Origin of the sequence: Streptomyces sp. NRRL B-24085, assembly GCF_001282115.1 — a bacterium.
Taxonomy (GTDB): domain Bacteria; phylum Actinomycetota; class Actinomycetes; order Streptomycetales; family Streptomycetaceae; genus Streptomyces.
Genome location: NZ_LJBR01000057.1, coordinates 1 through 54436 on the forward strand (window position 1 = coordinate 1; position 54436 = coordinate 54436).

Consider the following 54436-nt stretch of genomic DNA (forward strand, 5'->3'; position numbering starts at 1 on the left):
GGCCTCCCGGCAGCACCCAGCTCGGGATCGGGGCAGCGGCCCCTCCCGGGCGACGAAGACCTCGACCGCGGCCGCCACCGCGGCCGGGGTCTCTCCCCGGCGACAACGGGTCCTTCGCCCGGCGTGCGGCCGCCCCCCCACCTCCGGGCCCGCCCGTCGCCCGCGGCGGCATCGGCCTTCCCGCGCGCTCGACGTCTCAGAAGTGCTGCACGTCGACTCCGACGTCCGACCCCTACCGCGCCCGTTGCCGGGGACGGGGGCAGACGGACGGCCGTACGCCGGGCGCCTCCTCCCCGACCCCGTCCGGTGCCCGATGGTGCCGGAGCCGCGGACAGAACAGGAGGGACGCGAGCGCCGCCAGGACGGTCAGGGCGCCGCCGCCCGTCACGGTCCACGTGACCCCGAGGGCGGCGCCGGCCGTGCCGTGCAGGAGGTCACCCAGCCGTGGTCCTCCGACGGCCACCACCGTGTCGATCCCCTGGAGCCGGCCGCGCATCCCGTCGGGCACGGCCGTCTGCAGCACCGTCTTGCGGAAGACGCCCAGCGCGAGGAGCGCACCCCCGGCCGCCAGCAGCCACGCCACCGCGGCGAGCAGTGAGCGGGCCGAGCCGAACCCCGCCACCGCCAGGCCCCACACCCCGGCCGACACCGCCACCGCCGCACCGAGACGCCGGACGCGGGTGAAGGCCCCGGAGAACAGCCCCGCCAGCACACCACCGGCTGAGACGGCCGCGTACAGCACCCCGATGTCCGACGGGTGGAAGGTCCTGGCAGCCAGTTGCGGGAAGAGCGCCGTGGGCAGCCCGAGGGACAGGGCGGCGAAGTCGACGAGATAGACCGCCAGCAGCACCTGACGCCGCGTCACGAACCGTACGCCGTCCGCGATCTGCCGCAGCACCGAGTCCTGCCGCCGCTCACCGCCGCCGACCGCGGGAAGTGCGGGCAGCCGCCACACCGCCCACACCGTCGCGCAGACGGCGACGGCGTCCGCCAGGTACAGCGTCGCGCTCCCGACGACCGGCAGCAGGGCACCGGCCAGCAGCGGTCCGGCGATCCCGGCCGACAGGAGCACCACCGACTGCAACGCGTTGGCGGCGGGCAGCAGTTCGGGCCGTACCAGACGCGGGGTCACCGCCCTGCTCACCGTGGAGTTGGCGCCGAACAGGGCCTGCTGGACACCCACCAGCACGAGCAGCACCCCCACCGACCGCAGATCCGCCCACGCCTGCGCCCACAGCAGCAGGGACGTCACCCCGATGCCGGCCGTGGTCGTCAACAGCACCCGCCGCCGGTCCCGTACGTCGGCGAGCGCCCCGCCCCACAGAGCCGCCGCGGCCATCGGGGCCAGACCGACCAGCCCTGCCAGACCCACGGCGGCCGACGATCCGGAGACCTGGTAGATCTGCAACGGCACGACGACCGCCGTGAGTTGGGCCCCCAGCGCGGACACGATCCCCGCCGTCCACAACCGCCGGAACCCGCCCACCCGCAGCGGCCCGGCATCCACCAACAGCCGTTTCCCTCGCACCATGGCCCGATGCTGCGGCCTCCCCTTGGGACAAGGTCAACCGACGTGGGCGAGCACCTGGCCGGCCAGTTCCCGAGGGGTGGCCCCGCCGTCGAGGAACACGGTGTCCGAGGGCAGGGTGTCGATCCGCCTCACCAGGACCTCGGGCGACCTTGAGGAAGAAGTGGTGCACGGTGATGTCCGCGGCCTTCAGGGCGCCGAAGATCTCGTCCAGGTAGCCCGGGTCGACCAGCGCCATGAGGACCAGGAGCGGGCGCCTAGGGCCACCGCGGCCGCAGTTCCTCCACGAGCGTGGTCTTCCCGCTGCCGAAGGCCCCGTTGACCCACACGATCACTGGCGTTCTCTCCTGTCGTTCGGCCGTTCTCCGAGCATGCCCACGCCCGTCGGACGCGCGGCCGCCTCACCCCCGCGGCCCCGCTGTGCTTCCCCGCACCACCAGCCGCGTCGGGACGAGGTCGGTGCCGGGGCGTCCGCCCTCGCCCGCGCGGATCTGCTGGAGCACCTTCTGGACGCAGCGGTGGCCCACCTCCGCGAAGTCCTGGTGGACGGTGGTGAGCGGCGGTACGAAGTACGCGGCGTCGGGGATGTCGTCGAAACCGACCACGCTGACGTCGTGCGGCACGGACAGCCCCCGCTCGTGGAACGCGCGCAGCAGCCCGAGCGCCATCTGGTCGTTGGCGGCGAACACGGCCGTGCAGTCCGGCGGTTCGGCGAGCGCGAGTCCGGCCGCGTAACCGGACTCGGCGGACCAGTCCCCGTACAGCGCGGGCGGCACCGGCCGCCCGGCCTCCTCGAGCACCGCACGCCACGCCTGGGCCCGCCGCTGCCCCGCGAAGGAGGCCTGCGGTCCGGTGACGTGCCACACGGTCCGGTGGCCCAGGTCGAGCAGATGCCGTACGGCCTGCCGGGCGCCGTCCGCCTGGTCGGTGTCGACCACGCTGTAGCGGTCGCCGGCGTCGGAGTCCACCACGACGACATGCACCCCGGGCGGCAGCTGCACGGTACCGGTGTCGAGGAGGTGGACCTCCATGATGACGATGACCGCGTCGACGGCCAGCTCGCCCATGCGGGTGAAGGCGCCCAGGACGTTGTCCTGCGTCGGGACGTCGATGGGGATCAGGGTGATCGCGTACCCCTCCGCCGCCGCGTGCGTGGCGATCGCCTCCACCGTGCGGCTGTTGCCCGTGGAGGAGAGGCTGAACAGGATCACGCCGATGGTGTTGAACTGGCCGTACCGCAGGGCCCGGGCGGCACTGTTGGGCCGGTAACCGAGCTCCCGCATCGCCGCCAGGACCTGCTCGCGCGTCGAACTGACCACCCCGGGGTGGCCGTTGGAGACGCGCGAGACGGTCTGCGAGGAGACGCCCGCGCGCTTGGCGACGTCCGCCATGGACACGCGCTGCTTGCGCCGGCCTCCGGGGACACCGGAACCTCCCCGCTCCACCACTGCTGCCTCCTCCGTGCGCACACGAACGTGTTGCGTGTCGCACCGGATGGTACGTGTGCGGAACCTTGACGGTCGCCGAGGCGGATGCCACGATTCCGGCGCCGCCATGTTTACGTAAACATGCTGTCGTTCCGAAAGGGTTTGGTCGATGCGCAAGACCCCCGTCAGCCCCCGTCGCGCCCCGATGCTGCGTGCCTCCCTCATCGCCGTCGCGCTCGCCGCGATCAGCGGTGCCACTCTCACCGGCAGCCCCGCCTCCGCCGCGCCGACCACCGACACGACCCAGTTCAGGGGGGTCAACTGGGCCGACCCGCGCGACAACTTCGCCGACGACGAGCTCCAGCTGTCGGGCCTGTCGACCTCCGACACCTACGCGCAGACGTACACCAAGGCGAGCCGCATCATCTCGGCGTTCCGCGCCAACCTCGGTGCCAACACGGTCCGGCTGCCGATCAACCCGTACACCGTCAACGGCTCCTACTGGAAGTCGTACCGGGGCGTCATCGACGCCGCGACCGCCCACGGATTCAAGGTCATCGTGTCCTACTGGGAGGGCACCGGCGACCGCAAGGACGGCTTCATCGACGACGAGGCCACCTACTGGCCGATGTGGAACACCGTCGTCAAGGCGTACAAGGGCAACTCGCGGGTCTACTTCGAGCCGATGAACGAGCCGCACGGCTACACCGACACCGAGTGGGCCGACATCGCCGCGAAGTGGCTGGACACCTACAGGTCGGTGCCGCGCAACCGGGTCTTCGTCAGCGGCGCCGGCTACAACGACCACGTCACCACGGTGTGCGCCGACCCGCGCCTGAAGGGCACCTACCTGTCCCTGCACCACTACGGCTTCTGGAAGTCGTACGCCACCTACGACCAGTGGGTGGCCGACCTGAAGGTCCGCATCGGCGACTGCGCGAACCGGACCGTGGCGGACGAGTTCGGCGCGCCGATGACGACCGGCCTGAACTACAACGTGAAGACCCCGGACGACAACTACGTCAACTTCATCCAGGCCGTCACCGACACCTTCCGCGAGCTGAAGATGGGCTCCGTGTACTGGCCGGGCCTGCGCACCGACGACACCTACTCGGTGCAGAAACTCGTCGGTCCCGCCGACCGCCCGTGGCTGGAGACCACCAACCAGTCCGGCGCGGACCGCCTCGCCTGGGCCTGGGGCCGCGGCCGGCCCGTCCAGGGCTGATCCCGCCCACAGCCCCGGCCGGCCGCGGTGCCCTTCGGTACCGCGGCCGGCCGGTGTCCACGGCAACCCTTCGGACATGGCCGACTCGCGCCCTACCAGCGCCTCCCTGAACTGCCCAGACTTCTGGACAGGGACACCGGGGGGAGGCCGACGTGGCCAGGCGTCGACGGGGTACGGCCGCTCGCAGGAGGCGGGCGCGGAGGATCGGGTGGGGCGCGGGAGCCGGCGCGGTGGCGCTGGTCCTCCTGGTGGCGTTCTGGACGCGTGTGTGGCCGTACCTGACGGGCTTCCTGCTGGTCGGTGCCGCGGCGACGATCGGATGGCGGCTGTGGCGCACGGACAGGCTGCTGCGCGGCCGGGACCGCCGTTGGCGCCAGCAGGACGCGGTGGCGGCGGGCAGGCGGACCCTCGCCGAGGTGGATGTCATGACGGGCACCGAGTTCGAGGAACTCGTCGCGGGACTGTGCCGGCGGGACGGGTGCACCGAGGTCCGGCGGGTGGGCGGCGCGGGCGACAACGGCGCCGACGTCCTCGGACGGCTGCCGGACGGCCGGACCATGGTCGTCCAGTGCAAGCGGTACGCGCCCAACAGGGCCGTCCCGAACCGCGAACTGCGTGATCTGCTGGGCGCCCGCGTGCACTTCCGCGCCGACGTGGCCGTGTTCGTGACGACCTCCCGCTTCACCGGCCCCTCCGAGAGGTTCGCGGTGGAGCACGGCATCCTCGCCGTGCACCGCGACCTCCTCGGCCTGTGGAACAGCGGGGCCTCCCTGCTGTCACTGGCCGGCGTCAACGGCCGCGGTCAGGGCGACGCCCGGCACCGGACCCGCTGGAAGCAGGCGTACGGCGGCTGAAGTGCGGGGAGACGCAGGTCACATCGGAACGTGTCAGAAACGGCCGTGCTGTTCGGTCATAGGTGTGTAGCCATCGACAACGGCCGAAGGAGCACACCATGGAAGCCCGACTCAACGTCTTCACCAGCCCGCTGGCCGGCAAGCTGCTGAAGCACTTCGCCGCCGCGGGCAAGGTGGTCACGGACTCGGGACTGCCGATGACGACCCAGGAACTGGTGAAGATCCGCGCCAGCCAGATCAACGGCTGCGGGTTCTGCCTCGACATGCACACCAAGGAGGCGGCCGCCGCGGGCGAGACCGCTCAGCGCCTCCACATGGTCGCCGCGTGGCGTGAGGCCAAGGTCTTCACCGAGGCCGAGCGGGCCGCGCTGGAGCTGGCGGAGCAGGGCACCCGCCTCGCCGACGGGACCGGCGTGCCGGACGAGGTCTGGGAGAACGCGGCCAAGCACTACGACGAGGAGCAGCTCCTCGCCCTGGTCTCCCTGATCGCCGTCATCAACGCCTTCAACCGGCTCAACGTCATGACCCGGCAGCCGGCCGGCGACTACGTGGTCGGCCAGTTCGGCTGAGCCTGACGGCCCGGCGGCCGGCCCGGGGGCTGCAGACCCCGGAACCGGCCCGTTCCGCGAAGAACCCGGATCACACCTCCCGGTGCTCGATCCCCAGCAGACTCGCCGCGGCCCCGAAGTCGGCGCCGTGGTGACCCACCGCCAGCGACCAGTGGTGCCCGACCCCCGTCGCGCTCCACGCGTCGACCCATTCACCGGGATCCCGGCCGAAGTCGACCCTGCTGGTGGTGTTGCCGATCTCCAGCAGCGGACCCGGCACGACGGTGCCCTGCGACGTGATGAACGACAGGCTGCCGTCGGCGTCCTGACCGAGGCCCAGCAGGGTCACGGGACCGTGCCGGACGTCGAACTCCACGCTGACGCCCCAGCCGCGCTTGCCGTGATAGACGCCGAGGCCGCGCAGCAGCGGATCGCGGGCACTCAGCGCGAGGTGGGCCGGACCGTCGTGGCCCATCTCCACCACCCCGTCCTCGAAGTTCAGCGCCTGAATCTCCGTGAAGGAGCCCCCCGCGCCGACGCTCTGCGAGGCCAACTGGGCCAGGCTGGTGCGCAGTTCGAACTCGCCGGCCGCGGGGACGCCCCGCGCGGTCAGCAGTGAGGCACCCAGGATCATGCCGGCGCCGAGCCGCTCGTGCTGCTCGCCGTCGAGCCCCCGGTGGTAGTACGCGAGGGTGTCGAGGCCGAAGTCCTCCACCAGCCGGTCGAGCGCCACCGACACCGTCGCGCCCCACGCGAAGTCCTCGTCGACCACGCTCTCGTCGACGGTGAAGATCCGCCGGGCGAGTTCCACCCGCTCCCGGGTCTCCGCCTCCGTCACCTTCTCCACCCGGTGCCGCAGATCGTCGAACTCCAGCACCTCGACGTGGGAGCCGAACGTCGCCGACAGCAGGGTGGGATCGGTCTGCACGTCCAGCATCCCGGGATACACGTGCCCCATGAGCCCGTGCCGGGCGTGCCGGAGCGCGGCCCGGACGTGCGCGGCCCGCACCCACCGCTCGATGCGCCGCCACGCCGACTCCTGCCGCAGCCACCCGGACACCGACCGGAAGGGGATCCCGGCCCGGCGGAAGACGTTGCCGACCTCCGGGACCGAGCACTGCGAGCAGTACGCCAGCCAGTCGCCGGTGTCGAAGGAGGCGTGGTCCATCCGTTCGGACGGCTGGAGGTCGACCACCAGCACGGGGGTGTTGGTGCGCTGCGCGACCGGCAGCACCATCGACGAGGTCAGATAGGTCGTCAGGAACAGCACGATCAGATCGCAGTCCGCCTGCCGCAGTCGCTCGGCGGCGGCCGCGCCCTCCTGCGCGTCGGAGACGAACCCGGCGTCCGTCACCTCCGCGTCCAACTGCCCGAGCCGGTCCGCGACATAGGCCGCCGACTCCTTCAACTGGGGCAGCAGCCCCGGGAACTGCGGCCAGTACGTGCCGAGTCCGCCGGAGACCAGCCCGATCCGCGGCCGGCGCCGGGTCACGGGCGGCAGCAACTCGGCCAGTCCGGCCTCCCGTTCACCGGCGTACGTCGTGGTGGCTTCGGTCGTCGCCATGGTCGGCGCTCCTTCGGGATTCGGTTCAGGTCTGCGCGACCTTGAGGTCCGCCGGAGCGGTGGCGGCCGGGGACGCGCGGGGGACGAGGACGCGGACGATGTACAGGCCCGCCAGCGCCGACAGCGCCATGCAGCCGGTGATCACCCAGAGCAGCAGGCTGGGGCTCCGGTCGAGCAGGGCGGGCGTGACGAACGCGACGCCCGCGAAGACCCCGCGTGAGACGGCGTAGGTGATCCCCTGCGTGGTGCCCCGGGTGTCGGCGGGCAGCGTGAGCTGCGACCACACCTTGTAGTTGGCCTCGCCCGCGAAGGGATAGGAGAGCTGGTAGAGGACGTAGAAGACGAGGAAGCCGACGATGGCGCCCAGGGTGAGCGTGCCGATCGCGAAGGCGGCGATCTGGACGACCGTGGCGACGTAGAACATCCGGTCGCGCCGTGGCCCGTCGGCGATCCGCACGAAGGCGAGCGTCAGCAGCAGGCCGATCGGCAGACAGGCCAGGTTGATGCCGGTGGCCACGCTCTGCGAGGCACCGCTGACGGTGACCAGCAGATACGTCGTGAACTGGCCCATCGTGTTGGCGCCCAGGCCCCAGGTGACGTAGAAGGCGAAGGTGGCGAGCATGGGGACCAGCGCGGCGCGGGTCCAGACGTTCTTCAGTGCCACGCCCTGCTGCTCGGCCGGCTTCTCCACCGGGACCCGGTCCTGCTCCGGGTCCGGCCCGGCGGCCAGTTCCAGCCGGGAGCGCAGATGCCAGGTGAGCAACGCGGCCACCGCCAGATGGGCGGTGATGAGACGGGCCCCGAGCATGCCGGTGTCCGACAGGGCGAAACCGGCGAAGACCACGACGATGATGCCCAGCATCCACATGACCTGCGTGAACGCGATCAGCCGTCCTCGGGCGTGGTCGGGGGCGGCGTCCGACACCACTGCCAGGGACGTCGGCAGGTCGGCGCCGGCCGCGAGACCGGCGAGCAGGACGCCCACCAGAAGGGTGATGTCGTCGGGCGCCAACGTGATGATGATCGCCCCGACGGCGTAACAGAGGATGTCGAGGTTGTAGAGACGGCGTCGGCCGAAGACGTCGGCGAGACGCCCGCCGACCAGGGAGCCGACGGCGATGCAGATGGTGACGATCGCGCTGATCGCACCGGCCATCCAGACGCCCATGTCGTAGGCGTCCCGGTAGATGGCGAGGTTGACGCCGATGCTCACGATGAGGGCGGCATCGAGGTAGGACGCCATGCCGGAGAGGGTCGCGACCTTCCACAGGCGCTTCTCGATGGGCGGTTCCGGCTGGTTCGGGGCAGGCGAGGTTCGGGCCATGATGCGGCTCCGTCTGGGGAGAGAGGGTCCGAGCGGAGGGGGACGTCGCTGTTCTCGGCCGATGTCCAGCGACTATAGGAGGGTAAAAACGTTCCAACAAGACGTCATGCGGCCATCCGTGGAAACGACCTGACGGCCCCCCAGCTCTGGTGAGGGCCGTGGGGGTGTCCTACGGTGAGGCTGACGTAAAACGTTTTTGATCCGTGAGAGTGTCCCGGCCGTAGTCGGAAGGACCCATCCGTGATCTCTCCAGCCCTGCAACGGCTCTTCGACGACCCGCCCCGGGACTTCGGCCCCACCCCGCTGTGGTGGTGGTCCGGCGCGAAGGTCACCCGTGACCGCCTGGCCTGGCAGCTCCGCCGGTTCGCGGACGGCGGCGTGCACAACCTCGTGGTGATCAACCTGGCCCCGGCCGGCCCGACCTTCGGCGCCCGGACCGACGACCCGGTGTGGTTCGGCGAGGAGTGGTGGGCCCGCTTCGAGGACGCCTGCGAGATCGCCGGGGACCTGGGCACGCGCCTGTGGTTCTACGACCAGATCGGCTTCTCCGGCGCCAACGTCCAGGGGAGCATCACCCGCCGCCGGCCCGAGGCGGCGGGCCGCGCCCTGCGCTCGCGCCGCGCGGCGGTCTCGGGCGGCACGGTCGCCCTGCACGGCGGCGAGACACTGCTGGGAGCGTACGACGGCTCGGGCGCCCGCTTGCCGGTCACCGGCCCGGCGCACGTCGACGCCCCGGACGGCACCGAGGTCCGCCTGGTCCTCGCCGTCCCCACGGCGTTCGACTACCTGAACCCCGCAGCCGTCGGACTCCTGTTCGACGCCATTCACCGCGAGTACGACCGCCGCGTACCCGAACACCTGGGCAACGTCATCGCGGGCAGCTTCCAGGACGAACTGCCCGCCACCAACTCCTGGACCGCCCGCTTCCCCGAGGAGTTCCGGACCCGGCGCGGCTACGACCTCCTCGACCACCTGCCCGCCCTCTTCACGGGGAACGACTCCGACCGGGCCCGGAAGATCCGCGCCGACTACTACGCCGTCCGCGCCGAACTCACCGAGGAGGCCCTGTTCCGCCCCCTGGCCGCCTGGCACGAGGAGCGCGGCCTGCTGCTGGGCTGCGACCAGAGCCACCCCGCCCGCTCCGGCTACCCGGCCCAGTCCACGCAGCTCTACACCGACTACTTCCGCACCCACCGCTGGTACAGCGCCGCCGGCAGCGACCACCACGGCGACGCCAAGGTGCACTCCTCCATGGCCCACCTCTACGGGCACGAGAGGGTCTGGATCGAGTCGTTCCACTCCTCCGGCTGGGGCGGCACCCTGGAGGAGACCTACGACTGGCTGCTGCCGTTCCTGCGCAGCGGCGCCAACCTCTACAACCCGCACGCCAGTTACTTCGGCACCGCGGGCGGCTGGTTCGAGTGGGCGCCGCCGTCCACCGACTGGCGCCAGCCCTACTGGCGGCAGTACCCCGCCTTCTCCCGGGCCGTCGCCCGGATCTGCTCGATCCTGTCCTGGGGCACGTACAGCGCCGACGTGGCGGTCCTGCACCCCACCGCCACCATGCAGGCGCTCCTTCCCCTGGACGCCCCCGTCCAGCACTTCGGCGACGGCCGCCTCGGCGCGGCCCACGCCGACGTCGACGAGACCCAGCGCCACTACCTGGAGCTGTGCGGCACCAACAACTGGCTTCAGCCCGCCGTCGGTTCCCTCGACCGCCACCGCGTCTCCTTCGACGTCATCGACGACGCCTCCGTCCAGGGCGCCAAGGCCGGCGACGGGGCCCTGCGCGTCAGGGACCTGGCGTACACCGCGGTCCTGCTGCCCTCCGCGAGCGTCCTGGAGCACGAGACGGCCCGCAGGCTGACGGAACTCCTCGACGCCGGAGGACGCGTCGTGGTCGTCGGCCGCCCGCCGGAACGGGCGGCCGGGCTCGCCGGTGACGACTCCGTGGTGGCGGCGCTCGCGGAGCATCCGCGCCTGGAGCGGGTGGCCGACGCCGAGGCCGGTGCGGCAGCGGTGGCCGGCGCCGCCGGATACGCGACGGGGGAGGTGCCGCTGCTGGTCCGGAGGAAGGGCGACTCCGCGGTCGCGCTGGTCACGGGGGCGTTCCCGGACGCCCGTAGGCATCCGCCGGAGGGCCGCCACGAGATCGACCCCGCGCGCTACGCCCGTACCTCCACCGTCACCGTGCGGGCCCCGGTCGCCGAGGCCGAGATCTGGAACCCGGCGACCGGCACCCGCCGCCCGGGGCGGGTCACCGTCACCGACGGCGTCTCGACCGTCGAGGTGCCCCTGGAGGGTGCCCCCGCCGTCCTCGTAGTATGGCGCGAGGGGCCGCCCGCGGCCGCCGTGCCCCCGCCGCCCACGGCGCCGACGGAGACCGTCGACCTGTCGGGTGGATGGGAGGGCCGTCTCGTTCCCACCATGGACAACACCTGGGGCGACCTGGCCCTGCCCGCCGGGGCCACCCTGGAGGAACCGCAGACCTGGACCATGCGGTGGACCGAGACCGGGGACTCCTGGGAGCCGGCCCGGGCGACCTACGGCAACCGCGTCCGCGTCCTGCCACCCGTTCCCGCCCACCAGGCGCCGCCGCCCCTGGACAGCGTCGCCGTCGCACAAGTCCTCTCGGGCGCACGAGAGTTGGCCCCCTCGGACTGGGGTGTCTCCCTCTACTCGTCCAGTCGCGGCATCCCCGACCCGGACGGTCTGCTCGGCAACAAGGGCCTGGTCCCCGAGGAGTTCGTGCGCGTCCCCGTGCCCATGTCCGGGACGGTCGCCCGGGTCAGGACCGTCGTGGAGACCGGCCACCGCGGACCCGCCGACCTGCACGTCGGCGCGGCGGCGGTCAAGCGCGTGTGGTGGAACGGCAGTCCGCTGGAGACCGGCGGCGGCTACCTGGCGTCGGCCCGGGTGCGGGTCGAACGGGCCCGCAACGTCCTGGAGTACGAGCTGTCCGACGCCCAGGACCGGCCGCAGACCATCTCGGGCGCCGCCGACACCCCGCTGGGCAGCTACTTCTGCCTGTCCCACCCGGACGGGTTCGCGCCCCGCCCGCTGTTCATGCGGCTGCCCGACGGCGTACGACCGGACGGCGGCGTGACCTACCGCGGCCGGATCGGCGTCCCCGGCGCGGGGGTGGCGGCCGTCCTCGTCGTGGGCGCGGCGGTGGGCGTGACCGTCCTGCTGGACGGAGCCGTCGTGGCCCGGCAGGAGAAGACCGAGTACTACGAGTCCGACTGGGGCGCGGTACCGATGTTCTTCCGGCATGCACTGACACTGGACGGCGGCGACCACGTCCTCGACCTGGTGGCCGACAGCACCGACGCACGGGACGGGATCTACGTCGACCTCGTGGCGGACACGACGGCCCTGGTCAGCGGCCCCGGTTGGGAGGCCCGGACGGGGGAGTGGCAGGGCGTCGCCGTCGAACACGAGGGCCGCTGGGGGGAGTTGCAGCACTGCGGCGCCGCGGTACGCCCGCATCCGCTGCCCGGGGCGGCCTGGCTGGCCGGAGACCCGGTGCTCGGCTCCGCCGTGCTGCCCCTGCGGTCCACCGACGACGTCCGGGAGGCGCGACAGCGCTTCCGGTTCACCGTGCCGGCGGGAACCGTCTCCCTCGACCTGCCCCTGGAGCTCCCGGCCCGGGTGAGTGTCGACGACGGCCCCGAACTGGAGCTGGACGGAGACGAGTTGAGGCTGGACCGGCCCCTCGGCAAGGCCGTCGAGTGCGAAGTCGTCACCGCTCCCACAGCCGTGCTGCGCGGCGGCTCCGCCTGGCGCGGACCGGTACGGGTGTGCACGGTACCGGCGCCCCTGCCGCTCGGGGAGTGGGGCGCGCTGGGGCTGGGCGGCTGGAGCGGGGGCGTGACCTACGCGCGGACGCTCACGGTGCCGGCCGGGTCCGACCCGGTGCTGGACCTGGGGCGGGTGCGCGGCAGCGTCGAGGTGCGCGTCGACGGTGCACCCGTCGGCGAGGGGTTCTGCGCGCCGTACCGCTTCGAGCTGCGCGGGAGCGCCGGGCGTACCGTCCGCCTGGAGGTGACCGTCCGCAACACCCTGGCCCCCTACCTCGCCGAGGCCACGCCGACTGCCTGGGCCTTCCCCTCCCAGCTGCCCTCCGGACTGCTGGGACCGGTGACGCTAGAACGGCGCGTCTGAGGGCGTCCGCGTGGAGTCCCGCAGGACCAGCCCCGGTGCGAACACCCGCGCCTCGTGGGTGTGTTCGGCGCGGGCCTCCACCTCGTCCAGGAGCATCTCGACGGCCGCCCGGCCGAGCTCCTCGACCGGCTGGCGGACCGTCGTGAGGGTGGTGCCGACGAAGCTCGCGATGTCCAGGTCGCCGTACCCGACCACCTGGACGTCCTCCGGGATCTTCACCCCGCGCTCGCCCAGTGCCCGGCACAGGCCCGCCGCGAGGAAGTCGTTGGTGCAGAACACGCCGTCGGGCAGCTCGTCGAGGCCGTGCGCGATTGCGCTGCCGTACGCCACCGTCATCTCCTCGGCGACGACCTGGCCGAGACGGGCCTCGCGCCGGGTGCGCACGGCCTGGCGGGCGCCCTGGTAGCGGTCGGCGCACTGGCGGATGGTGCGCTCGCCGTTCACGACGAGGATGTCCCGGGCCCCGCGGTCCATGAGGTGCTGCACGGCCATGCGGCCGCCGGCGATGTCGTCCACGGAGACCGAGCAGCCCTCCTGGGCGGGCATCGCGCGGTCCGCCAGCACCAGCGGGATGCCGCGCTCGCGCAGCCTCGACAGCCGGGTGGGGTCGGCGCTGAGCGGGACCACCACGGCGCCGACCGCCCGCTGTTCGATCAGCATGGTGAAGTAGCCCTCCTCCCGTTCCGGCGCGTCCCCGCTGTCGCACAGGACGAGGGAGTAGCCGTGCTCGTAGGCCGCGTCCGCGGCGCCGCGCGCGATGCGCGAGTAGAAGGAGTTGGCCACGTCCGGCAGCACCAGGCCGATCGACGAGGAGTGCCCGGTGCGCAGACCGGCGGCTCCCGGATGGGGGACGTAGTCGAGGGCGGCGACCGCGTCGCGGACCCGGGCCGCGGTGCGTGCGTTGACCCGCTCGGGTCGGTTCAGGACGTTCGACACCGTGGAGACCGAGACGCCGGCGGCGGCCGCGACGTCCTGGATACGGGCGGGGCGAACCGACATGACGTCCACCCCCTCGCTGTTGCGGCCGTACGACCAGGCAGGACCAGGAAGGACGCAGTCCTCGGACGCTCCTCCAGACGGGCGACGCAAGTCTACCCCGGTCGTGGATAAAACGTTTTCCGCACCGTGGTGCGGCAGAACCCCCATGCGAGGGCGCGGCCCGCGGCGGACCGAGGGCGGCCGCTACGACTCTCCTGGGACCCCGCATCGAAAATCCGGCGAACCTGCACACCGTTCACCGGCCGGCCACGCGGAAACTGAACGGTGGTCATGAATGCCTGGGCGCAGGGCTCTTTGGTGGCGGAGTGTCCGTCTTGGGCACCTCACGGAGATGAAGGCGCGGAAACCGCTCCAGCAAATCCTGTGAAGAAACAGGTGGATCGGGTGACCGTGTTGCGACGGCCGTGAAGCCGGCAGCGGCAACTTGCCGCCGGGCACACCCGGCTGACTGGCCGTGTCCATGCCCGGCGTGCTTCCATCCGGTGTCCCCCCTCCTTGAGGATTGCTCATGCGAAAGGAACCGCGCGCCATGAACGTCACCCCCCACATCGAGGCAGCCGAGCTCACCGACGCCGACCTGGACACCGTCGCCGGTGGCGTCGCCGCCGCGACCGCTGCCGGTGTCCACCTCCAGGTGGCGCACCTCGAGGTCTGCGCCGACGCCGGTGCCTTCGTCTCCGCCGAGGGTGTCGCGCTCGGTGTCAACGCCCACGTCGGCGTGAACTGACCGCACGCCTGCCACGGGCCCCGGATCACCGATCCGGGGCCCGTCGTCGTCCCGTGTCCCACCGCGCGCCACCGCGGGCTCCTTCGGGGAAGACGGTGACGCCGACGGCCCGCGCGATGCCATGCTGGCAGCCTCGGAGCGTTCCAGGAGGCCCTCATGCACGAGCAGCCGTCCCTTCTCGCCGCGCTGGTGTCCGCCCTGCGGGCCGGTTCGATCGAAGTCGTCGATCTCACCTCGCCGTTGTCGTCGTCCACGCCCGTGATCCAACTGCCGCCGGAGTTCGGCCAGACGGCGGTCTTCGAACTGGAGGAGATCAGCCGGTACGACGACCGCGGACCGGCCTGGTACTGGAACAACTTCCGCAGCGGAGAGCACACCGGCACCCACTTCGACGCCCCGAACCACTGGGTGACCGGAAAGGACCTCGCCGACGTGGCGTCCGTACCGCCGGGACGGCTGATCGCCCCCGCCGCCGTACTGGACTTCACCGAGGAGGCGGCCAAGGACCCGGACTTCCTCGTGGAGGTGGACCACGTGAAGACCTGGGAGGAGCGCAACGGGCGCCTGCCGGACGGGGGTTGGCTGCTCCTGCGCACGGGCTGGGACGCCCGCTCGCACTCCCAGGAAGCCTTCCTGAACGCCGACGAGAACGGCCCGCACACCCCCGGTCTGTCCCCGGAGTGCGCGCGCTGGGTGGCCGAGGAGTCGCCCGTGATCGGCCTCGGGGTGGAGACGGTCGGCACGGACGCCGGGCGCGGGCATTCCTTCGAGCCCGCCTTCCCCTGCCACTCCTACCTGATGGGCAGCGACAAGTACGGCCTGACCCAGCTCCGCAACCTCGACGCGCTGCCCGCCACGGGCAGTGTCGTCGTCGCGGGGCCGCTGCCCATCGTCGCGGGCTCCGGCTCCCCGGCGCGCGTGCTGGCACTGGTGGAGCGGTCATGAGGGTCGCGGAGGCCGTCGGACGGGCCCTGCACACGGCCGGCGTCGAGCAGGTCTTCGGCGTCGTCGGATCCGGGAACTTCCACCTGACCAACGCGCTCGTCGCGGCCGGCGCGCGCTTCGTCGCCGCACGCCACGAGGGCGGTGCGGCCACGATGGCCGACGCCTACGCGCGCGTGAGCGGCACGGTGGCCGCCGTCAGCGTCCACCAGGGGCCCGGGCTGACGAACGCGATGACGGGCGTCGCCGAGGCGGCCAAGAGCCGCACACCGCTCGTGGTGCTCGCGGCCGAGGTCACCCGGCCGACCTCCAACTTCCACGTCGACCAGGACGCGCTGGGCGCCGCGGTGGGCGCGGTGCCGCTGCGGATCACCTCGGCCGAGGACGCCGTGGAACAGGCGGTCGCGGCGGTGCGGCGGGCGCTGCACGAGCGGCGCACGGTGCTCCTCAACCTCCCCCTGGAGGTACAGGCGGCGGAGGTTCCCGACGGGATCCTCGCCCAGGTGGCCCCTGTGCCGCGTCGCCCCGCGGTCGCACCGGACGCCTCCGGCGCGGCGGCTCTTGCGCGGGTGTTGGAGCAGGCGCGGCGACCGGTCTTCGTGGCCGGCCGCGGTTCCCGCTCACCCGGAGCCCGGGATGCCCTGGAAGCCCTCGCCGAGCGCTGCGGCGCGCTGCTGGCCACCTCGGCCGTCGCGCGCGGCCTGTTCCACGGCAACCCCTGGTCGCTCGACGTCTCCGGGGGCTTCGCATCGCCCCTGGCGGCCGAACTCATCGGCGGCGCCGACGTGATCGTCGGCTGGGGCTGCGCACTGAACATGTGGACCATGCGGCACGGCGCCCTCATCGGAGCCGGCACGACCGTGGTCCAGGTCGACGACGACCCCGCGGCCCTCGGCGCGCACCGGGAGCTGCATCTCGGGGTCACCGGCGACGTCGAACTCACCGCGCGACACGTCCTGGCGGCCTCCGGCGACAGACGGCAGGGCCTGCGCACCCCCGACATCGCCGAGGCCGTCGCCGCACGGGTGCGCTGGCGTGACGTGCCCTACGAGGACACGGGCACCCGCGACCGGATCGATCCCCGCACCCTCAGCATCGCGCTGGACGACATCCTCCCGGCGGAGCGGGTGATCGGCGTCGACTCCGGCAACTTCATGGGCCACCCCAGCATGTTCCTGTCGGTGCCGGACCAGGACGGCTTCTGCTTCACGCAGGCCTACCAGTCGATCGGCCTCGGTCTCGCCACCGCGATCGGTGCGGCCCTGGCCCGCCCGGACCGGCTGCCGGTGGCCGCGCTCGGCGACGGGGGCGCGCTGATGGGCGCCGCCGAACTGGACACCGTACGGCGGCTCGGGCTGCCCATGGTCGTCGTCGTGTACAACGACGACGGCTACGGGGCGGAGGTGCACCACTTCGGGCCCGGCGGACACCCGCTCGACACGGTGGTGTTCCCGCCGACCGACATCGCGGCCGTGGCTCGTGGCTACGGCTTCGACGCGGTGACCGTACGCACGCGGACGGATCTGAAGCCCGTGGCGGACTGGGTCGCGGGACCGCGCTCCGCCCCGCTGCTGATCGACGCCAAGGTGGTGCGGGACCGCGGGGCGTGGTGGCTGGAGGAGGCCTTCCGGGGGCACTAGGGCGGTCACGGGAGTCCCGCACTCCGCCCGCAGGCGGGAAAAAGCAGAAGCGGGGCGCCCCTGGGGTGTGCCAGCCTGACCCGCCGGACTACCCAGGGGAGCATCGATGACCGCAGGACCTCGCCTCGCCCCACTGCTCGACCAGTTCGACTGGTCCTGCGAGCGACTGGCCGGCCGGCTCGCCGGGCCGGTCATGGACAGCGGCGACGGCTCACGGACCCCGGTCGGAGCGCTGACCGACGAGGAGTACCTCTGGGAGCCGGTGCCGAACTGCTGGTCGGTCCGGCGGCGTACGGACGGACCCGGGACGCGGGCGGCCTTCCTGACGGGGACCGGCGACTGGGGCCGGGACGCCGCACCCCACCCGCACCCGCTACCGCCGCCGTTCACGACTCTCGCGTGGCGCCTGAGCCATCTCAGCGAGATGCTCCTCCTGCGCACCGACCACACGACCGGCAGCCACACTCTCACCCGCGACGACTACCGCGTCAGCGGCACCGCCGCCGACGCGGTCGCCGCCTTCGACGCGGCCGCCGACGCCTGGCGCACGACGCTGCGCGCCACCGACGACAGCGATCTCGACACCGTGGGCCGCTGCACCTACCCGCACGGGAGCGATGCCGAGGAGCCCTTCCTGGACATCGTGTGGTGGGTCAACCAGGAAGTCCTGCACCACGGCGCCGAGATCGCCCTGCTGCGCGACCTGTACCGGGAACGCCGGCACTGACCCGCGGACGGGATCAGGCCGCGGGCGCCGGATAGGTCGGGTACTCCACCCCGGTCACGTGCTGCACGACCCGGACCACCTGGCAGGAGTAGCCGAACTCGTTGTCGTACCAGAGGTAGAGGATCGCGTTGTCCCCGTCGACCTTGGTGGCGCCGGCGTCGACGATCGAGGAGTGGCGCGAGCCGATGAAGTCGCTGGAGACCGCGTCGGGGGCCGTGGTGAAGTCGATCTGACGCTTGAGCGGGGAGGTCAGCGAGACGTCCCGCAGGTGCTCGAGGACCTCCTCGCGGGTGGTCTCACGGCCCAGGCGCAGGCTCAGGATCGCGATGGAGACGTCCGGCACCGGCACCCGGATCGAGCTGCCGGTGATCGGCGCCTTGAGCTCGGGCAGCGCCTTGGCGACGGCGGAGGCGGCACCCGTCTCCGTGATCACCATGTTGAGCGGCGCGGAACGGCCCCGGCGGTCGGCCTTGTGGTAGTTGTCCAGCAGGTTCTGGTCGTTGGTGAACGAGTGGACCGTCTCCACGTGGCCGCGCAGCACGCCGTACTCGTCGGCCATCGCCTTCAGCGGCGGCACGATCGCGTTGGTGGTGCAGGACGCGCAGGACAGGATCTGCTCGTCCGGCTTGATGGTGTCGTGGTTGACGCCGTGCACGATGTTGGGGACGTCGCCCTTGCCCGGCGCGGTCAGCACGACCTTGTCGATGCCGGGGCGCAGGTGCTGGGAGAGGCCCTCGCGGTCACGCCACTTGCCGGTGTTGTCGATGAGGATGGCGTTCTTGATGCCGTACGCCGTGTAGTCGACCTCGGAGGGGTCGTTCGCGTAGATCACCTTGATGGTGTTGCCGTTGGCGATGATCGCGCTCTCGGCCTCGTCGACGGTGATCGTGCCCTGGAACTGGCCGTGGATGGAGTCCCGGCGCAGCAGCGAGGCCCGCTTGATGATGTCCTGGTCGCCGCCGCCCCGCACGACGATCGCGCGCAGCCGCAGTCCGTTGCCGGAGCCGGCCTTCTCGATCAGCAGCCGGGCCACCAGGCGCCCGATGCGGCCGAAGCCGTAGAGGACGACGTCCCGCGGCTCACGGCGGTCGATCTTGTTGCCGCCCGTGGCGCCGGCCACGGCCTCGGCGGTGAACTCGGCCACCGACAGGCCGCGGTCGTCGGCCTGGTAGATCTCGGCCAGCCGGCCGATGTCGATCTGCGAGGGGCCGAGGTCCAGCTCGGTGAGGGCCTGGACGAAGGGCAGGGTGTCGGTGACGGAGAGCTCCTCGCCGGCGATCTGCCGGGCGAACCGATGGGTCTTGAGGATGCTGACCACCGACTTGTTCACCAGGGAACGGCTGTGCAGAAGAATCGTTACATCACGCTCCCGGTGCAGCCTCCCGATCATCGGGATCATCGATTCCGCGATCTCTTCGCGGTTCTTCCAGTCGGTGAACGAGTCGTCCTTGACAGTCACAGAATTCTCTTTCGAGCTAGGCGGCGCTCATATGCTAACCCCCTGATGTTTTGATCGATCGTCGGGGTGGCGGAGCTCACTGCCCCAGCAGCTTGGGCGGTGTGGCGTCCGGGACCGGCCGCAGCAGGGTGGGGTGCGCGTCGGCCACCCGTTCCTTCGTGAACGCGGCCACGATCCGTCGGGCCAGCAGGGGATCGGCCGGGAGCGTGTGCGCGGCGAACCAGCGGGCGGGCGCCGGGTCGGGGGAGGGCTCGACGAACTCCGCGCCCGCGTAGTCGTCCAGCGGCGGGTCGTAGACGTATCCGCAGACCAGGTCGTGCCGCACCAGCCGCCGCACCAGGGCGTCGCGGTCGTGGACCAGGAGCGGGACCCGGAACAGGGGGAGGGCGCCGTCGTGCGCCGTCCGGTCGCGCAGTGCCGGCGAAGCCCACTGCGTGCCCGCCAGCAGCGCGACGCCGGCCCTGCGCCGGGCCAGGTCCTCGTCGAGCCGGGCCATCCGCAGGCCCAACTGGCCGCGGACCAGCGCCCCGTGCCGGGAACGGTAGCCGTGCAGGTCGACGCGGACCCAGCGCTCGTAGGCGGGCAGGCTCGGGGCCTCCCGGGCGGAGGCGGCGAGCCGGGGCGCGTGCAGGGCCATCCGGAACGTGTCCCGCTCCATGAGCCCGAGGCGCTCCATGGTGCGCCACACCGGGCGCACCAGGTGCAGCGACCGGACGGCGGACCGGGCCAGCGGACGCAGGGTCGTGGCGAGGTCCTCGCGCAGCCTGCCGGGGGTCAGGAGATCGTCCCGCAGCAGCTCCAGCTCCCGGCGCGTGCGCGCGTCCTCGACCGCGAGGAAGCCGCCCGCCATCCCCGCCACGTGCTTGGACAGGCTGAACGCCGCCGCCCTGCCGAAGGTGCCGACCGGCTGCCCGTCCACATGGCTGCCGATCGCGTGCGCCGCGTCCTCGAACAACGGGATCCCCAACTGGGCGCAGCGGCGCCGCAGTTCGAGGACCCGGTCGGGCACGCCGTACAGATTGGTGGTCAGGACCGCGTCCACCTCGCGCCAGGTCGACTCGGGCACGGCGGCCGGGTCGATGTTGCCGTCCCACACGGACACCGGCGCCTGCACGGGGCGCAGCCCGGCCGCGAGGACCACGAAGAGGATCACGTCGTCGTTCACCGGAGACATCAGCACCCGCGCGCCCGGCCGGCACCAGCGCCGCAGCGCCAGGTACAGGGCCAGCCGGGCGGAGGGCGTGTAGACGCACTCGCGTCCCAGTCGGCGGGTCATCGTCGCGGCCAGCCGCGAGCCGTACGGCATCGGCACCCCTTGTGTCGACGGGCCAGAAAAGGACCAGGGAGAGACCAGAGACGGGCCGGGAAGGGCCGGGAAGGGCCGGGGCAGGGCCGTGGGAGAGGACACGCGCGCGTGTGCCCGTTGCGAACCGGGTGCGCGGGCTCGCGTCAGCTCGCCAGCGGTCCCGCGCTCCCGGAGTCCGAGCGGTGCCCGGACGTGCGCAGGGTGCCGACGGTCTTCAGGAGGCGGTCGGCGGGCTCGCGCAGGGCCGGGTGGGCGTTGACCGTGTTGCGCAGGCCGCGCACCGGCCGGCGCCACAGGCGGTGTGCGGTCGCCACCGGGTGCGGACGGGTGGCGAATCCTTCCGCCACGCGCAGCTCACGGGTCTTGAGCCAGTCCTTCCACTCCTTGTCGCCGCGCCCCATGTCCATCAGCCGCATCCCGCGCCGACCCGCGGCCTCGGCCATCCGCAGGTGCATGATCAGGCCGGGGGAGTAGTAGCGCAGTTCCGGGTCGTACGCGGTGAACCAGGGAGCGAACACCGTGCGCGAGGTCGGTCCGAAGTGGGCGGCCACCGGCCGGTCGCCGGCGTACACCACGGAGAGGACCCCGGTGAAGTGCTCCTCGCGGACCTGGAAGAGGTCCTCGACGAGGCGCACGATCCACGGTCGCGCGAACCGGTCCATGCGGCCCGTCCTGCGGTACTGGGCCGACTTCCACCGCATCAGCGTGCGCAGGGCGCGCGGATCGCGCTCGTCGAACACGAACCGCATCTCGCCGAGGTCGCGGGTGAGCCGGCGTTCCTTCTTGAGGGTCGTCTTCGCCAGCCCCGGGTACGCGCCGCGCAGCCACTCCGGGTAACTGTCGCTGCCGACCTTCAGATCGATCACCGGGGAGGCGAAGGTCCCCGTGACATAGGGGGCGAAGGGCTTCTGCTCCTCGACGAGATGGTCGAACTCGAACACCGAGAGCCGGCACGCCTTCAGCAGCGCCCGGGTGTCCCAGGTGACCCCGGGGCGGTGCACGAGGCCCTGGCAGTCGGACAGTCCGAGGCCGATGGCCCGGCCGACGCCGAAGGAGCCGCGTTCGTACGGGAGGAAGCCCACCGCCTCGCCGCGCTGGTGCAGAACCGCCACCCGGGCCCCACCGCGGTGCCGGTCGATCCCGGCCGCGAACTCCGGTGCCAGGAACGGGTTGGCGTAGTCGGGCGACTCGTCCATCGCCCGGTGCCAGGCCGTGCGGAGCGCGGTGCCGAGTTCTCCGGGTCTGTGGATCGTTATGTCCGTGTCACTGCTCATGGACCGCATGGGCGATCGTTCCCCCCAATTCCCCCCACGACGCGGCGTCCGCGTCCCGCCGGTCGAAGTGCCGGCAAGGATCAAACGTCGCCAAACAGTACGCATGCTGTCAAGGGTGCCTGCCGTAACGGAAGAGTGCGGATCGGACGCCGCCGGTTCCCGCCTCCGGTCACGGCGGGAGTCGCAGTTCGGGGTTCTGACGGTCTGCTCGGTGTGGACCGGCCCGAGCCGCCATTTCCCGCCCCCGGTCATGGCGAGAGTCGTCGCTCCTTGCCACGGCGGCGACCATGACTGCCCCCTCTTGACGCTGCACTTGCCGGAGATCTCTCTCCCCCCCCCGAGCCGCCGGTGCCCGCCTCCGGTCACGGCAGCAGTCGTCGTTCCTTCGCCACGGCCACCGCGCCCGCCCGGGTCTCGACGCCCAACTTGCCGTAGATCCGCCCCAGATGGGTCTTGACCGTGGCCTCGCTGATGAACAGGGCGCGGGCGATCTCCCGGTTGCCGAGGCCGAGGGCGAGCTGCCCGAGGATCTCGTGCTCGCGGGCGGACAGGGCGGGGCGCGGGCTGCGCAGCCGGGTCAGCAGCCGGTCGGCCACCGGGGCGGACAGCGCGCTGCGGCCCGACGCCGCGTCCCGGATGGCCGAGAACAGCTCCTCGGGCTGTTCCGCCTTGAGGAGATAGCCGGTGGCGCCCGCCTCGATGGCGCGGGTGACGTCGGCGTCGGTGTCGAACATCGTGAGCACCAGCACCCGAGGGCCCCGCTCGCCCTGGGCGGTGAGCCGCCGGGTGGCGGTCACCCCGTCCATTCCGCCGTCGAGCTGAAGATCCATCAGTACGACGTCGGGGCGCAGGTGGGTCGCCATGGCGAGCGCCTCCTCGCCGGTCGCGGCCTCCCCGACCACGTCGATGCCGTCCGCACTGGAGAGCAGGGCCCGCAGCCCGGCGCGCACCACGGCATGGTCGTCGCAGAGCAGCAGCCGGACGGGGGAGGAGGGTGGCGGCGTACTCACAGGGCGCGGCGGCGTACTCACAGGGCGGCCTCCTCGACGACGAGCGGGACGGCGGCCGACACCACGGTGCCTTCCCCCGGCGTGGACTCCACGGTGAGGGTGCCGCCGGCCTGGCGGGCCCGGATCCGCATCGCGGGAAGCCCGTGCCCGCGCGTCGCCGACCGCAAGGCACTGTGCTCGGTCCGCTCGGTCTGCTCGAACCCGCGCCCGTTGTCTGCCACGTCCAGCGACACCTGGTCGTCCAGCCATGTCAGCGTGAGCGCGGCCCGGGTCGCCGCCGCGTGCTCCCGCACGTTGGCCAGCGCGCCCTGGGCGATCCGCAGCAGCGCCGCGGCCACCCGCTCCGGCAGCGGCCCCTGTTCCCCGTCGAGCCGGAACTCCACGGTCAGCCCCCGACCGCTCTCGCGCCGGGCGAGTTCGTCGAGGGCCTGTGCGAGGGAGCGCTCGGCGAGGTCGGCCGGGGCCAGGTCGTGCACGAAGCGGCGGGCCTCGGCAAGGCTGCGCGAGGTGATCCCGGCCGCCGCCCGCACGTGTTCCCGGGCCGCGCCCCGATCGGCCTCCCACACCCGCTCGGCGGCCTGGAGCAGCATCCGCTGACTGGACAGCTCCTGCGCGAGGGTGTCGTGGATCTCCGCGGACAGCCGCTGCCGTTCCGCCAGGATCCCGGCCCGCCGCTCGGTGGCGGCGAGTTCGTGCCGGGTGCGCACCAGGTCCCCGATCAGCACACGCTGCCGGGCGCCCTGCCGTTGCAGATGCACGAGTACGGCGGTGGCGACCGCGGCGACGGCCGGCGGGGCCACGACCATGTTGGGGTTGAGCGGCCCGTCGGCCACCCGTATCTCCGAGAGCACGACCAGCGCGGTGAGGACGGCCGCCACGGGCACCGCGATCCTCGGCGGCAGCGCGTGCAGTCCGGCGAACAGCAGGGGCATCACGCACCAGGTGGCGCTCGGCGCGAGCGCGAGCAGCACGACCCACACGGCGGTGACCGAACCGAGCCACACCAGGTGGCGGCCTGTCGGCGGCAGACCCGGGCGGGGCGGCGGGGCCAACAGGTGGCCGAGAACGTACAGCAGACAGAAAATGGCGAACAGTGCCACCACCCAGCCGGTGCGCGCCCCGCCCTGGTCGCGGCTCAGGAAGCGGGCGAACGACGAGCCCAGCAGCACGAAGAACGCGCCGTGCACGATCGCGCCCAGCCAGCGCGCGTCCGGATCGGTGTGGTCCATGCTCCGTGTCTAACGTGCCGGACGCGGGACCGCATCAACCGATCGGCTGACACGGCCGTCGCCCGGACCTCCCCGCGGCACGAGCCTGTCGGCCGAGCCGGACCCCCGGCCGCCGCACCGAGGCTTGGGGCAGAGCGAACCCCTCCGAAAGGCCTCCCGATGCCCGCCAGGAACCTCACCGCGAACCGCGCCGCCCTCGGCCACCGTGTCGGCTACGCCCTGCGCCACCCCGACCGCGTGCCCCGCCACGTGGCCCGCGCCGCCCGCGACCTGTGGCTGCGCCGCCGGCACCCGGACCACATCTCCTACTACCGGGCCGTGATGCGCTCGGACACCCGCGCCGACCCGGACGCGGCCGTCGGCAGCCGCAACCGGGAGCGCTGGCTGGCGCTCGGCGCGATGCAGTTCGACTACCTGGTCGGCCACGGTCTGCGTCCCGGGCACCGCATGCTGGAGATCGGCTGCGGCAACCTGCGCGGCGGCTGGCGCTTCATCCGCCATCTGGAGCCCGGCCACTACCACGGGATCGACATCTCGCCGGACATCCTCTTCGCCGCGCAGGACACGATCGTCGAGATGTCCCTCCAGAAGCGGCTGCCGAACCTGACGCCGGTGCGCGACCTGACCCTGCACTTCCTGCCGGACGCCCACTTCGACGTCGTGCACGCGCACAGCGTCTTCTCGCACTCGCCGCTGCCCGTCATCGAGGAGTGCCTGGCGCACGTCGGCCGGGTCCTCGCCCCGGGCGGCTGGTTCGACTTCACCTTCGACCGCACGGAGGGCGAGGAGCACCATGTGCTCCGGGAGGACTTCTACTACCGCGTCGAGACGCTGGTGGCCCTGGCGGAGAAGCACGGTCTGTGCGCCCGCTTCATGGAGGACTGGGAGGAGCTGCCGCACGGCCAGTCCAAGATCCGTGTGACGCACGGGGCGGCTTGAGGCCCAGGGCCCCTGCAATCGCCTGTCGCCGTGGCCGGTCAGCGCACAGAGGGGCCGGCGAATGCCGTCACCGGGTGGCCGGGTGGCCGGGAAGCGCGGGCTGGGGGCCCGTTCCGGTCCGGACGCTGGCCGGGGCAGCGGGCCGGTGAGGTGGCGGCGGTGAAAATTGCCTGTCGCCGGGGCCGGTGAGGGCACAGACTCGTCCCATGGCTGACATGGGGGAGTTCCGGGACGCGGTCACGGCATGGGCGGCGGGTGGCCCCGGCGAGCCGGCACGCGAACTGGCCGCACGACTGTCCGTCCGGACCGTCGTCCTGCTCGAAGGACCGAGCGACGTGGCGGCGGTCGAGGCCCTGGCCGCGAGCCGGGGCCGGGACCTGGCCGCCGAGGGGCTCTGCGTCCTGGCGATGGGCGGGGCGATGAGCGTCGGCCGTTTCGCCGGACTGCTGGGCCCGTCGGGCCTGGGCCTGCGCCTGACGGGACTGTGCGACGAGCGGGAACGGCCCTTCTACGCCCGGGGCTGGGAACGGGCCGGTGCGGGGCAGGACGGGTACTTCGTCTGCGCGGCGGACCTGGAGGACGAGCTCATCCGCGCGCTGGGTGTGCCACGGGTGCGCGAACTCGTGCGCGAGGAGGGCGAGCTGCGGCAACTCCAGACGTTCCTGTCCCAGCCCGCCCAGCGGGACCGCACGGCCCAGCAGCAGTTGCGGCGCTTCATCGGCACGAAGTCGGGCCGCAAGATCCACTACGGCCGCGTCCTCGTGGAGGCCCTCGACCCGGACCGCGTACCGGCCCCGCTGGACGACCTCTTCGCCGCCCTCTGAGAGGGCATCTCCCGCCCGGGAGCACCGGAGGCACTGGCCTCGAAGAGCGCCGGGAGCAGCGGAAGCACCGGCCTCGAAGAGCACCGAGAACACCCCGAGCACCCCGAGCACCGCGAGCACCGGCAGGCGTGCGCGGGGACGTGGGCGCCCCGGATCACCCGAGTCGGGCGGGGGAGGAACGGTGTGCGTGGCGTGTTCACCGATATCACCGCCGGGGGTCTTGTTAGGACAATCGCCGGGATCTAGGGTCGACCCGGGGAGCAAGCGCTTTCCCCGCATGCCAGCGTCCCCTCGCCGGACGTCCCAGGAGGACCGTATGCCCCGTCCAGCCCGCCGCCGCGCAGCCGTGGTCGGCACCGGCGCCATCGTCAGCGGCAGCCACCTGTCCGCGCTCAGGGCCCACGCCGAGCGCACGGAACTGGTCGCCACCGTCGACGTGGACCAGGGCAGACTCGACGCCTTCCGCGAACTCGCGGGCGGCCAGGTCGCCGGGTACACCTCGGTCGACGAGATGCTGGACGCCGTACGCCCCGACCTGGTCCTGATCGGCACCCCGCCGTCGCTGCACCGGGAGCAGACGGTGGCCGCCCTCAAGGCAGGCGCCTGGGTGCTGTGCGAGAAGCCGCTGACACTGTCGCTCGCCGAGTACGACGAGATCGCCGCCGCCGAGGAGGCGTCCGGCGCCTACGCCTCCGTGGTCTTCCAGCACCGCTACGGCTCCGGCGCCGTCCACGCCCGCGAGCTGATCACGAGCGGCGAGCTGGGCGCCCCCAGGGTCGCGCACTGCCAGACCACCTGGCACCGGGACGCCGCCTACTACGCCGTACCGTGGCGCGGCACCTGGGCGAGCGAGGGCGGCGGCCCGACCATGGGCCACGGCATCCACCAGTACGACCTCCTCCTGCATCTGCTCGGCCCCTGGGCGGAGATCCGCGCCATGGCCGCCCGGCTGGTCCACGACACCGAGAGCGAGGACGTCTCCACCGCCCTCGTCCGCTTCGAGAACGGCGCCCTCGCCACCGTCGTCAACAGCGTGCTGTCGCCCGACGAGGTGAGCCGCATCCGCATCGACTGCGCCGACGCCACCGTCGAACTCACCCATCTGTACGGACACCGCAACGAGGACTGGACCTACACGCCCGCCCCCCACGTGGCCGCCGACCGCGTCGACGCCTGGCGTACGCCGACCGCCGACGTGCCCAGTTCCCACACGGCCCAGCTGGGCGCGCTCCTCGACGCGTACGACAACGGTGTCAGGCCCCCCGGCAGCGGCGCCGACGCACGTGCCACGCTCGAGTTCGCCGCCGCGCTCTACAAGTCCGCGTTCACGGGGAAGCCCGTCCACGCGGGCGAGATCGCGCCGGGCGACCCTTTCTACCCGGCCATGCACGGCGACCACCCCCATTGGGCCCCCAAGGAGCGCGCATGAGCATCCGCGTCAGCCACGTCCACGGCGAGCACATCGCCGTCGAGGCGGCGAACGGCACGGAGATCCTCCGCTACGTCTACCGCCCCGACCCCGACGCCTTCGAGGCCCAAAAGCCGTACGCCCACCCGGTGCGCACCCTCGGAGGCCGCACGGTGACCGGCTACCGGCCCAACGACCACCGCTGGCACAAGGGCCTCCAGATGACGGCGAGCCATCTGTCCGGGCAGAACTTCTGGGGCGGCAACTGCTATGTCCACGGCCAGGGTTACCTCCCCCTGCCGGAGCGCGTCGGCTCGATGCGGCACGACGGCTTCACCGCGTTCCAGGCCGGCGAGGCCCGGCTGGACGTGACCGAGGCGCTGACCTGGGTGGAGAACGGCGGCGAGGAGTGGGCCCGGGAGGAGCGCGGACTCGCCGTCCACTCGGTCGACGAGGAGGCCGGCTCCTGGGTGCTCGACTGGTCGATCCGGCTCACCAACCTGCGGGCCGAGCCGCTCGCCTTCGGTTCCCCCACCACCGCGGGCCGGGACATGGCCGGGTACACGGGGCTCCAGTGGCGCGGCCCCCGCGACTTCACCGGTGGCGCGGTCTTCGGCCCGGACACCGACGCGGACGCGGACAAGCTGATGGGCAGCCAGAGCCCCTGGCTCGCCTTCAGCGCCGAGCACGACGACGTGGACGCCCATTCCACGCTCGTCTTCGCGCACGCCCCGGAGAACCTCGATCCGGGGTCCGCGATCCACGAGTCGCACTGGTTCGTGCGCTCCGAGCCCTTCCCGACGGTCGCGTTCTCGTGGGCGTTCTTCGAGGAGTTCGAGCTGCCGCCGGGGGAGTCCTTCGCGTACCGCTACCGGCTGGTCGTGGCCGACGGCGCCTGGGACGAGGACCGCGTCTCCGCGCGCCTGGAAGGCCTGCCCTGGTGAAGCCGGGCCTTCCCCACCCGCTGCCGGGTGCCGTGGGTCTGTCCCACCTGAGCGCCTACGACTGGGAGGCCGCCGACGGCGTCTGCGGCGGCAGCCCGCACCTGCACCTGGTGTGCACCGAGGCGTACGTCGTCACCGGCGGCCGGGGCGCAGTGCAGACGCTGAGCCCGGACGGCTACCGCGAGATCTTCCTGGAGCCCGGCTCGATCGCCTGGTTCACCCCGGGGACCGTGCACCGCATGGTCCAGGGCGGTGATCTGCGCATCACCGTGCTGATGCAGAACAGCGGCCTGCCCGAGGCCGGGGACGCCGTCTTCACCTTCCCGCCGGAGGTCCTCGCCGACCCGGCGCGGTACGCCGCCGCGGCCCTGCTCCCGCCGGGCACCGGACCGGAGACGGCCGCCGCCGCCCGACGCCGCAGGGACCTCGCCGTCGAGGGCTACCTCGTGCTGCGCGAGGCCCTGGCCGGCGGCGACAACGGCCCCTTCCTGGAGTTCCAGCGGACCGCCGCCCGACTGGTGCGGGACAAGGTGCCCCACTGGCGCGAGCTGTGGCGGGCCGGCGCCCTGGCCACCGCCGAGCGCACCGGCGCCCAGCTCGACGCGCTCGCGTCCGGCGAACCGGCGTACCTGGGCGAGGCCACCGCCCACGAGGCCGCGCCGACCCGGCTCGGCGGCTTCGGGATGTGCGGCAGACGCGACGAGTACAACCTGCCGGGGACGACAGTGCCGTACGGCGGCCTGTGACACCCCTGCACGCGGGGGGGGGAGTTGCAAGGGGGCGTGGACGGTCCACGGGTGCTGCGCAGGTCGGGAGAGTCCGACTCGCCGCCGCGCGTGTCGGCGCTGACGGCCGTCCAGTCCGGCTCACCCTCAATCCCCGGAGTTCAGCGGGCATTTGAGCGCACGGAGTGTAGGCGACATCCGCGAAGCCCATCATCTTGACATGGACCTGCGGCCCGACGGGCGGGCCGCGGTCTCATGGAGGTGTGGAATGCACCGCAGACTCGCCACCGCACTGAGCGCCTCGACGCTGGCCCTCGTCACCGTCGTCGCCACCGCAGCCACCGCCGACGCCGCCCCCGCCGACAAGTCCCAGGTCCTCGCTAGCTGGACGCAGACCAGCGCCTCCAGTTACACCACGTGGGCCGCCGCCCGCGCCGACCGGGCCCCCTGGAGCGCCTACGCCTTCGACTGGTCGACCGACTACTGCTCCTCCTCGCCGGACAACCCCTTCGGCTTCCCCTTCTCGATGTCCTGCGCCCGCCACGACTTCGGCTACCGCAACTACAAGGCCGCGGGCGCCTTCAGCGCCAACAAGTCCCGCCTCGACAGCGCCTTCTACGAGGACCTCAAGCGGGTCTGCGCCAAGTACGGCGGCGGGACGAAGTCCGCGTGCGACAGCACCGCCTGGACCTACTACCAGGCGGTGAAGGCGTTCGGCTGACGAGATGAGCGCGGGCAGGGGATGAGCTCCCCTGCCCGCCAGGTCAGTGGGCCGCCCTGAACGACCGCAGCCGCAGCGAGTTGCCGACCACGAACACCGACGAGAACGCCATCGCCGCCCCCGCGAGCATCGGGTTGAGCAGTCCGGCCGCCGCCAGCGGCAGCGCGGCCACGTTGTACGCGAACGCCCAGAACAGGTTGGACCGGATCGTGCCCAGGGTCCGGCGGGCGAGGCGGATCGCGTCCGCCGCGGCCCGCAGGTCGCCCCGGACGAGGGTCAGGTCACCGGCCTCGATCGCGGCGTCCGTGCCGGTGCCCATGGCCAGTCCCAGGTCGGCCCGGGCCAGCGCCGCCGCGTCGTTGACGCCGTCACCGACCATCGCGACCGAACGGCCCTCGGCCTGAAGGCGCTTGACGACGTCGACCTTGTCCTGCGGCAGGACCTCGGCGATCACGTGCTCGGCGGCGATGCCGACCTCCCGGGCGACGGACTCGGCCACGGCCCGGTTGTCACCGGTCAGCAGGATCGGCGTGAGCCCGAGACCCCGCAGCCGGGTGACGGCCTCGCGGCTGGTGTCCTTGACCGCGTCGGCGACCTCGAGCACGGCCCGTGCCTCCCCGTCCCAGGCGACCGTGATGACCGTACGGCCGGACGACTCCGCGGCGGCCCTCCTGAGCCGCAGCTCCTCCGGCAGCTCGATCGCCCAGTCCGCGAGCAGCCGCTCGCGTCCGACGAGGACGGCGCGCCTGTCGACGATGCCCTGTACGCCGAGCCCCGGGACGTTCGCGAAGTCCTCCGGCGCGGGCAGGGAACCCAGCTTCTCCAGCGCCGCGTCGGCGACCGCGCGGGCCACCGGATGCTCGGAGGCATGCTCCAGGGCGCCCGCCAGCCGCAGGACGTCGGCCTCGTCGGTGCCGGGGACGGTGTGCACGGCCAGCAGGGTCATACGGCCGGTGGTGACGGTGCCGGTCTTGTCCAGGACGACGGTGTCGACCCGGCGAGTGGACTCCAGGACCTCAGGGCCCTTGATCAGGATGCCGAGTTGAGCTCCGCGCCCGGTGCCGACCAGCAGCGCGGTGGGCGTGGCGAGACCCAGGGCGCACGGGCACGCGATGATCAGTACGGCGACGGCGGCGGTGAACGCGGCGGCCGTACCGGCGCCGTTGCCGAGCCAGAAGCCCAAGGTGCCGAGCGCGAGCGCGATCACCACCGGCACGAACACCCCGGAGATCCGGTCCGCGAGCCGCTGCGCGGCCGCCTTGCCGTTCTGGGCGTCCTCGACCAGCTTGGCCATCCTGGCGAGTTGGGTGTCCGCGCCGACCCGGGTCGCCTCGACGACGAGCCGTCCGCCCGCGTTGAGGGTGGCGCCGGTGACGGAGTCTCCGGGGGTGACCTCCACCGGTACCGACTCGCCGGTGAGCATCGAGGCGTCCACGGCGGAGGAGCCCTCGACGACGGTCCCGTCGGTGGCGATCTTCTCGCCGGGACGGACGAGGAAGCGGTCGCCCACCTTCAACTCGCCGACAGGCACGGTCTCTTCGTGACCGCCCGCGTGCAGCACGGTCACGTTCTTCGCGCCGAGCTCCAGCAGCGCCTTCAGGGCCGCGCCCGCCTTGCGCTTGGAGCGGGCCTCGAAGTACCGGCCGGCCAGGATGAACGCCGTGACCCCGGCCGCGGCCTCCAGGTACAGGTTGCCGGTGCCGTCACCGCGGGCGATCGTCAGCTCGAAGGGGTGCTTCATGCCCGGTGTGCCCGCGGTCCCGAGGAACAGCGCCCACAGCGACCAGCCGAAGGCGGCCGTCGTACCGACCGAGATCAGCGTGTCCATGGTCGCCGCGCCATGCCGGGCGTTGGTGAACGCCGCCTTGTGGAAGGGCCACCCGGCGTACGTCACCACGGGCGCCGCCAGCGTCAGCGACAGCCACTGCCAGTACTCGAACTGGAGCGCCGGGACCATCGCCATCGCGACGACGGGCACCGCCAGCACCACGGCGGTCACCAACCGCTCGCGCAGGGACCGCAGTTCGTCGGGCTCGTCCGCGTCGGGGGCGGCCGGCTCGGGTGGCGCCGGTTCCTGGGCGGTGTACCCCGTCTTCTCGACCGTGGCTATCAGATCCTGGACCGAGACGTCCGCGGTGTGGGTGACCCGGGCCTTCTCGGTGGCGTAGTTGACGGTGGCGGTGACCCCGTCCATCCGGTTGAGCTTCTTCTCGATGCGCGCCGCACACGAGGCGCAGGTCATGCCGCCGATGGCGAGCTCGGTCTCGGCCGCTGCGGTGGTGGTCATCGGGCTGCTCCTCGTGGATACGGGGCGGGGGTATGCTGTGACGCGTCTCCTGTATACCCCGGGTAGGTATCCAGAGCAAGCGATCGAGCGGCTTGACTTGATACCCCCCAGGGGTATGGTGAAGTGCAGAGGGAACCCTGTCGAGCCGGAGGAGCCGGTCATGCACGCTGGACTGAAGATCACCGCGTTCGCCGCCGCGCTGGCAGCGACGTTCGGCACCGCCTACGGCGTGGGCCAGGGCATGGACCCTGTCGTCGACGACGAGCCGCCCGCCCGCCACGACACGCACGCGAGCGGCGCGGACACCGCACAGTCACCGCCGGCCGCACGGGGGTCGGGACACGCGGGGCACTCCGGGCAGGAATCGGCCCCGGCCGGTGGACTCCAGATCTCCGAGGGCGGCTACACGCTCGATCTGCGAACCCCCCGCCTCCAGGCCGGACGCACCGCCGACCTCCGTTTCACCGTCCGGGGCGACGACGGCCGCCCGGTCACTGCCTTCCGCCGGGAGCACGACAAGGAACTCCACCTGATCGTCGCCTCACGCGACCTGAACACCTACCGTCATCTGCACCCCACGCGGGCCGCCGACGGAACCTGGAGCATCCCCGTCTCCCTGCCCCGGGCGGGCGGTTACCGGGTCTTCGCCGACTTCACCCCCGACAAGAAGGGCGCCGAGAACCTCACCCTCGGCGCGGACCTGGCCGTGTCCGGCAGCTACGCGCCGCGGGAGCTGCCGGCGCCGAACACCACCGCCACCACTGACGGCTACCAGGTGAAGCTCGGCGGAGCGCTGCGCCCCGGCGCCGCCCGCGAACTGAAGCTGACGGTCTCCCGGGAGGGCCGGCCGGTCACCGACCTCCAGCCCTACCTCGGCGCCTACGGCCACCTGGTCGCCCTGCGCTCCGGCGACCTCGCCTACCTCCACGTCCACCCGAACGGCGAGCCGGGCACCACCCCCGCCGGGCCGGACATCTCCTTCACGGCGACAGCGCCCAGCAGCGGCAGCTACCGGCTCTTCCTCGACTTCAAGCACGAGGGCAAGGTGCACACCGCCGCGTTCACCGTCAGGGCGGGAGAAGCGGTCGCCGCCCCCGCCCAGGAGGCCCCCCACGACTCCTCCGCCGACCACGGCCACTGACGGTCAGCCGATGCGGGCTCCCGTGCCGGCGACCCGCACGCGGGGGTCGCCGGGGCGCAGGGGCATGGTGGGTTCGCGGGGACGGTCCGGTGAACACGGTGTCCTACGGGCCAGCCGAGGTGCGGGGTGTACGGGTCGTACATGGGCGCCGCACCCGCGGACTGGCCCCACGACTCCTCCGCCGACCACGGCCACTGACCGTCAGCCGATGCGGGCTCCCGTGCCGGCGACCCGCACCCTGGGGTCGCCGGGGCGCAGGGTCACCGTGAGTTCGCCCGGGCGGCCCAGGTCCTCGCCCTGGTGGAGGGTGAGGACCGCGTCCTCGGGGACCAGGCCGAGGTCACGCGCGTATGCGCCGAACGCCGCGGCCGCGGCACCGGTCGCCGGGTCCTCGACGACACCGCCGACCGGGAACGGGTCACGGACGTGGAAGACGGTGGCCGACTCCCGCCACACCAACTGGACCGTGGTCAGGTCCAACCGGTGCATCAGGGCTTCGAGCCGGGCGAAGTCGTACGCCAGCTCCGCGAGACGCGCGCGGGTCGCCGCCGCCAGGACGAGGTGGCGGGCACCGGCGAACGCGACCCGGGGCGGGAACGCCGGGTCGAGATCGCCGGCCGGCCAGTCGAGCGCAGCCAGCGCCTCCGCGAGGTCCGCGTCGGAGACCTCGTCGACGTGTGGCTCCACGCTGGTGAGCGTGGCCCGCAAGGTCCCGTCCTCCTCCGCCACCGACACCGGCACGGTCCCGGCAGGGGTGGCGAACACCAGCTCTCCCGGGCCGATCCGCTCGGCCAGCGCGAGGGCGGTCGCGACGGTGGCGTGCCCGCAGAACGGCACCTCGGCCTTGGGGCTGAAGTAGCGGATACGGAACGTCCGCCCCTCCGGTCCCTCCAGCCCCTCGGGCGGGGCGGTGAGGAACGCGGACTCCGAGTACCCGAGCTCGGCGGCGACGGCCAGCATGTCGCCGTCGGACAGCGCGGTGGCGTCCAGCACGACGCCGGCGGGGTTGCCGCCCTCGGGGCTGCTGGAGAAGGCGGTGTAGCGCAGGACCTCGGGCCGGGGCGCGTTCGTCGTCATGCTGACGGCAACGTGGGACCAGGTGGCGGCTATTCCGGGTGCTCAGCCGAGGGCCCGGTCCAGGTTGAACGCCGCGCTGATCAGGGCGAGGTGGGTGAACGCCTGCGGGAAGTTGCCCTGCTGCTCGCCGGTGTTGCTGATCTCCTCGGCGTACAGACCCAGATGGTTGGCGTAGGTGAGCATCTTCTCGAAGGCCAGGCGTGCCTCGTCGATCCGGCCGGCGTGCACCATGGCCTCGACGTACCAGAACGAGCAGATCGAGAAGGTGCCCTCGTCGCCGCGCAGCCCGTCGGGGCTCGCCATCGGGTCGTAGCGGTAGACGAGGGAGTCCGACACCAGCTCCTCGGTCAGCGCGTCCAGCGTGGACAGCCACTTCGGGTCGGTCGGCGCGATGAACTTGGTCAGCGGCATCATCAGCACGGCGGCGTCGAGCACATCGCCGTCCTCGTGCTGGACGAAGGCCTGCCGCGCCTCCGACCAGCCGCGGTCCATGATCCGCCGGTAGATCGTGTCCCGGCACTCCCGCCACCGGTTCAGGTCGGCGGGCAGACCGCGCCGGTTGGCCATGCGGATCGCCCGCTCGATCGCCACCCAGCACATCAGGCGTGAGTACAGGAAGTTCTTGCGGCCGCCGCGGGTCTCCCAGATCCCCTCGTCGGGCTGGTCCCAGTGCTCGCACACCCACTCCACCAGCGTGCACACGTCGTCCCACTGGCCGCTGGAGATCGGCTTGGCCCACTTGTCGTAGAGGTAGATCGAGTCGATCAGCGCGCCGTAGATGTCGAGCTGGAGCTGGTCGGCGGCCGCGTTGCCGACCCGGACCGGCGCCGAGCCCCGATGCCCCTCCAGATGGGTCAGTTCACGCTCCGCCAGATCGGTGCGGCCGTCGATGCCGTACATGATCTGGAGCGGGCCCGAGGGGCCGTGGCCCTCCGGACTGACGTGCCGGATCAGGAAGTCCATGAACTGCTCGGCCTCGCTGGTGAAGCCGAGCCGCAGCAGCGCGTACACGCAGAAGGCCGCGTCGCGCACCCACACGTACCGGTAGTCCCAGTTGCGCTCGCCGCCGAGCTGTTCGGGCAGGCTGGTGGTCGGCGCGGCCACGATGGCACCGGTGGGTGCGTAGGTGAGCAGCTTGAGGGTGAGGGCGGAGCGGTGCACCATCTCCCGCCAGCGGCCTCGGTACTTGGAGGCGGACAGCCAGTGCCGCCAGTAGGCGACCGTGCTGTTGAACTGCTCCTCGGCCTCGGTGCGCGCGCACCGGCGCGGGGTCACCTCGCCGCCGACCTGGTCGAGCGCGAACACCGCCGACTCGCCCTCGGCGAGCTTGAAGTCCGCCCGTACGTCCGGGCCTTCGGTCTCCAGCGCCACCGTCGCGGTCAGTCCCAGGGACAGCTTCGGGGACTCGAAGACCGCCACGTCGCCGACCATGCGCAGGGTGTGCGGCTGGGCGCCGTAGTCGAAGCGCGGCGCCACGCGTGTGCGGAACGGGATCGAACCGCGCACGCACACCACCCGCCGGATCAGCCGGTGCCGCTCGGTCTCCACCGCGTCGCCGTCGACCGGCATGAAGTCCTGGACCTCGCCCACCCCGTCCTCGGTGTAGAACCGGGTGATCAGGACGTTGGTGTCCGGGAAGTAGAACTGCTTGGTCCGGGCCGGCACGGCCGCCGCCAGCTCGAAGCTGCCCCCGCGCTCCGCGTCCAGGATCGACGCGAACACGCTCGGCGCGTCGAAGGACGGGCAGCAGTACCAGTCGATCGTGCCGTCGGTCCCGACCAGCGCCACACTGCGCAGGTCGCCGATCAGGCCGTGCTCGGCGATCGGCAGGTAGCCCAGGTGATCCCTGGCTGATCCGTTCATCGCAGCCTCCTGCCGATCAGCCTAGGCAGGTTCCGCCGCGGGTGTCAGGGGAACCGTCCTCACACCGTGAGGACCCGCAGCCCCGCCTCCTCGAACCGCCGGATCGTCTCGGGGGCCGCCGCCGAGTCCGTGACCAGGGTGCCGACCTGCCCGGCGGCGCAGATCCGGGCGAACGCCCGCTGCCCCAGCTTGCTGGAGTCGGCGGCCACGACGACCCGTTCGGCCCGCTCGCACAGCAGCCGGTTGATCGCGGCCTCCGCCTCGTCGTGGGCGGCGGCACCGTGCGTGACGTCGAACGCGACGACCCCCAGGACCGCCACGTCGAGCGTCACCTGACCGAGCACCCCGTCCGCGAGCGGCCCGACGAGCTCGTACGACTGCGGACGCGCGACCCCGCCGGTCAGCACGATCTTGAACTGGGGGCGTACCGCCAGCTCATTGGCGATGTTGAGCGCGTTGGTGACGATCGTCAGGCCAGGGGAGCCGCCGGAGAGGTCTCCGCGCACGGCGAGGGCCCTGGCCACCTCGGTGGTGGTCGTGCCGCCGGTCAGTCCGACGGCCTCGCCGGGCGCGATCAGTTCCCCGACCGCCTTCGCGATGCGCTGCTTCTCGGAGGCGTGGCGGGCCGTCTTGTACCGCAGGGGCAGCTCGTACGAGACGCCGTGCACGACCGCCCCGCCCCGGGTGCGCACCAGCATCTGCTGCTCGGCGAGCTGGTCGAAGTCACGGCGGATGGTCGCCGCCGAGACCTCCAGGTCGGCGGCCGCCTCCTCGACGTCCAGCCGGCCCCGCTCGACGAGCAGTTCCAGCAGCGCCTTCCAACGGGCGTCCCGCGACATCCGCACCCTCCGTCCCTCGCCCTCCCGGCGACCCTAGCGCACCCTTCCTCCGTGCAGATGCTTGATTGTGCTCGAAACATGGCTATATCTTGCAAGAACAATCACAGCGACCGAGGGGTACGGCATGACTCATGTCGAGGACGAGCTGACCAGCCAGCCCGCGTGCTGGACCCGGGCCGCGAGCGAGGCGCCACGCCACTCCGGCGCGCTTCCGGCGGCCGGGGAGCGGGTCGCGATCGTCGGATGCGGCACCTCGTACTTCATGGCGCAGGCGGCCGCGGTGCTCAGGGAGCACGCGGGGCAGGGCGAGACCGACGCCTTCGCCGCCTCCGAGTTCCCGGCCGGCCGCGCGTACGACCGGGTCCTCGCCCTCACCCGCTCCGGCACCACCACCGAAGTACTCGACCTGCTCGGGCGGTTGAAGGGCAGCACCCGCACCACCGCGGTCACCGCCGACCCGGACACCCCCGTCATGACCGCAGCCGACGAGGTCGTCGTCCTCGACTTCGCCGACGAACGCTCCGTCGTCCAGACCCGGTTCGCGACCACCGCCCTCACCCTGCTCCGCGCCCACCTGGGCCTGCACACCGACGCCGTGGTCGCCGACGCCCGCACCGCGCTCTCGACGCCCCTTCCCGAAGGGCTCGTCGACTGCACGCAGTTCACCTTCCTCGGCCGCGGCTGGACGGTGGGACTGGCCCACGAGGCCGGACTGAAGATGCGCGAGGCCTGTCTCGCCTGGACCGAGGCCTACCCGGCGATGGAGTACCGGCACGGCCCCATCAGCGTCACCACCCGCGGCACTGCCACCTGGATGCTCGGCGAGGCTCCCGAGGGCCTGGCCGAACAGGTGCGGGATACCGGCGCACTGTGGGTGCCGGGCACCCTGGACCCCCTCGCCGAACTGGTCCGCGTGCAGCGCCTCGCGGTCGCCGTCGCCGCGGCCCGCGGCCTCGACCCGGACCGGCCCCGCCACCTCACCCGCTCGGTGATCCTCGCCCGCCCCTAGGAGACGTCGTGCCCCTGGTCACCACCGGCGAGCTCGTCACCCGTGCCGCCGGCACCCGTTCCGCGGTCGCCGCCTTCAACATCATCACCCTGGAACACGTCGAGGCCGTCGTCGCCGCCGCCGAGTCCCTGGACTCGCCGGTCGTCCTCCAGGTCAGCGAGAACGCCGTCAAGTTCCGCCAGGGCCGCCTCCACCCGCTCGCCCGGGCCGCCGTCGCCGCGGCCGAACGCGCCGCCGTACCCGTCGCACTGCACCTCGACCACGTCAAGAGCGACGACCTGCTGCGCCAGGCGGCCGACGCGGGATGCAGCTCCGTCATGTACGACGCGGCCCACCTGCCCTACGCCGAGAACCTCGCCGCGACCCGGGCCGCGGCCGACTGGGCGCACTCCCAAGGGCTCTGGATCGAGGCGGAGTTGGGCGAGGTCGGCGGCAAGAACGGCGCACCCCCGCTCGACGCCCACGCCCCCGGCGCCCGCACCGACCCCGCCGAGGCCCGCGCCTTCGTCACCGACTCCGGTGTGGACGCCCTCGCCGTGGCCGTCGGCAGCGCCCACGCGATGACCGAGCGCACCGCCACGCTCGACCACGACCTCCTCAAGCGCCTGTCCGGCGCCCTGGACGTCCCTCTCGTGCTGCACGGCTCCTCCGGTGTCCGCGACGAGGAACTCACCGCGGCCGTCGCGGGCGGCATCGCCAAGGTCAACGTCGGCACCGCGCTCAACCTCGCCCTGACCGGCGCGCTCCGGGACCACCTCGCGGCCCACCCCGACGCGGTGGACCCGCGCACCTACCTGAGGAGCGGAAGGGACGCCATGACCGGGGCCGCCCGGCGGATCATCACGCTGCTCGCGCGGTGAGGACGGGCTGGTAGAACCCACTGGACGCCGGATCGTGCCAGCGCACGTCGGCGAAACCGGCGGCGGTCACGAACTCCGTGAGCCGCGCGCGGGTCAGCGCCCACGACGTCGTACGGCGGACGCGGACCGCCCAGTCGTCCCCGCCGCCGGACAGGAGCTGGAAGTACTCCTGGTCGTAGCGCTCGCCGTCCGGGTGCCAGTGCCACAACTGGAAGGTGATCACCCGGCCGTCGGGGCCCTCCGAGACCTGCGGGGGAGCGGCTCCCGGCCGGGTCCTCCGGAGCTCGTCGTAATCCCTGAGCGTGAGCAGCAACAGGCCCCCGTCCCGCAGCACCCGCCGCATGCCCGCCAGGGCCGCCGCCACGTCCGGGGCCGTCAGCAGGTGGGCCAGCGAGTTGTCGGCGCAGACGACCGCGTCGAAGACCGACGCCGCGAACGGCAGCCGTCGCATGTCCGCGGCGGCCGCCGGCAGCCGGGCGCCGCGCGACGCCGCCTCCGCCGCGGCACGCATGACCGCGACGGGACTGAGATCGCTGCCGACGACCCGGTGTCCGGCCAGCGCCAGCCCGATCGCCTGGGTCCCGATCCCGCACGAGCAGTCCAGCACCCGGCGCGGACCCGGCCCGAGGAGCGCGCCCAGCGCAGCCGCCTGCCGGGCCATGCTCGCGTCCCAGTCCGGGAAGATCCGGTGGTAGTCCGGAGCGAGTGAGTCGTAGAAGTCCCTCGCCGAGGAAGCCGGGGAAGCCGGGGAAGCCGGGGAGGCAGGGGAATCCGGGGATTCAGTCACTCGACCTTTTTACCGCCTTGAGCACCACGAACTTGCGGTCGCTCGCGACCAGTTGACTGTCGCCGAACAGTTTCCGCAGCTTCACGTGGTACCCGAGGTGCCGGTTCCCGACCACCCACAGCTCGCCACCGGGCCGTAGCGTCCTGCGCGCACCCGAGAACATCCGCCAGGCCGTCGCGTCGGTCGTGGCCTGGTGGGAGTGGAAGGGCGGGTTGTTCAGGACGAGGTCGACGCTGTCCGCCGCGACCCCCGCCAGACCGTCCCCGACCCGGAACTCCGCCTGCCCCGGCACCCCGTTCGCCTTGTACGTCCCCTCCGCCGAGGCCACGGCCTGGAAGGACTCGTCGACGAACAGCACCTCGGCCTCGGGGTTGGCGAGAGCCATGGCCGTACCGACGATTCCGTTGCCGCAGCCCAGGTCCACGATCCGCCGGTGGCCGCGGCCGTCCGGCAGGTGCTGGAGGAAGAACCGGGTGCCGATGTCGAGCCGGTCCGCGCAGAAGACGCCCGCGTGGTTGACGACGGGCCGCCCGGAGACGGCACCGATGCCGTCCGGGAGCGTGTAGCCGTACGGCCACGGGTTGGCGGGCCGTTCGAGCGACGGCTCGGGCGTGCAGAAGACGAGCCGGGCCTTCTTCCGCGCCAGCGAGGTGCGGGTCGGGCCGAGGATCCGCTCGAACAGCTGGAGCGTGGAGGTGTGGATCTCCTTCACCATGCCGGTGCCGACGACCACCGTGCCCTCGTGCACCGCCGGAGCCAGCCGCGAGAGCTGGTCCTCCAGCAGGGCCAGGCTCTTCGGCACGCGCACCAGCAGGACGTCGATCCGGTCGGGCGGCGGGTCCTGCGTGGTGAGCAGCCGCACGGTGCCGGGCTCGACACCGGCGCGAGCCAGGTTGGCGCGGGTCGCCTCCTGGCTCAGCCAGGAGTCCGTGATCTGCACCGGCCGGTGCGCCGCCAGCGCGGTGACCAGGGCGCCCCAGCGGTCCCCGACCACCACGACGGTGCCGGACAGCGCCACCCCCTCGTCCGCGAGATGCCCCAGCAGGTACTCGTCGGAGGCGTCCCAGGCGCGCAGCAGGTCGCGCGGGTCCTCGGGGAAACGGGTGAGGGCGAGTTCGCCCCAGGGCGTCGTCATTCGGTCGTCCATCGTGCGTCCAGGCTATCGGAGCCGCAGCTCAGACCCCTCGGGCAGGATGGAACCCATGGACGCCGAGCTGTTCCCCCGAGCCCGTACGGAGGTCGCGCCGGGCGCGGTGCACGTACCGGACTGGCTGGCCCCGGCACGGCAGCGCGAGCTGCTGGCGGCCTGCCGCCAGTGGGCGCGCCCGCCCGCCGGGCTGCGCACGGTCCGCACCCCGGGCGGCGGCACGATGACCGCGCGGCAGGTCTGCCTGGGCTGGCACTGGTACCCGTACGCCTACGCCCGCACGGTCGTCGACGGCGACGGGGCACCGGTCAAGCCCTTCCCGCCGTGGCTGGGCGAGCTGGGCCGGGAGGCCGTGCGGGACGCCCTGGACACCGACGCCTCCGGATACGACATCGCGCTGATCAACTTCTACGACGGGGACGCCCGCATGGGCATGCACCGCGACAGCGACGAGAAGTCGGACGCGCCCGTGGTCTCCCTGAGCCTCGGCGACACCTGCGTCTTCCGCTTCGGCAACCCCGAGACCCGGACCAGGCCGTACACGGACGTCGAGCTGCGCAGCGGCGACCTGTTCGTCTTCGGCGGCCCGTCGAGGCTCGCGTACCACGGGGTCCCCCGCGTGCATCCGGGCACCGCGCCGCCCGAGTTGGGGCTGACGGGACGGCTGAACATCACGCTGCGGGTCAGCGGCCGCTAGCGCGGGACGGCCGGCGGATCATGGGAGACTCGCCCTCATGAGCGGCAAGGCGGACCCCCGGACGGCGGGGGAAGGGACCACCTCGAGGGCGCGGCTGGACCGGGGGCGCGGTGCGCTCGGGCCCGCGTTGGAGCTCGTGCACACCGGACGGGCGCCCACCCGGGCCGTGCTCACCGCCGAACTCGGGGTCACCCGGGCGACGGCCGGCGCGGTCGCCGCCGAACTGGAGGCGCTCGGGCTGATCCGCGTCGACGCCCGGCCCACCGCGGCCGCCGGTTCGCAGGGCAGGCCCTCGCACCGGCTCGCGGTCGCCGAGGACGGCCCCGTCGTGCTGGCCGCGCAGGTGCACGCCGACGGCTTCCGGGCCGCCCTGGTCGGTCTGGGCGGCCGTATCGTCGCCACCGCCCCCGGCAGCGAGACCATCGACGCCGACCCGGCGAAGGTCCTCGGCTCCGTCGTGGAGGCGGGCGCCGACCTGCTGCGCTCGACGGGCAGGCGCTGCGTGGGCGCGGGACTCGCCGTGCCGTCCGCGGTCGCCGAACCCGACGGACTGGCCCTCAACCCCCTGCACCTGGCCTGGCCGGCGGGAGCCCCCGTCCGCCGTATCTTCGGCGAGTGCGTGCGCGCCGCCGGCCTCACCGGACCGGCCTTCGCGGGCAACGACGTCAACCTCGCCGCACTCGCCGAGCACCGCCACGGCGCCGGCCGCGGCGCCCGCGACCTGCTGTGCGTGGCGACCGGACACCGGGGCGTGGGCGGCGCCCTGGTGCTCGACGGGCGGCTGCACACCGGCAGTTCGGGCCTCGCCCTGGAGGTCGGCCACCTCACCGTGAACCCCGAGGGCCGTCCCTGTCACTGCGGCAGCCGCGGCTGTCTGGACGTCGAGGCCGACCCGCTGGCCCTGCTCACGGCGGCGGGACTCGACCCCGGTCCCGAACAGTCCCTGCTCCGGCAGGCCGACGACCTCGTGCGCGACCACTACGACGACCCCGCCGTCCGCAGGGCGGCCGAGTCGCTCATCGACCGCCTGGGCCTCGGGCTCGCCGGTCTGGTCAACATCCTCAACCCGGACCGGATCATCCTCGGCGGCCTCCACCGCACCCTCCTGGACGCCGACCCCGGGCGTCTGCGGGCCGTTGTCGCCGACCGCAGCCTGTGGGGGCAGAGCGGCGGCGTCCCCATCCTGGCCTGCACCCTGGACCACAACAGCCTCGTCGGAGCGGCCGAGCTGGCGTGGCAGCCGGTGCTGGACGACCCACTGGGGGCACTGGCCCGTGGCTGAACTGCTGGAGGCCGGGGGACTGCGCCTGGTCGAGGTGGCGGCCCCGGTGCTCCCGCCCGAGGCGCGGACGGCCATGGACCGCGCGTGGGGCGAGGCCGTCCTGGCCAACCCGGCCCTGTTCGACGGCCCGGTGGCGGTCTGCGCGGGGCTCTCCCGGCAGGCCCCGGACACCCTGGTCGTCTCCTGGTCCCGGACGACCTACCGCTACTTCGCCCTGCGCCGCGTCCCGGGCGCCACCGTCCTGCGGTCCCTGTTCGTGAGCGTGGTGCAGCCGACGGAGGACGGACGCGTCGTGGTGGGCCGCATGTCCTCGGCCACGGCCGCGCCCGGCCGCTGGCAGTTCCCCGGCGGATCGGTGGAACCGCCCACCGGCCCTGAGCCGCTCGACGAGCACGCCCTGCGCCGCCACGCCGCGGTGGAGCTGGCCGAGGAGACGGGCGTCGGCCTGTCGCCCGCCGACCTCACCCGCTGTCTGGTGACCTACGGCGAGGACGGCCAGGTCGGCGTCCACTACCTGGCGCCGCCGCTGCCCGCGCCCCTGCTCCACGAGCGTTTCGAGGCGCTCGTGGCCGCGGAGACGGCACGCGGGCGCGCCCCCGAGTTCGACCGGATCGTCCTCGTCGGCTCACCGGCCGAGCTGCCGGATCTCGCCGGCCCGCACGTGGTCTACCTGGAACCCGTGGTCCGTTGGACGCACCGCCGAGTAGGCTCGTGACATGCGGATCTCCGTCTCCTCGGACATGGACGAACCGGTCGCGCGCACCCTCCTCGCCGAGCTACGGGCACGCGGCCACGAAGTCGTCGCACACGGCGCCCTGCGTCCCGGCGCCGACCCGCAGTGGGCCGTCTGCTCCGAGGCCGCGGCCCGTGACGTGGCCGAGGGCACGGCCGACCAGGCCGTCGTGTGCTGCTGGACCGGCACCGGCGCCTCCATCGCCGCGAACAAGGTCCCGGGCGTACGGGCCGCCCTGTGCACGGACGCCCGCACCGCGGACGGCGCCCGCCGCTGGAACGACGCCAACGTCCTGGCGCTCAGCCTGCGCCTCACCTCCGAGCCGCTCCTCAAGGAGATCCTCGACGCCTGGTTCGCCGCGGCGGCCAGCGAGGACGCCGAGGACCGCGAGAACGTGGCCCGGGTGGAACGCCTGGACGCCGGCCGGGCCTAGCCGCACGCGCGCGCTCAGACGCCGAGCGGGCCCGCCACCTTCAGCTCCCCGTGGTCGATCAGCCACCGCACCGACTCCAGTACGGCGGCCTCCGGTTCGTAGCGCGGGGCGTAACCGAGGAGGATCCTGGCCTTCTCGATGGAGAGGTACTGGCTGCGGTGCAGGTGCTCCCAGCTCACCCGGGCGTGTTCCGGGTCCGTGCCGCCGCGGAACTCCTCCCAGGTCACCGGCTCCAGCGACGCGCTCCGCCCGAACCACCCGGCCGCGACCCGGGCGTACCCCCGGACGTTCAGCGCGGTGGGGGCCACGATGTTGAAGTCCTCTCCGGCCGCCGCGGCCCGCTGCCCGACCGCCCGCTCGAAGGCCTGTGCCACGTCGTCCGCGTGCACGTGGTGCATCAGCTCGACACCGCTGCCGGGGATCTTCAGCGGCTGTCCGGCCGAGAGCGCGTACCAGACGGCGGGGTCGAAGCTCCCCAGCGGACCGACCGGGTGCCAGCCGGGTCCGACGATGTGCCCGGGGTGCAGAGAGGTCGTCACCAGGCCCCCGGCGGCGGTCTCCGCCTTCAGCATCCGGGCGATCCGGTCCTTCTGGATGCCGTACTCCCCGACGGGCGGGGTGCCCGTGGTCTCGGAGACCGGCAGCCGGTCGGCGGGGCCGTGCCGCCACACGCTGCCGCAGTGCAGCAGGTGCCCGGCCTCGCCGCGCAGCCGCTCGACCAGCGCGGTGGCCGAGTCCAGGGTGAAGCAGACCAGGTCGACGACGACGTCCGGCCGCAGCCCGGCCACGCGGTCGCCGAAGGTGCCCTCGCCGTCCTCCCGCTGCCGGTCGGCGACCACCTGACGCACCTGCTGCCATTCCGGGGCGTCGGCGTAGGCGGTGCGCGTGCCACGACTGATGTTGATCACTTCATGACCGGCACGGACCAGCCGGGGGACCAGGAAGGTGCCGATGTGCCCGCTACCGCCGATGACGACGACTCGCATGTTCTCCCCATCAGTGTCAGATCGGTCAGGTCAGTCTGGTCAGGCCCCGGGCGGCGCCGTCAAGCTCCACGGGGCCGTGACCAGCGGCCGGTGCAGGTCGGCCCGGCGTACGGACAGACCGGTCGGGACAGGCACGTCGGGGACCCCCGCCCCGGGCCCGGAACCAGCGGCTTCGGTCTGCATCTCGGTGGCCCGAGGGGCGTTGTCAGCGGCGGCGACTAGCCTGCGGGCATGATCGACGCGACCGCGGACGACCACGCCTTCCCGCCCGCCCTCGCCGCCCTGTGGTGCGTGCGGTCGGGGCGGCCGCTCGTCGAACAGCCCGATGGAGGTCGTGGAGCACGAGCGAACGACGGCCGCCCGCACCCGGTGCTCACCGCACTCGCCGAGCGCCACGCGACCACCCCGCGCCGCGCCACCCGTGACATCGGCGCTGCCGCCCGGGCCGAATTCCCGGCTTCCTCCGAGGACATCGACGCCCTCTGCCGCTGAGCGGCGGAGTCAGGGCCGCTTCCACTCCACGGCCAGGGCCCGACCGGGGTTGTCGACCAGGATGCGTCGTACCAGGTCCTCACCCAGCTCGGCCGCGAGCCGCGGACGCACCCGGCGCAGCAGGTACGGCATCCCGGGGCCCCCGTCGACCGACCGGGCGGCCGCGGTCGTGGTGTCGCCGCCCAGGAGCAGTCGGTCCCCGTGACCCGCCTCGGCCAGGTTCCGTACGGCGTCCGGCATGCGCCAGTCCGTGGCGTGGTTGGCGCGCGACGGCCCGTCGAAGGCGAGCCAGCAGCCCGACGCCGCGGCCTGGCGGTGCACGGTGAAGTCGGGGGAGCGGTTGAGGTGCCCGAGGATCACCCGCCCCGGTGGCACCCCCAACTCCCCGCACAGCAGGTCCAGTACGTCCAGCGCGCCGGTGCCCAGCTCCAGGTGGACGGCGATCGGCGCCCCCGTCGCACGATGGGCCTCGGCCGCCGCCGACATCGTCCAGCGGGCGTGCGCGTCGAGGGCGTGGAAACCGCCCGCCACCTTGATCAGGCCCGCCCGGACCCCCGACTCGCGGATGCCTTCGGTCAGTTCGGCCACGAACACCTCGGCGAGCCTGCCGCGCAGCCCGGCGAGCGTGTCGTCGTCGTAGTGGACCGCCTGGTGCAGCCCGGTCGCGGCGACGATCCGCACCCCGGTCTCCCGCGACAGGGCAGGCAGTTCGGCGGCCCGCCGCCCCAGCCCGTACGGCGTCCACTGCACCACGGCGCCACCGCCCTGCGCGGCGAACGCGGTCAGCTCCGCCCGCGCCGCGGAGACGCTGCGCAGCTCCTGCCCGGGCAGCCGGGGACTGGCGAAGAACAGGTGGTCGTGGGCGTCGCACACCCCGAGCCGTTCGGCGGGGACGTCACCGGACACCGTGCGGACGGCTGCCGCCCTCACCACTGCCGCCCCCGCGGCAGGCGCTCCCGGCCCGGCGCCGACACGTGCAGCACCTCGAACACTTCGCCGTCCGCCTTGGGCGACTCGTGCGTCCAGAGCGAGAAGTGCACGAGCTCCCAGCGGGCGGTGTCCACGACCGCGGCCGCGCACACCGCGCCGTCCTCCCCGGCCAGCCGCCCCGTCTCACCCACCGCGTCCGCCATCACCCGGGCCAACTCGACGCCGTCGGGCACCGATTGCCGCCGTCGCACGGCCCACCGGGCGGGGGAGACGACGGCGCCCGCGGTGGCACCGGCGGGGTCCGCGGTGGAGTTCGCGGCGCCTCCCTGCTCGTACGCCACGCCCGTCCACTGGCGCACCGTCGGCCGCCCGAAGTCGTCGCTGAGCCCCTGGAAGGCGCCTCCCCAGAGGAAGGTGTTCATGCCCTCCGTCGTGTTCCAGAGGTAGAAGGGCGCGTACTGGTTGACGGGCGAGCCGTGCACCCCGCGCTCGCGCATCAGGTACGTCTTGAAGCCGAGCCCCTCCCAGTCGTCCAGCAGATGCCCGACCCGCTCGACGCGCGCGCGGACGACGCCCATGTCGTAGTCGGCGGGCAGGGTGAGTTCGTACTGCATGGCGTGCATCGGCGTCTCCTCGGGCGTGGTGGTCCTCCCGGGCGGCGTGCGTGTCCCGGTCGGCCGTCGTGTCGTCCCGCGCGGCCCCGGCGACCGCGAGACGGGTCAGGAAGGCGTGCGGCCCGGCTGCGAGCCGGCGAGCAGCGAGAGCAGGCCCCGCACGCCGGTGTCGAACGCGGCGGGCGAGCCGGACGCGCGGGCGAGGACATAGCCGCCCTGGACCGTCGCGAGCACGGTCGCCGCGATCTCCTCGCCGTCCAGCGAGGCCGCGAACTGGCCCTGTTCCTTGCCCTCTTCGACGATCCCGGCGATGCGCTCGCGGATCCAGTCGATCGTCTCGTCGACCGGCGCGCGCAGTTCGTCACTGGCGACGACGTCGGGATCCATCGTGAGCCGGCCGACCGGGCAGCCGCGCAGCACGTCCCGCTCGCGCCGCAGATACGCCTCGATGCGCTCGTACGGCGTCCCGGGCCCGCCGAGCACGCCCTCCGCGGCGGCCCGCAGCTCCTCGGCGGTCCTGCGGATCGCGGCCAGGGCGAGGTCGGGCTTGCCCTTGAAGTGGTGGTACATGCTGCCCTGTCCGGCACCCGCGCGCTCCAGGATGGCCTTGGGGCTGGTCCCCACGTAGCCGCGCTCCCACAGCAGCTCACGGGTGGACTCGATCAGTCGTTCCGGGGTGCTCATACCGGCACTGTACATACTAGTAGTTACAGAAGTCGAGGCCCCTGGGGAGCAGACGGAACAGGCCCACGTACTCCCCGGGAGGTACACACACTGCCGCTGGCCGTACGACGACCCGGCCCCCTCCCCGGAGCCAGTCTCGAAGCAGCTCCGAACGACACCTTCAGCAACTCCAGGGAGATGACCGACATGCAGACTCTCGCGCACTGGGACGGTGGTCCGGGCCCGTGGATCCTCTTCTTCCCGCTGATCTGGGCGGCCGTCGTGCTCGGCGTCGTCACCGTCCTGCGCCGCACCGCCTGGCGCGGCCGCCGCGGGCCGTGGCGCGCCACGCCCGGCCCGGGCCCCTCGGGCGACTCGCCGATCGCCATGCTCGGCCGCCGCTTCGCCTCCGGCGAGATCGACGAGGACGAGTACTGGCGCCGGCTGTCCGTCCTGGACGAGCAGTTCGGCCGTGCGGCGGGCAAGGGCGGTGCGGCATGACCGTCCCGACCCCCTCCACCGGGACGCCGCCGGCCGCCCGGGTGGTCGACGCGGTGAAGGTCTACGGCAGCGGCGACACCGGCGTGCGGGCCCTGGACGGGGTGAGCGTCGACTTCCCGGCCGGCCGCTTCACCGCGATCATGGGGCCCTCCGGCTCCGGCAAGTCCACCCTCATGCACTGCGCGGCCGGCCTCGACACGCTCACCGAGGGCGCCTCCTACATCGGTGACACCGACCTCGGCTCCCTCGACGACCGCCGTCTGACCCTCCTGCGCCGGGACCGCGTCGGGTTCGTCTTCCAGGCGTTCAACCTGGTGCCGACGCTGACCGTCGAGGAGAACATCCGGCTGCCGCTGGACCTCGCCGGCGGCAGCGGCGACCCGGAGTGGATCGACGCGCTGATCGACGTCGTCGGCCTGCGCGACCGGCTCGGCCACCGGCCGGCCGAACTCTCCGGAGGCCAGCAGCAACGCGTCGCCGTGGCCCGGGCGTTCGCGGGCCGCCCCGACGTCGTCTTCGCCGACGAGCCCACCGGCAATCTCGACTCCCGCTCCGGCGGGGAGATCCTCGGCCTCCTCGGCAGCACCGTGCGCCGCACGGCCCGCACGGTCGTCATGGTCACCCACGACCCGGTCGCCGCCGCCCACGCCGACGAGGTCGTCTTCCTCGCCGACGGGCGCCTGGTGGACCGGATGGAAGCACCGACCGCGGACAGGGTCCTGGACCGTATGAAGGCCTTCGAGACGCCTTCGCGGACCGAGGCGCTCTCACGCACGCAGACGCTCTCGCACACGCCGACCCATTCCGGTCCGGGGCCGGAAAGCGCCTCGCGCCCTCTGACGGAGGATCCCTCATGAACGCCGCCCTCCGCCTGAGCGCCTCCGCCCTGCGCGCCCACAAGCGGCGCTTCGCCGGAACCTTCCTCGCCGTGTTCCTCGGCGTCGCCTTCCTCGCCGGCACCCTCGTCATGGGCGACACCCTGCGTGCCGGCTTCGACACCATGTTCGGCAACGCGACCAGCGGAACCGACGCCGTGGTGCGCGGCGCCGAGGCCATCACCACGCCGGGGGAGAGCGAGGGGGTGCGCGAGCCGGTCGCCACCGCCCTGGTCAGGACCGTCGAGCAGGTACCCGGCGTCGCGGCCGCCGCCCCCGACATCCAGGGCGCGGGCCAGCTCGTCGGCGCGGACGGCGAGCCCGTCGGAGGGCAGGGGCCGCCCACCCTCGCGGGCAACTGGATCGACGACCCGCGGCTCAACCCGTACCGGCTCGCCGAGGGACGTGCCCCGGAGCGGTCGGGCGAGGTCGTCGTCAACCGCGGCGCCGCCGAGAAGGGCGGCCTGAGGATCGGGGACACGACGATCCTGCGGACGCCCGACCCCGTCGAGGTGACCGTCGTCGGTCTCGCGACCTTCGGCGGCGAGGACGGCATGGCCCAGGTGACTTTCACCGGCATGACCCGGGCCGACGCCGAGAAGTACCTCACGGCCAGGCCCGGTGAGGCGTCGGGCATCAAGGTGCGCGCGGGGCCCGGTGTGAGTCAGCGCGAACTCGTCGACCGGCTGACTCCCGTGCTGCCCAAGGGGGTTGAGGCGATCACCGGCCAGGAGTCGGCCGCGGAGAACACCGACATGATCTCCAGTCAGTTCCTGACCCTCTTCACGACCTTCCTGCTGGTGTTCTCGGGCGTGGCCCTCCTGGTCGCCACCTTCTCCATCCACAACACCTTCGCCATCGTCGTCGCCCAACGCACGCGTGAGAACGCCTTGTTGCGGGCTCTCGGCGCCTCCCGCCGCCAGGTCACCACGTCGACCCTGACCGAGGCGAGCGTGGTGGCCGTCACCGCCTCCGCCACGGGCATCGCGGGCGGCATCGGGATCGCGGCCGGCCTCCAGAGCCTGTTCCCGGCGATCGGATTCCCCTTCCCCGAGGGCGACTTGGTGATCAGCGCGCTGTCGATGCTGCTGCCCCTGGCGGTCGGCGTCGTGGTCTGCCTGGGCTCCGCGCTGCTGCCCGCCGTACGCGCCGGACGCACCGCGCCCCTCGCCGCACTGCGCGAGACGGCCGTCGACCAGTCGGGCGCCTCCCGCGTCCGCGCCGTCACCGGAGCCGGTCTGGCCGCGCTCGCGGTGGCCGTCACCCTCACCGGCGTCCTGGTGTCACCGTCCCTCCTGCTCGCGGGAACCGGCGCGGTCCTGGCCCTCGTCGCGTTCGTGGTCCTCGGCCCGGTCGCCGCCACCACAGCCGTACGTGTCCTCGGCGGCCCCCTCGACCGGCTCCGCGGTGTCACCGGCTCCCTCGCCCGGCGCAACGCACTGCGCAGCCCGAGGCGGACGGCCGCCACCGCGAGCGCGCTGATGATCGGCGTGGCCGTGGTCTCGCTGTTCACGGTGTTCGGGGCGTCCCTGAAGGCCACCATGGACCAGACGGTCTCCCGGTCCTTCGCGGGCGATGTCGCCGTCAGCACCCCGTCGTTCGGCGCGGGCGGCAGCGGCCTGAGCCCCCGGCTCGCCGGAGCGCTCGAGTCCCTCCCCGAGGTGGACACCGCTGTCGGCCTCGGCCGCGGAGTCGCCGAAGTCGACGGCGAGGGCCGGGCGTTGACCGTCACCGATCCGCTGGCCCTGGAGCGCACCTTCGACCTGGGCACCGTGCACGGCTCCCTGAGCGACCTCGGCACCGACGGCATCGCCGTCACCCGGGCGGAGGCCGAGAAGCGGGGCCTCACGACCGGGGACGAGGTCCGGCTCGCCTTCACCGACGGGGAGAAGCACCCCTTCACGGTCCGCGCGGTCTACGGCCGGTCGGAGCTGGCGGGGGACTACGTCATCACCCGGGCGGCCTGGGCCCCGCACCGCACCCAGGACGCGGACACCCTCGTAGCGGTCTCCTTCAGGGACGGGGTGAGCGCCGACGCGGGCAAGGCGGCGGTGGAGAAGGCGGCGGCGCGCTACGGCCGTCCCGAGGTGCAGACCCGTGACGAGTACGCGCAGTCCTCGGCGGGCGGCATCGACATGATGCTGACACTGGTCTACGCGCTGCTCGCCCTCGCGGTCCTCATCGCGCTGCTGGGCATCGCCAACACGCTGACCCTGGCGATCCACGAGCGCACCCGCGAACTGGGCCTGCTCAGGGCGGTGGGCCAGACCCGTTCCCAGCTGCGCGCCATGGTCCGCTGGGAGTCGGTCCTGGTCGCCGCCTTCGGCACGGTCGGCGGACTCGGCCTCGGCGTCTTCCTGGGCTGGGTCCTGGTCAGGGCCTCGGACGGCACCAGCGACAGCACCTTCGCCTTCGCACTGCCACCCCTGCGACTGGCGATCGTCGCCCTGGTGGGCCTGACCGCGGGAGCCCTCGCGGGTCTGCGCCCGTCGCACCGCGCGGCCCGTCTCGACGTACTGCGAGCGATCGCGACCGAGTGAAACGAGCCAGGGCCTACCGCCGGATGCCGATCCGGTTCGTGGGCCGGGAGGGCGTCGGAGGGGCACACCGGTGGGAGACGTCGCAACGGCGGTCGTGCGAAGCCCCGTTGGGGAACGCCTCGTACGGCCGCCCTGCCACGGAAGCCTCACAAGCCGGCGCACTCCCGCGCCGCCCGCCTGGGCGGCGAGCGATCGGGCGAGGAGCCGCCGACGGTCCCCGAGCCGACGCGCCGGCCGACACGGAACCGGAAGCGCTCGCCGACGGGGACGCCGAGCGCGGGGGAGCCCCATCGAGGGAAACGGTCGAGCACCCATCCGGGGCGGCTGAGTCGACGTGCCCAACCCGGCGGCGGGCGGGGCGGGGCCGGCGGGCCGACCACGAGCCTCGCCCCGGCACCGGGCCGCGCGCACTCCGCGGGACGACGTGCAGGAGGAGAAGCCGTCACCGCCCGGTCAGCCGGCAACGGCGGACCGGGCGGGAGCGTGTTCGGGCCTGCGGCCTTCGGCCCGCACCTCGGTGAACCGCAGCGCGCTCTTGTCGAGGACGGTGCGCCGCTGCGGCCGCGCGGCGGCGGGCGTCGGCAGGGAGAACCACACGAACTTGCCCGCGTCACCGTCCGGCCGTACGCCCCAGCTCTCGCTGACCGCGGCGACCATCGCGAGCCCTCGCCCGCACGTGGCAAGCGGCTCGGTGTCCTTGATGTCGGCCACGACCGGCAGACGCGGGTCGTGGTCGTGCACCGAGACCATGAGCCGGTCGAGCAGCAGCTCGATCTCCACGGTGCACGTCTTGTCCGGCTGGGCATGGCGGTGGACGTTGGTCAACAGCTCCGTCACACCGAGTACGGCCCGGTCTATGAGGGGATCCATGTGCCAGTAGCGCAACTGCGCAGAAAGGATTCTGCGGACCTGGCCGATCCGCGAGGGCAGAGCCTGGAGCTCCACCGTGCAATGCCTGCTTGGGTGACTGATCACGGCTGCGACTCCCCGACGTGAGGTCCGGAAGAACACGGAGTTCGGATCGATCCAGCAGGTGCCTGCGTGAAACGGCCGCCTGCTGTCGTGCCCGGCGGGCTGGTTTGCAGCGTGATCGCCGGTAAACCCAGAGTGATGTGAGACCAGCGTGACGCAGGAGGCGCGTCACCGCAACTCGCGGTGACCTATTCGCTACGCCCCGCAGCCCTGCGGACGGCCTCGATGAACCGGCGTGCCGCGGGCGGCCCCGGCTCGCCCGGAGCGGGATCGTGCTCGCCCAGGGTCAGCAGGTACCGGTTGCCGTTGAGGTCGGCGAGGGCCCGGTCGTCCGAGGCGAACCACGGCTTGGAGGCGCGCACCGCCTGTACCGGCGCGCTGTCGATCTCGCTGCCGTAGCTGGTGAGCAGTTCCAGTCTGCCGTCGTTGATCCGGACCTGACCGGCCCGGGTGAGCGATCGCAGCCGCTTCCCGATCCGCACGCCCGTCGCCGTGAACTCCGGCTCCGCCATTGCCGCCCCGCCCCCTTGTGCGCGTCGGTGTGCCGGCCCGTGCTCCCGCGTGGGCCGAGAGCCGGCATCTCTGTCGTGATCCAGTGTGCGCGCCCCCGTCCGAGACGTCCGTCCCGCCCGGTGCAGTCTGCCCGCCACGAGCGTCGAGCACCAGTACGCATGACATCTCGCCGGAAGCGCCCGGAGCACTCGTCCGAATGCGCCCCCGCCCCCGTGCGCGGGGGTGCCCCCAGGGTGTCTTTGAGGCTCTCAAAGGTGTGTTTATGCAGGTGAGAAGCGTGCGGAAGGTGTCTATGATCGAGCCGTCGGCCGCGCGACGCGCCGTCGGCGCGAAGTGTTAGGAGCCCCGCCGTGAGCACCCCCCAGCAGACCCGACCCGGCGACACCCTCGACATCGACCACAGCGACACCGCCTACCGCGGCTGGCTGAAAGAAGCCGTCCGCAAGGTGCAGGCCGACGCCAACCGTTCGGCCGACACCCACCTCCTGCGCTTCCCGCTCCCGGAGAGATGGGGCATCGACCTGTACCTCAAGGACGAGTCGACCCACCCCACCGGCAGCCTCAAACACCGGCTCGCGCGCTCGCTGTTCCTCTACGGCCTGTGCAATGGCTGGATCCGGCCCGGCCGCCCGGTGATCGAGGCGTCCAGCGGCTCCACCGCCGTGTCCGAGGCCTACTTCGCCAAGCTGATCGGCGTGCCCTTCATCGCGGTCATGCCGCGCACGACGAGCGCCGAGAAGATCCGCCTCATCGAGTTCCACGGCGGCCGGTGCCACTTCGTGGACGACCCGCGCACCATGTACGAGGAGTCCGCCCGCCTCGCGGTGGAGACGGGCGGCCACTACATGGACCAGTTCACCTACGCGGAACGCGCCACGGACTGGCGGGGAAACAACAACATCGCCGAATCCATCTTCCGGCAACTGGAGTTGGAGCGTTTCCCGGAGCCCGCCTGGATCGTCGCCACGGCCGGCACCGGCGGCACCTCGGCGACCATCGCGCGGTACGTCCACTACATGCAGCACGACACCCGCATCTGTGTGGCCGATCCGGAGAACTCCTGTTTCTTCGAGGGCTGGAGCACCGGCGATCCGGACGTCACGTGCGACTGCGGCTCACGCATCGAGGGCATCGGCCGGCCCCGCATGGAACCCAGCTTCGTGCCCGGGGCGATCGACCGCATGATGAAGGTCCCGGACGCGGCCAGTGTCGCCGCCGTGCGCGCCCTGGAGCGGGCCATCGGCCGCCGCGCGGGCGGTTCGACGGGCACCGGCCTGTGGAGCGCGCTGAAGATCATCGCCGAGATGGTGGCCGAGGGACGCCGGGGGAGCGTCGTCACCCTCCTCTGCGACCCCGGCGACCGGTACCTGGACAAGTACTACTCGGACGCGTGGCTCGCCGAGCAGGGCCTCGACATCGAGCCCTACACGGCGGCGATCGCCGCACTGCTGGAGACGGGGGTCTGGCCGGGCCGGGTCGGCCCCAGCATCCCTTAGGCCCTGACGGGGGTCCCGCATCGGGCGGACCTGACAGAACTCGTACGACGGCCTCCGGATCGACCGATCCCGGGTGTCCGCTCTCCGCGGGAGGTCCGATCGAGGTCTCCGCAGGCCGTCGGGTCGAGACGCAGCGGGTTCCCGACGGCCTCGCCGTCCGTCACCGGCACGCGGCGGATGCCCGTCCCGGC

General features: G+C 72.8%; 48 protein-coding genes and 1 pseudogene. 26 read left to right on the forward strand and 23 right to left on the reverse strand.

Annotated features, from left to right (window positions below; genetic code table 11):
* Window positions 1-232 precede the first annotated feature (232 nt).
* The 3 genes and pseudogenes from AOJ26_RS08440 to AOJ26_RS08445 form a co-directional block, all read right to left on the reverse strand.
* Window positions 233-1531 carry an MFS transporter gene (locus AOJ26_RS08440; protein ID WP_053847574.1) on the reverse strand — a complete coding sequence of 433 codons (1299 nt, stop codon included), beginning with the start codon at window positions 1529-1531 and terminating at the stop codon, window positions 233-235.
* A 33-nt stretch (window positions 1532-1564) separates the two neighbouring features.
* A pseudogene (locus AOJ26_RS45190) lies at window positions 1565-1863 on the reverse strand (hypothetical protein).
* A gap of 66 nt (window positions 1864-1929) precedes the next feature.
* Window positions 1930-2976, reverse strand: coding sequence for a LacI family DNA-binding transcriptional regulator (locus AOJ26_RS08445; protein WP_053847575.1), 1047 nt, complete (start codon window positions 2974-2976; stop codon window positions 1930-1932).
* A gap of 148 nt (window positions 2977-3124) precedes the next feature.
* On the opposite strand from AOJ26_RS08445, the gene AOJ26_RS08450 reads away from it, so the two are divergent.
* The 3 genes from AOJ26_RS08450 to AOJ26_RS08460 all read left to right on the forward strand — a co-directional run bounded on the left by AOJ26_RS08450 (window position 3125) and on the right by AOJ26_RS08460 (window position 5603).
* Window positions 3125-4180, forward strand: coding sequence for a glycoside hydrolase family 5 protein (locus AOJ26_RS08450; protein ID WP_053847576.1), 1056 nt, complete (start codon window positions 3125-3127; stop codon window positions 4178-4180).
* Window positions 4181-4410: 230 nt separating this feature from the next.
* The gene (locus AOJ26_RS08455) at window positions 4411-5034 is read left to right on the forward strand and encodes a restriction endonuclease (protein WP_078959804.1); all 624 of its coding nucleotides are present in this window, start codon (window positions 4411-4413) and stop codon (window positions 5032-5034) included.
* Window positions 5035-5132: 98 nt separating this feature from the next.
* Entirely contained in the window at window positions 5133-5603 is a 471-nt protein-coding gene (locus AOJ26_RS08460; RefSeq protein ID WP_053847577.1) for a carboxymuconolactone decarboxylase family protein, read from the forward strand.
* A 70-nt stretch (window positions 5604-5673) separates the two neighbouring features.
* On the opposite strand, the gene AOJ26_RS08465 is transcribed toward AOJ26_RS08460, so the two are convergent.
* Both AOJ26_RS08465 and AOJ26_RS08470 read right to left on the reverse strand, forming a co-directional pair.
* Complete coding sequence (locus AOJ26_RS08465) at window positions 5674-7146, reverse strand: L-fucose/L-arabinose isomerase family protein (RefSeq protein WP_053847578.1); 1473 nt, start codon at window positions 7144-7146, stop codon at window positions 5674-5676.
* Between the two features lie 25 nt (window positions 7147-7171).
* Window positions 7172-8470 (reverse strand): MFS transporter, encoded by a 1299-nt coding sequence (locus AOJ26_RS08470; RefSeq protein WP_053847579.1) that lies wholly within the window; start codon window positions 8468-8470, stop codon window positions 7172-7174.
* A 240-nt stretch (window positions 8471-8710) separates the two neighbouring features.
* On the opposite strand from AOJ26_RS08470, the gene AOJ26_RS08475 reads away from it, so the two are divergent.
* Complete coding sequence (locus AOJ26_RS08475; protein ID WP_053847580.1) at window positions 8711-12634, forward strand: glycosyl hydrolase; 3924 nt, start codon at window positions 8711-8713, stop codon at window positions 12632-12634.
* Here the strand turns inward: AOJ26_RS08475 and AOJ26_RS08480 are convergent.
* A complete protein-coding gene (locus AOJ26_RS08480; protein ID WP_053847581.1) occupies window positions 12617-13642 on the reverse strand; it encodes a LacI family DNA-binding transcriptional regulator in 1026 nt (341 codons plus the stop codon). The two genes, AOJ26_RS08475 and AOJ26_RS08480, sit on opposite strands and share 18 nt — an antisense overlap.
* Window positions 13643-14141: 499 nt before the next feature.
* Here AOJ26_RS08480 and AOJ26_RS08485 point away from each other — a divergent pair, with 499 nt between their 5' ends.
* The 4 genes from AOJ26_RS08485 to AOJ26_RS08500 all read left to right on the forward strand — a co-directional run bounded on the left by AOJ26_RS08485 (window position 14142) and on the right by AOJ26_RS08500 (window position 17669).
* Window positions 14142-14360: a hypothetical protein gene (locus AOJ26_RS08485; RefSeq protein WP_234358501.1), complete on the forward strand. Its 219-nt coding sequence runs from the start codon at window positions 14142-14144 to the stop codon at window positions 14358-14360.
* Window positions 14361-14516: 156 nt separating this feature from the next.
* Complete coding sequence (locus AOJ26_RS08490) at window positions 14517-15305, forward strand: cyclase family protein (RefSeq protein WP_053847583.1); 789 nt, start codon at window positions 14517-14519, stop codon at window positions 15303-15305.
* The gene (locus AOJ26_RS08495; protein WP_053847584.1) at window positions 15302-16942 is read left to right on the forward strand and encodes a thiamine pyrophosphate-binding protein; all 1641 of its coding nucleotides are present in this window, start codon (window positions 15302-15304) and stop codon (window positions 16940-16942) included. The genes AOJ26_RS08490 and AOJ26_RS08495 overlap by 4 nt, the downstream gene beginning before the upstream one ends.
* Window positions 16943-17048: 106 nt before the next feature.
* Window positions 17049-17669 (forward strand): DinB family protein, encoded by a 621-nt coding sequence (locus tag AOJ26_RS08500; protein WP_053847585.1) that lies wholly within the window; start codon window positions 17049-17051, stop codon window positions 17667-17669.
* A gap of 13 nt (window positions 17670-17682) precedes the next feature.
* Here AOJ26_RS08500 and AOJ26_RS08505 read toward each other — a convergent pair whose 3' ends face one another.
* The 5 genes from AOJ26_RS08505 to AOJ26_RS08525 form a co-directional block, all read right to left on the reverse strand.
* Window positions 17683-19128 (reverse strand): glyceraldehyde-3-phosphate dehydrogenase, encoded by a 1446-nt coding sequence (locus AOJ26_RS08505; protein WP_053847586.1) that lies wholly within the window; start codon window positions 19126-19128, stop codon window positions 17683-17685.
* Window positions 19129-19204: 76 nt separating this feature from the next.
* Window positions 19205-20434, reverse strand: a complete 1230-nt coding sequence (locus AOJ26_RS08510; protein ID WP_053847587.1) for a DegT/DnrJ/EryC1/StrS family aminotransferase — start codon at window positions 20432-20434, stop codon at window positions 19205-19207.
* Window positions 20435-20577: 143 nt separating this feature from the next.
* Window positions 20578-21717, reverse strand: a complete 1140-nt coding sequence (locus AOJ26_RS08515) for a GNAT family N-acetyltransferase (protein ID WP_053847588.1) — start codon at window positions 21715-21717, stop codon at window positions 20578-20580.
* A 353-nt stretch (window positions 21718-22070) separates the two neighbouring features.
* On the reverse strand, window positions 22071-22718 hold the full coding sequence (locus AOJ26_RS08520) for a response regulator (protein WP_053847589.1): 648 nt from the start codon (window positions 22716-22718) through the stop codon (window positions 22071-22073).
* 17 nt (window positions 22719-22735) lie between these two features.
* Window positions 22736-23947: a sensor histidine kinase gene (locus AOJ26_RS08525; RefSeq protein WP_053847590.1), complete on the reverse strand. Its 1212-nt coding sequence runs from the start codon at window positions 23945-23947 to the stop codon at window positions 22736-22738.
* A 159-nt stretch (window positions 23948-24106) separates the two neighbouring features.
* Between AOJ26_RS08525 and AOJ26_RS08530 the strand changes: the two genes are divergently transcribed.
* From AOJ26_RS08530 to AOJ26_RS08555, 6 genes are all read left to right on the forward strand, one after another.
* Complete coding sequence (locus AOJ26_RS08530; protein WP_053847591.1) at window positions 24107-24886, forward strand: class I SAM-dependent methyltransferase; 780 nt, start codon at window positions 24107-24109, stop codon at window positions 24884-24886.
* Window positions 24887-25092: 206 nt separating this feature from the next.
* Window positions 25093-25710 carry a TOPRIM nucleotidyl transferase/hydrolase domain-containing protein gene (locus AOJ26_RS08535; protein WP_053847592.1) on the forward strand — a complete coding sequence of 206 codons (618 nt, stop codon included), beginning with the start codon at window positions 25093-25095 and terminating at the stop codon, window positions 25708-25710.
* A 316-nt stretch (window positions 25711-26026) separates the two neighbouring features.
* Entirely contained in the window at window positions 26027-27139 is a 1113-nt protein-coding gene (locus AOJ26_RS08540) for a Gfo/Idh/MocA family protein (RefSeq protein ID WP_053847593.1), read from the forward strand.
* The gene (locus AOJ26_RS08545) at window positions 27136-28062 is read left to right on the forward strand and encodes a PmoA family protein (RefSeq protein WP_053847594.1); all 927 of its coding nucleotides are present in this window, start codon (window positions 27136-27138) and stop codon (window positions 28060-28062) included. Before AOJ26_RS08540 ends, AOJ26_RS08545 begins: the two co-directional genes overlap by 4 nt.
* Window positions 28059-28808 carry a cupin gene (locus tag AOJ26_RS08550; RefSeq protein WP_234358502.1) on the forward strand — a complete coding sequence of 250 codons (750 nt, stop codon included), beginning with the start codon at window positions 28059-28061 and terminating at the stop codon, window positions 28806-28808. The genes AOJ26_RS08545 and AOJ26_RS08550 overlap by 4 nt, the downstream gene beginning before the upstream one ends.
* A 247-nt stretch (window positions 28809-29055) precedes the next feature.
* Window positions 29056-29508: a phospholipase gene (locus AOJ26_RS08555; protein WP_053847595.1), complete on the forward strand. Its 453-nt coding sequence runs from the start codon at window positions 29056-29058 to the stop codon at window positions 29506-29508.
* A 43-nt stretch (window positions 29509-29551) separates the two neighbouring features.
* On the opposite strand, the gene AOJ26_RS08560 is transcribed toward AOJ26_RS08555, so the two are convergent.
* On the reverse strand, window positions 29552-31795 hold the full coding sequence (locus tag AOJ26_RS08560) for a heavy metal translocating P-type ATPase (RefSeq protein WP_053847596.1): 2244 nt from the start codon (window positions 31793-31795) through the stop codon (window positions 29552-29554).
* A 160-nt stretch (window positions 31796-31955) separates the two neighbouring features.
* Between AOJ26_RS08560 and AOJ26_RS08565 the strand changes: the two genes are divergently transcribed.
* Complete coding sequence (locus AOJ26_RS08565; protein WP_053847597.1) at window positions 31956-32936, forward strand: hypothetical protein; 981 nt, start codon at window positions 31956-31958, stop codon at window positions 32934-32936.
* Between the two features lie 201 nt (window positions 32937-33137).
* Here the strand turns inward: AOJ26_RS08565 and AOJ26_RS08570 are convergent, their stop codons facing one another.
* The 3 genes from AOJ26_RS08570 to AOJ26_RS08580 are packed head-to-tail and all read right to left on the reverse strand — an operon-like array spanning window position 33138 to window position 36715.
* Window positions 33138-34013 carry a PhzF family phenazine biosynthesis isomerase gene (locus AOJ26_RS08570; RefSeq protein WP_053847598.1) on the reverse strand — a complete coding sequence of 292 codons (876 nt, stop codon included), beginning with the start codon at window positions 34011-34013 and terminating at the stop codon, window positions 33138-33140.
* A 42-nt stretch (window positions 34014-34055) separates the two neighbouring features.
* Window positions 34056-35876 carry a glycoside hydrolase family 15 protein gene (locus tag AOJ26_RS08575; protein WP_179200294.1) on the reverse strand — a complete coding sequence of 607 codons (1821 nt, stop codon included), beginning with the start codon at window positions 35874-35876 and terminating at the stop codon, window positions 34056-34058.
* Between the two features lie 59 nt (window positions 35877-35935).
* Complete coding sequence (locus AOJ26_RS08580) at window positions 35936-36715, reverse strand: DeoR/GlpR family DNA-binding transcription regulator (protein WP_053847599.1); 780 nt, start codon at window positions 36713-36715, stop codon at window positions 35936-35938.
* Between the two features lie 124 nt (window positions 36716-36839).
* Here AOJ26_RS08580 and AOJ26_RS08585 point away from each other — a divergent pair, with 124 nt between their 5' ends.
* Together AOJ26_RS08585 and AOJ26_RS08590 are read left to right on the forward strand one after the other, a co-directional pair.
* Entirely contained in the window at window positions 36840-37724 is an 885-nt protein-coding gene (locus AOJ26_RS08585) for an SIS domain-containing protein (protein WP_053847600.1), read from the forward strand.
* Between the two features lie 8 nt (window positions 37725-37732).
* Window positions 37733-38584 (forward strand): class II fructose-bisphosphate aldolase, encoded by an 852-nt coding sequence (locus AOJ26_RS08590; RefSeq protein WP_053847601.1) that lies wholly within the window; start codon window positions 37733-37735, stop codon window positions 38582-38584.
* Here the strand turns inward: AOJ26_RS08590 and AOJ26_RS08595 are convergent.
* Window positions 38565-39371 (reverse strand): class I SAM-dependent methyltransferase, encoded by an 807-nt coding sequence (locus AOJ26_RS08595; RefSeq protein WP_053847602.1) that lies wholly within the window; start codon window positions 39369-39371, stop codon window positions 38565-38567. The genes AOJ26_RS08590 and AOJ26_RS08595 overlap by 20 nt on opposite strands.
* On the reverse strand, window positions 39364-40506 hold the full coding sequence (locus tag AOJ26_RS08600; RefSeq protein WP_053847603.1) for a methyltransferase: 1143 nt from the start codon (window positions 40504-40506) through the stop codon (window positions 39364-39366). Before AOJ26_RS08600 ends, AOJ26_RS08595 begins: the two co-directional genes overlap by 8 nt.
* A gap of 67 nt (window positions 40507-40573) precedes the next feature.
* Here AOJ26_RS08600 and AOJ26_RS08605 point away from each other — a divergent pair, with 67 nt between their 5' ends.
* From AOJ26_RS08605 to AOJ26_RS08620, 4 genes are read left to right on the forward strand one after another with little or no spacing between them, the layout of a single operon-like run.
* The gene (locus tag AOJ26_RS08605; RefSeq protein WP_053847604.1) at window positions 40574-41215 is read left to right on the forward strand and encodes an alpha-ketoglutarate-dependent dioxygenase AlkB family protein; all 642 of its coding nucleotides are present in this window, start codon (window positions 40574-40576) and stop codon (window positions 41213-41215) included.
* A gap of 37 nt (window positions 41216-41252) precedes the next feature.
* The gene (locus AOJ26_RS08610) at window positions 41253-42497 is read left to right on the forward strand and encodes an ROK family protein (protein ID WP_053847605.1); all 1245 of its coding nucleotides are present in this window, start codon (window positions 41253-41255) and stop codon (window positions 42495-42497) included.
* Window positions 42490-43212: an NUDIX hydrolase gene (locus AOJ26_RS08615; protein WP_053847606.1), complete on the forward strand. Its 723-nt coding sequence runs from the start codon at window positions 42490-42492 to the stop codon at window positions 43210-43212. The genes AOJ26_RS08610 and AOJ26_RS08615 overlap by 8 nt, the downstream gene beginning before the upstream one ends.
* 1 nt (window position 43213) lies before the next feature.
* Window positions 43214-43663, forward strand: coding sequence for an RpiB/LacA/LacB family sugar-phosphate isomerase (locus AOJ26_RS08620; RefSeq protein ID WP_053847607.1), 450 nt, complete (start codon window positions 43214-43216; stop codon window positions 43661-43663).
* A gap of 14 nt (window positions 43664-43677) precedes the next feature.
* Here the strand turns inward: AOJ26_RS08620 and AOJ26_RS08625 are convergent, their stop codons facing one another.
* Complete coding sequence (locus AOJ26_RS08625; protein WP_053847608.1) at window positions 43678-44649, reverse strand: NAD-dependent epimerase/dehydratase family protein; 972 nt, start codon at window positions 44647-44649, stop codon at window positions 43678-43680.
* 231 nt (window positions 44650-44880) lie between these two features.
* Between AOJ26_RS08625 and AOJ26_RS08630 the strand changes: the two genes are divergently transcribed.
* On the forward strand, window positions 44881-45141 hold the full coding sequence (locus AOJ26_RS08630) for a hypothetical protein (protein ID WP_053847609.1): 261 nt from the start codon (window positions 44881-44883) through the stop codon (window positions 45139-45141).
* A gap of 9 nt (window positions 45142-45150) precedes the next feature.
* Here the strand turns inward: AOJ26_RS08630 and AOJ26_RS08635 are convergent, their stop codons facing one another.
* The 3 genes from AOJ26_RS08635 to AOJ26_RS08645 form a co-directional block, all read right to left on the reverse strand.
* Window positions 45151-46074: a phosphotriesterase family protein gene (locus AOJ26_RS08635; protein ID WP_053847610.1), complete on the reverse strand. Its 924-nt coding sequence runs from the start codon at window positions 46072-46074 to the stop codon at window positions 45151-45153.
* On the reverse strand, window positions 46068-46694 hold the full coding sequence (locus tag AOJ26_RS08640) for a DUF4865 family protein (protein ID WP_053847611.1): 627 nt from the start codon (window positions 46692-46694) through the stop codon (window positions 46068-46070). Before AOJ26_RS08640 ends, AOJ26_RS08635 begins: the two co-directional genes overlap by 7 nt.
* Window positions 46695-46790: 96 nt before the next feature.
* Entirely contained in the window at window positions 46791-47384 is a 594-nt protein-coding gene (locus tag AOJ26_RS08645) for a TetR/AcrR family transcriptional regulator (protein ID WP_053847612.1), read from the reverse strand.
* Between the two features lie 171 nt (window positions 47385-47555).
* Between AOJ26_RS08645 and AOJ26_RS08650 the strand changes: the two genes are divergently transcribed.
* The 3 genes from AOJ26_RS08650 to AOJ26_RS08660 are packed head-to-tail and all read left to right on the forward strand — an operon-like array spanning window position 47556 to window position 51264.
* Window positions 47556-47849 carry an SHOCT domain-containing protein gene (locus AOJ26_RS08650; RefSeq protein WP_053847620.1) on the forward strand — a complete coding sequence of 98 codons (294 nt, stop codon included), beginning with the start codon at window positions 47556-47558 and terminating at the stop codon, window positions 47847-47849.
* Window positions 47846-48706, forward strand: coding sequence for an ABC transporter ATP-binding protein (locus AOJ26_RS08655; protein ID WP_234358503.1), 861 nt, complete (start codon window positions 47846-47848; stop codon window positions 48704-48706). The genes AOJ26_RS08650 and AOJ26_RS08655 overlap by 4 nt, the downstream gene beginning before the upstream one ends.
* The gene (locus tag AOJ26_RS08660; protein WP_053847613.1) at window positions 48703-51264 is read left to right on the forward strand and encodes an ABC transporter permease; all 2562 of its coding nucleotides are present in this window, start codon (window positions 48703-48705) and stop codon (window positions 51262-51264) included. The genes AOJ26_RS08655 and AOJ26_RS08660 overlap by 4 nt, the downstream gene beginning before the upstream one ends.
* A 453-nt stretch (window positions 51265-51717) precedes the next feature.
* Here AOJ26_RS08660 and AOJ26_RS08665 read toward each other — a convergent pair whose 3' ends face one another.
* Together AOJ26_RS08665 and AOJ26_RS08670 are read right to left on the reverse strand one after the other, a co-directional pair.
* Window positions 51718-52239, reverse strand: coding sequence for an ATP-binding protein (locus AOJ26_RS08665; protein ID WP_063790253.1), 522 nt, complete (start codon window positions 52237-52239; stop codon window positions 51718-51720).
* A gap of 185 nt (window positions 52240-52424) precedes the next feature.
* On the reverse strand, window positions 52425-52748 hold the full coding sequence (locus AOJ26_RS08670; protein WP_053847615.1) for a hypothetical protein: 324 nt from the start codon (window positions 52746-52748) through the stop codon (window positions 52425-52427).
* Between the two features lie 351 nt (window positions 52749-53099).
* Between AOJ26_RS08670 and AOJ26_RS08675 the strand changes: the two genes are divergently transcribed.
* Window positions 53100-54245 carry a PLP-dependent cysteine synthase family protein gene (locus tag AOJ26_RS08675; RefSeq protein ID WP_053847616.1) on the forward strand — a complete coding sequence of 382 codons (1146 nt, stop codon included), beginning with the start codon at window positions 53100-53102 and terminating at the stop codon, window positions 54243-54245.
* Window positions 54246-54436 lie beyond the last annotated feature (191 nt).

Excerpts from the sequence above, each read along its gene's own strand:
- AOJ26_RS08625 (WP_053847608.1), bottom strand. The coding sequence starts at position 44,649 with ATGCGAGTCGTCGTCATCGGCGGTAGCGGGCACATCGGCACCTTCCTG.
- AOJ26_RS08600 (WP_053847603.1), bottom strand. The coding sequence starts at position 40,506 with ATGACGACGCCCTGGGGCGAACTCGCCCTCACCCGTTTCCCCGAGGAC.
- AOJ26_RS08540 (WP_053847593.1), top strand. The coding sequence starts at position 26,027 with ATGCCCCGTCCAGCCCGCCGCCGCGCAGCCGTGGTCGGCACCGGCGCC.
- AOJ26_RS08585 (WP_053847600.1), top strand. The coding sequence starts at position 36,840 with ATGACTCATGTCGAGGACGAGCTGACCAGCCAGCCCGCGTGCTGGACC.
- AOJ26_RS08525 (WP_053847590.1), bottom strand. The coding sequence starts at position 23,947 with ATGGACCACACCGATCCGGACGCGCGCTGGCTGGGCGCGATCGTGCAC.
- AOJ26_RS08460 (WP_053847577.1), top strand. The coding sequence starts at position 5,133 with ATGGAAGCCCGACTCAACGTCTTCACCAGCCCGCTGGCCGGCAAGCTG.
- AOJ26_RS08670 (WP_053847615.1), bottom strand. The coding sequence starts at position 52,748 with ATGGCGGAGCCGGAGTTCACGGCGACGGGCGTGCGGATCGGGAAGCGG.
- AOJ26_RS08650 (WP_053847620.1), top strand. The coding sequence starts at position 47,556 with ATGCAGACTCTCGCGCACTGGGACGGTGGTCCGGGCCCGTGGATCCTC.
- AOJ26_RS08470 (WP_053847579.1), bottom strand. The coding sequence starts at position 8,470 with ATGGCCCGAACCTCGCCTGCCCCGAACCAGCCGGAACCGCCCATCGAG.
- AOJ26_RS08560 (WP_053847596.1), bottom strand. The coding sequence starts at position 31,795 with ATGACCACCACCGCAGCGGCCGAGACCGAGCTCGCCATCGGCGGCATG.
- AOJ26_RS08515 (WP_053847588.1), bottom strand. The coding sequence starts at position 21,717 with ATGCGGTCCATGAGCAGTGACACGGACATAACGATCCACAGACCCGGA.
- AOJ26_RS08545 (WP_053847594.1), top strand. The coding sequence starts at position 27,136 with ATGAGCATCCGCGTCAGCCACGTCCACGGCGAGCACATCGCCGTCGAG.
- AOJ26_RS08530 (WP_053847591.1), top strand. The coding sequence starts at position 24,107 with ATGCCCGCCAGGAACCTCACCGCGAACCGCGCCGCCCTCGGCCACCGT.
- AOJ26_RS08645 (WP_053847612.1), bottom strand. The coding sequence starts at position 47,384 with ATGTACAGTGCCGGTATGAGCACCCCGGAACGACTGATCGAGTCCACC.
- AOJ26_RS08465 (WP_053847578.1), bottom strand. The coding sequence starts at position 7,146 with ATGGCGACGACCGAAGCCACCACGACGTACGCCGGTGAACGGGAGGCC.
- AOJ26_RS08655 (WP_234358503.1), top strand. The coding sequence starts at position 47,846 with ATGACCGTCCCGACCCCCTCCACCGGGACGCCGCCGGCCGCCCGGGTG.
- AOJ26_RS08450 (WP_053847576.1), top strand. The coding sequence starts at position 3,125 with ATGCGCAAGACCCCCGTCAGCCCCCGTCGCGCCCCGATGCTGCGTGCC.
- AOJ26_RS08510 (WP_053847587.1), bottom strand. The coding sequence starts at position 20,434 with ATGCCGTACGGCTCGCGGCTGGCCGCGACGATGACCCGCCGACTGGGA.
- AOJ26_RS08500 (WP_053847585.1), top strand. The coding sequence starts at position 17,049 with ATGACCGCAGGACCTCGCCTCGCCCCACTGCTCGACCAGTTCGACTGG.
- AOJ26_RS08580 (WP_053847599.1), bottom strand. The coding sequence starts at position 36,715 with ATGTCGCGGGACGCCCGTTGGAAGGCGCTGCTGGAACTGCTCGTCGAG.
- AOJ26_RS08610 (WP_053847605.1), top strand. The coding sequence starts at position 41,253 with ATGAGCGGCAAGGCGGACCCCCGGACGGCGGGGGAAGGGACCACCTCG.
- AOJ26_RS08570 (WP_053847598.1), bottom strand. The coding sequence starts at position 34,013 with ATGACGACGAACGCGCCCCGGCCCGAGGTCCTGCGCTACACCGCCTTC.
- AOJ26_RS08485 (WP_234358501.1), top strand. The coding sequence starts at position 14,142 with ATGCGAAAGGAACCGCGCGCCATGAACGTCACCCCCCACATCGAGGCA.
- AOJ26_RS08575 (WP_179200294.1), bottom strand. The coding sequence starts at position 35,876 with ATGAACGGATCAGCCAGGGATCACCTGGGCTACCTGCCGATCGCCGAG.
- AOJ26_RS08535 (WP_053847592.1), top strand. The coding sequence starts at position 25,093 with ATGGCTGACATGGGGGAGTTCCGGGACGCGGTCACGGCATGGGCGGCG.
- AOJ26_RS08640 (WP_053847611.1), bottom strand. The coding sequence starts at position 46,694 with ATGCACGCCATGCAGTACGAACTCACCCTGCCCGCCGACTACGACATG.
- AOJ26_RS08660 (WP_053847613.1), top strand. The coding sequence starts at position 48,703 with ATGAACGCCGCCCTCCGCCTGAGCGCCTCCGCCCTGCGCGCCCACAAG.
- AOJ26_RS08630 (WP_053847609.1), top strand. The coding sequence starts at position 44,881 with ATGATCGACGCGACCGCGGACGACCACGCCTTCCCGCCCGCCCTCGCC.
- AOJ26_RS08440 (WP_053847574.1), bottom strand. The coding sequence starts at position 1,531 with ATGGTGCGAGGGAAACGGCTGTTGGTGGATGCCGGGCCGCTGCGGGTG.
- AOJ26_RS08565 (WP_053847597.1), top strand. The coding sequence starts at position 31,956 with ATGCACGCTGGACTGAAGATCACCGCGTTCGCCGCCGCGCTGGCAGCG.
- AOJ26_RS08495 (WP_053847584.1), top strand. The coding sequence starts at position 15,302 with ATGAGGGTCGCGGAGGCCGTCGGACGGGCCCTGCACACGGCCGGCGTC.
- AOJ26_RS08620 (WP_053847607.1), top strand. The coding sequence starts at position 43,214 with ATGCGGATCTCCGTCTCCTCGGACATGGACGAACCGGTCGCGCGCACC.
- AOJ26_RS08490 (WP_053847583.1), top strand. The coding sequence starts at position 14,517 with ATGCACGAGCAGCCGTCCCTTCTCGCCGCGCTGGTGTCCGCCCTGCGG.
- AOJ26_RS08555 (WP_053847595.1), top strand. The coding sequence starts at position 29,056 with ATGCACCGCAGACTCGCCACCGCACTGAGCGCCTCGACGCTGGCCCTC.
- AOJ26_RS08605 (WP_053847604.1), top strand. The coding sequence starts at position 40,574 with ATGGACGCCGAGCTGTTCCCCCGAGCCCGTACGGAGGTCGCGCCGGGC.